Genomic DNA, 55,349 nt, shown 5'->3' with positions numbered 1-55,349 from the left:
CGAGAGCCGTGAGGCCTTTCGCGCGTTTCAGGCTGACCCCGGCCACGCGAGCGCTGCGCGCACGATGGCCGAAATCTCAGACTGGTGGGTCGGCGACTACGAGACGTGAACGCCGAGCAGTTCAATCAGCCGGGCTGACCCCGGCCACATCGGCTCTGGCAGGTGGCCAGGACGAAAGAACCGAAACTCGAGCGCCTCGTTGAGAGGTTCCGGATCCCCCTCAAGCTCTACGAGAAACGAAAGACCGATCGCGTGCTTGCGAGGGTCGATGCCGTGGTCGATGTTGAGGTCTTGGTGCATCGTAGGCGGAAACCACTGATGCACGCGGAGTGGCTGGGGATCGACGCCGATGAGCAGGCTGGTATTCAGAGTCTCGCGCGCGTGGCGCTGGAGCGTGTCATGAATCGTCTCTCCGCGCTGGATGCGCCCGCCCAGGTGACACCAAACCCGCCCGAAGGGCGACTCACGCAAGATCAATCCGACTTCCGGCTCGCCGTCATGCGGGTTTCGCACGGGCACGAAGTCAACGCACACGATGGGCACCGACCGCTCAACTAGTGCGTACTCGTCGTCAGGGAGAAAGCTCACGTCCTCATTCTTGCGCCACGGTCTCCGCTAATCGCGCGCGTCACTGAGCCGGAGGGGGCAGCTCCGTCCGCTTAGAATTGAATCCGGCCTGACCGTTTCGTTCGCTAGGAGATCCATGCGTCTGTCTGTCATCGGTTGTGGATACCTGGGAGCCGTGCATGCGGCGGCGATGGCATCCATTGGCCACGAAGTGGTCGGAATCGACGTTGACGAGCGGAAAATCGCGTCGCTCTCGCGCGGCGAAGCGCCGTTCTTCGAACCCGGGTTGCAAGAGATCCTGTCCGAGGGCATCGCGTCGGGGCGGCTGACTTTCACGACTGACATGGGCGCGGCATCCGGCGCCTCGGTGCACTTCATCGGGGTCGGCACGCCGCAGCAGCAGGGCGGGTACGCGGCCGACCTCACGTATGTGAATGCGGCCGTCGACGCGCTGCTCCCCCACCTATCAGAAGGCGACATCGTCGCCGGCAAGTCGACCGTCCCCGTCGGCACGGCCGCAGGGCTCGCGCCGCGCGTTGAAGCGACGGGCGCGACCCTCGTGTGGAACCCCGAGTTCTTGCGCGAGGGGTGGGCGGTGCAAGACACCATCGACCCCGACCGGTTGGTCGTCGGCGTTCCGGCGGGCGAGCGTGGCGAGCGCGCGGCCGAGATTCTTCGCGAGGTTTACCACCCCGCCGGAGCCAAGGGCACGCCATTCATCGTCACCGACCTCGCGACGGCCGAACTCGTAAAGGTCTCGGCGAACGCATTTCTCGCGACCAAGATCTCGTTCATCAACGCGATGGCCGAGATCGCCGAAGCCACCGGCGCCGACGTCACGCAGCTCGCCGACGCGATCGGGCACGACGCACGCATTGGCCGCCGCTTCTTGGGTGCCGGCATCGGATTCGGGGGCGGATGCTTGCCGAAGGACATTCGCGCGTTCGCAGCTCGCGCTGAGGAACTCGGCCGTGGTGAGTCAGTCGGGTTCTTGCGCGAGGTCGACGCGATCAACCTGCGCCGGCGTGAGCGCGCGGTCGACCTCGTCGTGGATGCACTCGGCGGATCGGCGTACGGCAAGAAGGTCACTGTGCTCGGTGCGGCGTTCAAGCCTCACAGCGACGACATTCGCGACTCCCCCGCGCTCGATGTTGCCGTGCGCCTGCACGGACTCGGCGCTGCGGTGACCGTGACCGACCCGGCCGCGATCGAGAACGCGTCGCGGGTGCACCCTCAGTTGACGTATGTCACGGATCGCGACGAGGCACTGCAGAGCGCCGACGCGGTGATCGTCGTCACCGAGTGGGACGAGTACCGGCGCGAGATGTCGCCCGTCGACGCGGGTTCGCTGGTCGCGGGCAAGATCATCGTCGACGGGCGCAACTGCCTCGATGCGGGCGCGTGGCGCGACGCGGGGTGGGAGTACTACGGAATGGGCCGCCCCTAGGGGGTCGTGATTCCGAGCTTGTCCTCGAGTTCGCGTACGACACGCGTGCACCGCGTCACGTCGCCGCGCGCGCGAATCTCTGCGTTGACGTAGGTGGTGCGAGAGACACTGCCCTCGGGTTCCCGCTCGAGCGCCGCCAGCGCTACTTCATGCGCCGTCGTCGCGCTCTCGAGTCGAGCGCGCGCCTCGGAGAGTTGGTTCTCGAACTCGTGGCGCTGGAACGCGCTCATCGCGTCGCTTGGCACCGCCGCAACCGGCTTGGGTGAGGAGTTGTCCCGGCGTGCGCGCCACAGCACCCACGCTCCGTACGCCACGATCGCCACCCCCGCGAGCATGGCCAGCGAGGTGGGCAGCGCCAAGCCGCTCTTCCATGCCTCGGCAGGAATCATCAGCACGGTCGCGCCGAGCACGGCGACACCAGCGCCCACGCCGATGATGGTCCATCCGAGGCTCTGACGCTGCATGGCGACACTTTAGCGTTGCGCGGAGCGGCCGGGCGCGGCATCCGATCATCGAATCAATTCTTGGTTGCTGTCGCGAAATGCGGGCGTAATGCCGAGTGACGCTCGAGAAACACCGTGGGTGGAGAGTGACGATTACCCACTCAGGACGCGTCGGCGCGCGGGCGCCGTGCGCACCCGTGGGCGGGCGGTCCGTTCTTGCGAAAGGACCCGGCACCCCCATGCCACACTCCACCCTCGCGCTACGAACACGCCGCCTGCGCGGCCGTGCCCTCGCGACGCTCGCCACCCTCGCCGCCCTCGTCGGCGCGTCGACGGCACTCGCCCCCGCGGCACTCGCCGCCCCCGCCGAAGCCGGCAGCATCACCATCTCGGCACCCTCGTCGGTCACCGCCGGCGACACCGTCAGCGTGTCGGTCGACGCATCCGCCGCCGTCGACCTGTTCGCCTGCGACGTCACCGTCACCTACGACCCGGCCCTCCTCGCCTTCGACGACGCCGCGGGGACGTTCCCCGACGGCGGGTTCGACTCGGTGTCAGAAGACACCGGCTCGGCCACCTTCACCAACACGCGCCTGGGCGCCTCGCCCGGCCTCGCCGGCGCGCAGGCCCTCGTGACCTTCACGTTCACTTCGTTGGCTGCGGGATCTGCCGAGATCGCTGTCAGCAGCGTCACGCTCGTGAGCTCGACCTCTGAGAGCACCCCGCTCACCGACGTCGCCACCGCAACCACCGCGGTCGCCGCGGCCCCCGTCGTGACGCCCTCCCCCACGCCGACCGTGACGCCGACCACCTCGCCCACGGCCGAGCCCTCGGCCAGCGCCGACCCGACCGAGACCCCGGCCGCCACCGACGACACCGACCCGCTCGCTGTCACCGGTTCCGATGCCACCGTCTGGTTCGTCCTGGGGGGCATCGCCCTTGTCGGCGTCGCCGCCGGCATCCTTCTCATCGCACGTCGCAAGGCGGTGCAGTCATGAGCATCACGGTTCGTTCCGCGTCAGCATCCACTCACTCCCTCAAGAAAGGCACCGTGAGCACCCCCACTACACGCGCCATCGCCGCCGCGGCGATTCTGGGCACCGTTGCAGCCGGTGCTGTGGCGACACCCGCCGTTGCCGCCCCGGTCGCCGCGCCTGCGTCGGCCTCGTTCCTCGCGCCGTACTACACCGAACTCGACCTCACCGGCGACGACCAGGTCACCGAAGCCGACCTCGCCGTTGCGGCTGACGCGCTCGGCACGGTCGCGGGCGACGCCGACTGGGCCGACGTTTCGGTGATCGACCTCGACGCCGACGAAAAGATCACGGTGAGCGACATCGCCGCCCTCTCGCAGCGCATGATCTACGACGACGGAGCCTTCGAACTCCTCGAAGCCTCGACGCTCGACATGCAGGCCGCCATGAACGCCGGCGTCACGACCTCGGTCGAGATCACGCAGGAATACATCGACCGCATCGCCTACTACGACCGCACCGTCGTCGACCTGGCCGACACCGGTCGCGCGCTCAACTCGATCATCACCGTCAGCGACGTGGCCCTGGCTGCTGCCGCCGACGCAGATGCCGAGCGCGCGGCATCCGGCATGACCTCCATGCTTCTGGGTGTGCCGATCGCGGTGAAAGATAACTACAACACCGTCGACATGGTCACCACCGGTGGGTGCGGATGCTGGAACGACAACCAGACCGCGACCGACGCGTTCATGGTCGAGGGCCTGCGGGATGCCGGTGCCGTGATCCTCGCGAAGGCGTCGCTCGACGAGTTCGCGTACGGCTTCGCGTCGGAGTTCTCGTCGTTCGAAGAACCGGGCTCGACGCTTCTGGTCGCGAGCCCGTACAACACCGCGCGCACCGCGGGTGGCTCGAGTGGTGGCACGGGTGCGGCGATCGCAGCGAACCTGGCTGGAATCGGCTTCGGCACCGACACGGGCGGGTCGATCCGCGTGCCGTCGTCGTACAACCAGCTCGTCGGCATTCGCCCGACGGTGGGCCTCGCCAGCCGCGACGGGATCATCCCGCTCGCCCTGTCGCAAGACACCGGTGGCCCCATGGCTCGTAGCGTCCTCGACGCGGCCGTCGCCCTCGATGCCGTTGTGGGTGTGGATGCCGCAGACGCCGTGACCGCATCGCAGGCGGGTCTCGTGCCCAACTCGTACACGTCGTACCTCGACGCTTCGTCGCTGGACGGCGCGCGCATCGGCTACGTGGCGTCGATGCTCGGGTCGAATGCGACGACGCGTCGCCTGTGGGACGCGTCGGTTGCGGCGATGGAGGCTGCGGGCGCGACCGTGGTCGAGGTGACCGCGCCCTCGGGGTTCAGCGCCGTGCTGGGTGAGGGCAGCGGGTCGACGAACGAGTTCCGTCACGACCTGGCTGAGTATGTTTCTGCGCATTTGTCGCCGGCGGTGGCCGCGCGGACGATTCCCGAGATCATCGAGACCGGTAGCTTCGTGGTGTCGCGCCAGCGCACGTACGAGACGCGCGCCGCCGTGACCGAGGAAACCTACGAGGCATGGGCTGGCCCGACCGGAACCCACACGACGCAGCTCGCCGCCGGCAAGGTGCTCGTGCACGCGATGCTCGACGATCTCGACCTCGACGCGCTCGTCTACCCGAGCTCGAACACGTACGGCACGCAGAGCACCAACCTGCGCCTGAGCCCCAACACGGGGATGCCGGCCGTGAGCGTCCCGATGGGCCAGGCGATCGAGTCCGACGGCACGATCACCGGCGCAAACGTCAACCTCGAGTTCCTCGGGCGCGACTTCAGCGAAGGCACGCTGCTGGGTCTCACGTACGCGTTCGAGCAGGCCGTCGACGCGCGCGTCGCGCCCGGGCTGTACGGGGCTATCGAGTAGCCATTGGTGCGGCCCTTAGTTGGCCGCATTCGTGAGGGGTGGGGGCTCCTGGGCGCTGACGGCGCTTGGGGGTCCCCGCCTCCTTTTGTGTGGCGGTCGGTCAGGCGTGCTTCCAGGCGTTCCACCCGTCGGGAAGCCCGCGGAGGATCGCCTTCGCCTCTTCCACCCGCTCTGCCGGAAGATCCTGAGCACGCGACCTGCCAGAATTCGCACCCTCGGGGTACGTGAGCGAGTAATCGACCCAAGCACGACGACCGCGCTCGATCGCCTCTCGGTAACCGCCATTGACGATCGCGAAGACCTGCTGCTCGAGCTCGTCCGCTTCGCTCTGCCAGGTCGAGTCACACGCGTCGCAACCGCAGACGGGGTAGTGAAAGTCGTGCAACAGTCCGGCGTGCATGTAGACGCCGGGATACGACGTAAACACCAGCGTCACCGTCGCACATGTCGGATCGTTCGGCCGTATGCGGACGGCGCGCAGCACGTCGTGGAAGGCGGGATGCAGGAGGTCGCCCGCCACCTCGACGCCCTCCTCGAGCTCGACGTCATACGTCTCGCCGAGGTGCGTGATAAGCGCGTCAGCGACGACGTGGAGCGGCGCGAACCGCTCCGGATGCGTGTCAACCGAGTACGTGTCCTCCGGCGGCGACCCCGGCCACCGGTTCCCGTAGTCGATCACGTCACCTGCGGCGTCCCGAAACACCTGCGCCTCGATGACCGGGCGGACGTACGCGCTCATCCCGCCACCGCCGTCGGCGACTCTCTCGCGCGTTGCTCACTCCGATGGATGCCAGCCACCCCTCGATGGTGCCAGTAATGGCACCACATGGCCATCCGCGCACGACTTTGCCCTCAAGGGCATCGGCCTCACGTGCTTCGCGCCGACGTTGCTCGCAGTTCTTCGAGCGCGTACACCCAAACCGCCGATAGACATCCAGTCCGCCCAGGCACCAAGGTACGCCTGTACCGGCTAACTCCCCGGCGGCGCCAACTCGATCAGTAGTGTTTCGAGGACGGGGATCAGTTCGGGAACCTGTTCGGTCGCTGCCCGGTACACGATGCGGGGGTTCACGACGAGATAGCCGTGGATCAGGACGTTCCTCATGCCGATGACCTTGTGTACGTTTGGCACACGCTCGGCAATCTCTGGTGCAGCCTGCCTCAGCTTGCCGAGCGCCTCCCCAACCAGCTCGAGCTGACGTTCGGTAGCCCACGCCACGACCCCACCCTCGAGGAAGTCCGCAAGCGTCGCGGTGCCGACTGCGATCTGAGCATTGCGGGCGAATTCGAGCGCGTCCCAGACAAGCCCGGCAAGTTACGCCTCAGGCCGCATAAAGATCCTGCGCGCCCCCGAGGGCGGACTTCTTGAAGAAAGGATTGCGAATCGATCCGGCATCGACCAAGTCGACATCGTGACCCACGATCCGCTCCAACTCGAACTTCAGGTCGAAGTAGTCGTTGAACATGTCCTCCCGCTCGGGAAGGAAGTCGACCAGGAAGTCCACATCGCTCGTTTCAGGATCAAACCGATCAGTGAGCGCCGATCCGAAGATCCGTAACCTCGCGACGCCGCGGCGCTCGCACGCGCGGCGGATCGCCTCGACGTCGAGCAGGGTCGCACTGATCATGGCGCTAGTCTCCCAGATCCCGCCTGAAGTTGGGAGCCCGGGACTGTCTCGTCGCGGCGATGACGGACGACCTGTTCGTCGGTGGCCAGCGCAGACTGATGGTCTTCCGGATGCGCGAGCACGTCGTGCCGGTCAGCCTTCGACGCGACGCACCGAGCTCACGAGTACACCGCCCACCACCAGTGTGGAGAAGACGAAACTCGCGGTGACCCCGAGCATCCACACTCCAGTGAGGCTGCCAATACCGCTGCCCTGAGGAATTTGGAAGCCGAGTACCGATGCTGACGCGACGAGTGCGTCGACGAGACGGTCGATGGGATCAGCCGCCAGGAGTTGTGCATACGTTCCGAAGGCGGCGTCGGCAGCGCACAGCGCGGCCATGCCACAAGGAACATAGATCAGCGCCGCCACTCCAAAGAAGAAGAGGTATTCCCACAGGCGGTGGCCATCGGAGTCCGCGTGCGTGCTCGCTCTGTCGCGTTGGCGGTGCCACACAGCCCACGCGCCCATTGTCAGCGTGGCGAAGCCCGCCTCGGCGATCACAGCGGCGCAGCCAATCAAGAGCAAGCACGCCGTGACCCACAGCGGGAGTGCGAGCTGCATCGGCGCACCGTTGAGCGTCATTGCGATGATCGTCACGGCAACGAGCGGAGGCAAGACGTAGAAGCGCCACAGCACACGGATGAGCCCATACAACCGGGCCCGAAACAGTTGATCTGCGGACTCGGCCCGCCGGACCGCGGCATCCAACTTCGTCGACTTGATGCCGAAGAACAGCCAGGGCAGGGACCACCCCCCGTGACGCCTAAGCACTGTAGCGACGTGGTCAGGATCAGCGCGCTGGGCAGGGGTCAGTGCGCTCATGTCGCGGGCCCACTGCCTGCCACGAACGAGCATCCAGATGTCCGACGCGATGAGGTGCTCGACCCGAACGGCGACGACAGCAACAACGATCCAGGCGAGCACGATATCGACCCCGTTGATCTGTGATGCCACCGCGCCCCCTTCCTACCGCCATCTGCGTCACTGCGCTCTTTCAGGATCATGCTGCGCAGGAGCAGGCTATCGCCAGTCGGTCACGTCGCCCCTCCTCCCCAGCGCGGCTGATTCTTTGTTCTAAGGTCGCGTTGTCCACAGGTAGCGTTTGCCGATTCTAGTGTCCGAGGTTCGTTCTAGTGTGTAGGTATGCAGATCAGCCCCGCCGCTCTCGCCGACGATCCCACGTCCCGCGCGTCGGCGGCGCTCGATCTCGTGGTCGATTCCGCTGACGAAATGTCGCGGCTGGCCGCCCGCCGGGTGCAGCACGTCTACGACATGCACAGGGCCGAATTGGATGCCGCAGCCCAGCACGGCCGCGACCTCACCACCGTGGTCGAGCGCGGCATCCGCCTCGAACTGGCCGCAGCGCTTCGCGTCACCGAACACGTCGCCGGCAACCTGCTCGCGTTCTCCGACGCGATGGTCGAACGCTACCCCGAGGTGCTGTCCTCCCTCTCGCACGCGCGGATGACGGAGAAGCACGCCGAAATCCTCGTTTCAGGATGCGACGAAGTCGAACCCGAACTCCGTGCACCGATCGTCGCCACCGCGATCCACCTCGCCGAAACCGAATCCGTCGGGACGTTCCGCCGGCAACTGCGAACCCTGCTCGACCTCACCCGCTCGGTCACCCTCACCGAACGCCACACGCGTGCGTTGAAAGAGCGCCGCTCATACGTCGAACTCGTCGAAGACGGCATGGCCTGGCTGCACGCGTTCCTGCCCGCCGTCGAAGCCCTCGCGATCGACAACAAGATCACCCGCCGCGCCAAAGCGATCCTCGCCGCCGAACTCGCGGCCATCCAGAAAGACGCCGAAGAGAAGGCCGCCGCACGCGCAGCCGACGCGGAACGCGCCGCGGCCGAGCGTGCCGCGGGTGCAGGCGATGCGGGCGACGGGGATGCCGACACGGGTGATGCCGTCGCGACCGGCGCGAACGCCGACGCCGCCGACGCTCCGCCCGCCGACGACGACAGCGCGAACAATGCCAGCGCGACGGGCGAAGCCACCGGGGCTGGCGCCGCTACGAGCACCGACTCCACCAATGCCACGTCCGACATCGATTCCACGGACGATGTCGCCACCGCCGACGCCTCGAGCACCGAGACCGACGACTCCACTGACACGGTCCTCGGCGACGACGAACCCCGCACACTGCAGCAAGTCCGCACCGACGTGCTCTGCGATCTCCTCCTCGATGGCGAAACCCCCACCGACGACGCCGCACACGGCATCCACGCCATCGTCCACGTCACCGTCCCCGCGCTCACGCTCCTCGCCGACACCGACGAAGAACGACACGCACAAGGCCTCGAACCACCCACCATCGAAGGCGCCGGACCCATCCCCTTAGACCGGGCCAAACAACTCTGCGGCGGCGACGCCGGATGGACCCGCGTCCTCACCCACCCCGAATCCGGAATGGTCCTCTCGGTCGGGCGAGATCAATACCGCCCACCGCCTTCACTGCGAAGGCTCGTTCGCTGGCGCGCCGAACGCTGCATGGCCCCCGGATGCCACATGCCCGCATCCCGCTGTGAAATCGACCACACCCTCGCCTGGGAAGACGGCGGCACCACCGCGCTCGAAAACCTCAACCCCATCTGCAAAGGCCACCACCTCGTCAAACACCACGGCGGATGGACCGTCACCGCACCACCCGGCAGCGGCGGCGCCCTCCACTGGCAATCCCCCACCGGACGCCACTACACCGTCCACCCCGAACGCCGCATCCCGACATTCCGCCCCAGCGACGACGCTCCTGCGACGCAAGCCGCACCGTTCTGAGTCGCGCCGCTCCGAGCGGTCCCGAGCCGCGCAGTCCCGAGCCGCGCAGTCCTGAGTCGCGCGCTGGGTCGCGACGCCGCATCGAGCCGCCGATATGACGTCACGCCCACGATTGCGACGCGCACCGTGTGGACGATTCGAGCTCACGAGGGGCCAGGGCGAGCTTTGACGGCCCGAGTTGACTCCCCTTAGCTTCCGCACGAATCATCCCGAGCACTCGACTTGATCACGACTGCATCACAGTCGTTGACATCTACTGTGTTTTGTATACAGAATACGAGCGAACAAAGCAGTTCTCACTCAGAGAGGTTTCCCATGCGACGCGTGCAGTCAGCATCAAAGTTCGTTCTGATTTCTTCGGCCGTAGCAGCACTCACGGTCACGCTGGGTGCGTGCAGTGGCGGCACCACGGCCAGCCGTGACGAAAACACAGTCGTGTGGTCCACATGGGGCACCGCCGAAGAACTCGAGCGATTCAACGACTTCAATGAGGCATTCATGGAGCGTCACCCCGACATTAAGGTCAAGATGCAGCCGGTGGCCGGCTACGGCGAATACCACCCCAAACTGCTTGCACAACTGGCCAGCAACACCGCCCCCGACGTCTTCTACGTCGGCGACGACAAGATCGGCGAGTTCGTCGACTCGGGTCGACTGATGGGGCTCACCGAACTGATGGAGTCGGCCGACAGCCAGACCAAGCCCGACGACTTCTTCCCCGGCCTGTTCGGCGCCGCTGAGAAGGACGGCGAGATCTACGGCGCACCAAACGATTCAAACCCCGATTTGCTCTGGTACGACCGCTCGACGCTTGAAGCCGCTGGCATCACCGACGACCCTGCCACCCTCGCCGCAAACGGCGAGTGGACCACCGACGTCTTCCTCGAAATGAACGACAAGCTCGCGGAGGCGAACATCGGCGGCACCATGTTCTGGAACTACTGGGCCACGCACTGGAGCTGGCTCGCCTCGCAGGGTGCCGCATCCCCCTATGACGCCTCGGGTGCCTTCGTCGCCAACCAAGACCCCACCTCGGTCGCCCTCACCGAGACGCTCGGTGAGTACTTCCAGGACGGGAAGTTCATCGTCGCCGACACCCTGCCCGACGGAGCCGGGGCCGACAGTCTGTTCGTGACTGGTAAGGCCGGTTTCTACGTGCAGGGTCGGTACACGATCGGGCTCGTGAAGGATGCCGGTACTGCCGACAACGTGGATGTCGTGCGCTGGCCCACCCCGGACGGCGAGGCCGCCCCGACCGGGGTCGCTGTGTCGTACCTCGCGATCAACAAGGACACCGCATCGAGCGACGCGGCCTTCACATTCTGGACCGAATTCCTCAGCGCAGAGGGTCAGATCGCCAGGCTCTCGGGCGACGGCAACGCTGTCCCCTCGATTGCCGGAGCCGACGAGGTCGTGCTCGACGACGGCTACCCCGCGAACGCGCAGTCAATGCTCGAGGCCCGCGACATCGGGTTCGTGGACTACGCCGCCGAATCTGTTATCCCCGGCCTGCCCACCGACATCGCCGACATCTTCCTCAAGCTGTACGAGGGGAAGCAGGATGCACAGACGACACTCGACGAGATCGCGGACGTCGTCGCGGAGAAGTCGGGCCAGTAGGCATGAGCGGCATCGCCGCGGGCGAGCGGGCGCTGCAGGAACTTCCTGCAGCGCCCCCTCCCACCCGCAGAGAATCAGCGTGGCGCCGGCGTGATCGGCGCTGGGGCTACTTGTTTGTCGGCCCGCAGTTGATCGGCATGGGAATCTTTGTCATCCTGCCGTTCACGGCGAGCATGGTGCTCGCCTTCGCGCGCTGGAACGGCCTGAGCGAACTCCAGTGGGTGGGCTTCGAGAACTTCACCGCGCAGTTCCAGGACGAGCTGCTGTGGCGGTCCATCGCCAACACTCTCATCATCGCCCTCGTCACCGTCCCGATCGGGCTCGGACTTGCGGTCATCATCGCCGTCGCGCTCGAGAAGCTGAAGACCCGCACTCTCTACCTGGTCTTGTTCTTCGCCCCTGTCGTTACGAGCACCGTGGCCGTCGCCATGATCTGGCAGCAGATGTTCCGTTCGGACGGCGTGCTGTCGACCACGATCGCCAACGTCTTCGGCATCGACCCGCCGGATTGGCTGGGCGATCCCCGTCTCGCCCTGCTCGCCGTCTGCATCGTCACGATCTGGGCGTCGCTCGGCCTCAACGTCGTGATCTTCCTAGCGGGACTGCAGAACATCTCCCCCGCGGTGATCGAAGCCGCCCGCATCGACGGCGCCGGCGCGGCGCGCATCTTCTGGAGCATCCGACTCCCTCTGCTGTCGCCGATCGTCTTCTTCTCGTCGGTCGTCGCCTTCATCTCTTCCCTGCAGACCTTCGACACGGTGTACGTGCTCGTCTCGAACGCCGGTCCCGACAACGCCACGCGCACGATCGTCTACCACATCTACGATCTCGGCTTCGGGCGCTTCGAGTTCGGGCCGTCGAGCGCAGCATCCGTCATTCTTCTCGTTCTCACGCTGATCATCACAGCCATTCAGTTCGGCGCCCAGAAGAAGTTCGTCCACTACGAAGAGGACGCCGCATGACTCAGCTCACGTCCAGTCTCAACGACGGCACACGCGAGCCCGTCACCGACTCGACAGTCGCCATCACGGCGCCCGGCCATCGTCGCCGCTCGACGCCCGTGCGTGACCGCGCGAAGCGGCGGGTGAACTCGGTATTCCTCCATGTGATCCTGGTCGTCGCCGGCATCGCGATGGTGTTCCCGTTCCTGTGGATGCTGCTCACCTCGTTCAAGACGCTTCCGCAGCTACTGCAGGACCCGCTGAAGTTCCTGCCCGACCCGTGGACGCTCGACAACTACGTCGAAGCGTGGACAGCGGTGCCGTTCGGCCAGGCGTACATCAACAGCATCTACATCGCCGTCCTGGTCGTCATCGGCACGCTCATCACCTCGGCGATGGCCGGGTACGGGTTCGCGCGAATCCCGTTCCGCGGCAGCCGCGTGCTGTTCATCGTGTTCCTGGCGACCCAGATGATCCCAGCACAGGTCACGCTCATCCCGTTCTATCTGCTGATGTCGCAGTTCGGCTGGGTCGACTCGCACCTTGCGCTCATCGTGCCCGGGATGCTGGCCAACCCCTTCGCCGTGTTCCTCATGCGCCAGTTCGTCCTCTCGCTGCCGAAGGAGCTCGAGGAGGCGGCGATCGTGGATGGCGCCGGACGCTGGCGCATCTTCTGGAGTGTGATCCTGCCGAACCTCAAGCCCGGGCTGGCGGCGCTCAGCATCATCGTGTCACTCAGCGTGTGGAACGCATTCCTGTTCCCGCTGGTGCTGCTGAACACGCCCGACCTGTTCACAGTTCCGTTGCTGCTCACCGCGTTCCAGGGGCAGTTCGGCTCGGTCAACTACGGACTGGTCATGGCTGCATCTGCGATCGCGACAGTGCCGATGCTGATCGTGTTCGTCATCGGGCAGCGCCGCATCCTGAACAGCATGGCCGCGTCGGGCCTCGGGGGGCGCTGATGTCTGGCCTCGAATCCGGCGCACTCTCCGCGCTGGCCGGCCGGCACCTCGACCTGGTGCGCGCCCCGTTCACGTTGCCGTCCTCACGACTCATCGTGTTCCGCGAAGGCGACGGCGTGCGCGTCCACACGTCGGAGTACGAGCGCGGTCTCGATGAGTGCCGCGTGCTCGACTCGCTGATGGTGGTGGATGCTGCGAAGCGCCCGGCACCGATCACTGCCGTCCTGCCGGATCGCATCGAGTTCGCCGGCGGCGAGGTTTCCCTCGTGTTCGCGGGGCCTGAGACCCTTTCGCTCGGCGCGGCAACGCCGGGCTGGTCGGCCCGCTGGACGATCACCGACGAGGCCTCCGAGACGGGGCCCATCGACGATGCTCTGCGGTTCGAGGTGGCCACCGACCGAAGCGTGCGGGTTGAGCGATCCCCAACCCACGACATCGATGCCGCGGCTGCACGCCGCCGTTGGCTCGACTGGTTCGAGAAGTGCCCGCGTGTGCGCGACGATCTGCAGGAGATGACGGCGTTCTGCTGGTGGGTCCTCGGCGCGAACATCGTGTCACTCCCCCGCCTGCGAGACCGGCTGGGGGACGTGCGCGCCGTCGTGCCGTCGAAGATCGGCTACGTGGGACTGTGGCAGTGGGATGCGTATTTCATCGCGACAGGGCTACGGCACGGCGACACCGCTCTCGCCCGAGAGCAGCTCGATCTCGCGTTCGGATTCCCCTCGGCGAACGGACAGCTCCCTGACGTCGTCCACGAAGAGGGCGTGCTCGCGACCAGCGACGACCTTCCTGTCGCCGACCGTGACCGTCTGCGACGCGCCGGATCGGCGATCGCCGATCCGCACGCACCCGTTCCGCTCACCAAGCCGCCGCTTGCCGCATGGGCGCTGCGCAAGGTTCTCGACACGCTCCCCCGCTCGTCCGAGTCGGATGCGTGGGCGCAGCGGCACCTCGCAACCATCCGTCGTTCGCAGGACTGGTGGTTCTCCCACTCAGATCTCGACGGCGACGGGATGCCCGAGTACGGGCATCCGTATTCTTCGGGCCTCGACGACAGTCCGATTTTCGATGGCCCCCTGCCGACGACCGCGCCCGATCTGGCCGCATACTTGGTTCTGCAGGACCTCGAACTCGCCCGCTTCGCGGAGGAGTTCGGCGATGCCGATCCGGCGGCGCATCATGCACGAGCCGCGCGCACAATGGCGGGATTGCAGGATCTGTGGGATCCGGCGACGGGTGTGTTCCACGCTCGGGCAGCCGGTGAGCTGGTCGCCTCGGACGCGATCGTCGGCCTGATGCCGCTGCTCACCGGATCGCTGCCCGGCGACGTCGCGCGGGTGCTCGTCGCCGCGCTCGACGAGCCCACGCGCTACGGCACGCCGTGGGGACTCCCGACGGTGGCTGCGGGAGACGACGACTTCTCGCCCGAACGCATGTGGCGCGGCCCGGTGTGGATCAACACGAACGTGCTTGTTGCGGAAGGACTCGAGACCTCGGGCTACCCCGAGCGTGCCCGTGAACTTCGGGAGCGCACTGTCGCACTGGTGATCCACGGCGGCGGTCCGCACGAATACTTCAATCCGTTCACCGGAGAGAAGGCCCGCACCGCGACCACGGCCTTCGGCTGGTCTGCCGCGCTGTTCGTCGACCTTGCCGTGCGGCTCTCGGGGTAACTTACGCTGCTGCCCCGGTCAGGCCACGAAGTACTTACTCGACGCATTGTCGAGGATGCGCCGCATGCCGTGGATCCAGTTGTCGCGGAGCGCCGCCGTCGCACCCGGCACATCGCCATCCGCCAAGCGACGGGCGATCTCGGCATGCTCAGCGGCCACCCGCTCGACCATCGCGTCATCGGGGACGAGCAGGGACTCGTAGCGATGGAACGCCCCGCGGACGCTCTCGATCTGAGCAAGGAGGCGCTCGTTGGTGCACGCCGACAGCATGAGCGCATGCCACTCGTCATCCTTCGAGATCACGAGCTTGTGCTCGACGACCTCCTGATCGAATTCGGCGGCAAGCTGTCCCAGGCGCACCCCGAGCTCGCGGAGTTCGTCGTGGGGACTGAGCTCGAGCGCCAGCCCCTCGAGCGCCGCCATGATCGGCGCGAGATCCTCGAACTCGCGAGCACTGAGCGGTACGAAGCGGAAGCCTTTCCCGTTCTCGCTCTCGATCTGCCCCTCGCTCTCGAGCGCGATGAGAGCCTCGCGCAGCGGTGTGCGACTGACGCCCAGCTCGGCGGCGAGCTGCACCTCGTTGATGCCTTCACCCGGCGACACATCTCCCGATCGCATTCGCGCGAGCAGTTCGTCGCGCACCTGGGAGCGCAGATTCTTGCGTTCAATCGGCATTCGATGTCCTCCGGTGCTTGCGGGAAAGCATAGGGCTTGACCGACGGGAACTTCGGACCTACGCTCTTGTATACAGAATACAGTGCGCAGACCGGATACGCCAAGGGGCCGCACCGGCACACATCTCAGTTCAGAGAGGAACTCGATGACCACCCACCACACACGCCCGCTGCGGTTGGAGTCACTCGCCTTCGGCGGCGACTACAACCCGGATCAGTGGTCCGAGGACGTGTGGGACGAAGACATCCGTCTGATGATCGACGCCGGTGTCAACCTCGTGAGTCTGCCGATCTTCAGCTGGCCGCAGCTCGAGCCCGAGCCCGGGGTCTTCGACTGGGGGTGGCTCGACCGCATCCTGGCGAAGCTCTGGCACGCCGGCATCCGCATTGACCTCGCTACCGCGACAGCCACTCCGCCGTCATGGCTGTTGCGCGCCCACCCCGAAATGCTTCCGATGGATGCCGAGGGCCACCGCCTCGAGTTCGGTTCACGCCAGGCGTATTGCCCCAGCTCACCGGTGTGGCGCGAGAACGTCGCGCGCATGACGCGCGCCATGGCCGAGCGCTACGGCGATCACCCCGGCGTCGTGCTGTGGCACATCTCGAATGAGTACGGCGACCACACCTCGCGGTGCTGGTGCCCCGTGTCGGCACGGCACTTCCGCCGCTGGCTTAAGGACCGCTATGGCGATCTGAATGGTTTGAACGAGGCGTGGGGAGTCAACGTGTGGGGCCAGCGCTACACCTCGTGGGACCACATCGAGACCCCCCGTCGCGCTCCGGGACCCGGCAACCCGACGCAGCTGCTGGACTTCGAACGCTTCTCGTCCGACGCGCTGCTGGAACTCTTCCAGCTCGAGATCGACGTCCTGCGTGAGATCACGCCTGACATCCCCGTCACAACCAACTTCATGAGCATGTTCCGCGATCTGGACTACTGGGACTTCGCTGCCGTCGAAGACATCGTCACCGACGACGCCTACCCCGACCCCGCCGACCCGATCGCGCACGTCGGCGCAGCGCTCAACTACGGACTCATGCGCGCCCTCAAGGGCGGACAGCCGTGGCTGCTGCTCGAGTCTTCAGCCAGCGGAACCAGCTGGCGCGATGTGAATGTGCCGAAGGCGCCGGGTGAGATGCGCGTCGACAGCCTTCAGGCTGTCGCGCACGGATCGGATGCCGTGATGTTCTTCCAGTGGCGTCAGGCCAAGTACGGCCAGGAGAAGTTCCACTCGTCGATGCTCGGGCACCGTGGAGAGCGATCCCGCACCTACCGCGAGACACGCGAACTCGGACGTGAGCTGCAACAGCTCAGAGAGGTTCACGGCACACGTGTGCGCTCGCGCATCGGCCTGGTCGTCGACTGGGACTCATGGTGGGGCTCGACCGCCGCTGAATCCCTCCCCTCGCAACGACTGAACTGGGCACATCAGGCCCGCGCATGGCATCGCGCTATGCATCTGCTCGGACACCCCGTCGATGCAGTGCGAGCGACTGGCCCGTTCGACGAGTATGACGTTGTCCTCGTCCCGAATCTCTACATCGCCGATTCGGCGCAGGCCGCAGCCCTCACCTCGTTCGCTGAACAAGGCGGGCGGGTCGTCGTCGGGCCGTTCTCGGGTGTCGTCGACGCCACAGAGAAGGTGCATGATGGCGGCGCGCCAGGGCCGCTGCGCGATCTGCTGGGAATCGAAGTGGACGAACACTGGCCGCACACCGACGGAGTGACCGAACAGGTGACGTTCGCCGACGCCGCGCACGACAACCCGTTCTGGGGTGAGTGGATCGACGCGACCGACAAGACAGAAGTGCGTGGATGCTACGCCTCGGGCGAGCTCGAGGGTCTGCCCGCCATCACGCGGCGCGCCGCCGGTGACGGCTCGGCATGGTACGTGTCGGCAATCCTCGACGATGCCGGCCTCGTCGCGATTTTCCGCGATGTGCTGGCAGAAGCGGGCCTGCCCGCTCGCGATTCCCTGAATCCGGACTTCGAGTCCCTCACTCGCTCGAGTGCCGACACCGACTACACGTTCGCGCTGAATCACGGGCGAGAGCCCCTGACGATCGATGTTCCCCCGGGCGCGCGAGATCTGATCACCGGCGCGACCACGGGCGCGAGCCTCGAGCTCGGACGGTTCGGTGTCGCGGTACTGGCCACGCCCCGCGCCGATCAGGCTCCATTCCTCACGCTGCGCGTCTGACCGCCGACGCGAGCTCCTCTCGATTTCCCTCTGCCCCGACCAGAAAGCAGGATGACGTGACCGACGCCTTCGTGCATCCCTATATTCCGAACACCGCCCCCGCGACGAAAGCAGAGATGCTCGCGACTGTGGGAGCGGCATCCGTTGATGAGTTCTACGCAGACATTCCCGAGGGCCTCCGCGTTCCCGACCTCATCGATCTGCCCGCCGCGCTGCCAGCCGAGGCAGACCTGGTGCGCCATTTGCGCGGCATCCTGTCGCAGAACCGGCCCACCGATGAGGTGGTGAGCTTCCTCGGCGGCGGCACCTACCAGCACCACGTCCCCGCCGTGGTGGACGAAGTGATCCGCCGCAGCGAGTTCCTCACCGCGTACGCCGGCGAACCATACGAAGACCACGGACGCTTCCAGGCACTGTTCGAGTACCAGTCGCTCATGGCCGAGCTGCTCGCGATGGACGTCGTGAACGTGCCCACGTACGACGGCTTCCAGGCCGCGGCGACGGGGCTTGCGATGGCCGGGCGCCTGACGGGTCGCTCGCGCGTGCTGGTGTGCAGCGACGTCCTGCCTGCCAAGCTGTCGAAAGTCGTCGACTACGTCCGTGCCGACCTCGAGCTGCACCACGTGCCGACCTCCCACGGCATCGCCGATGTCGATGCCGTGAGCGCGGCGCTCGGCGATGACGTCGCGGCGATCTGGATCGAGACACCGAGCGCGACGGGCGCGGTCGAGACCCGCCTGGCGAAGATGGCTGATGCCGCTCACGCCGCCGGCGCCGTGGTGGTCGTCGGCACAGACCCCATCGGCTACGGGGTGCTGACGCCTCCCGCGATGCACGGAGCCGACATCGTCGCCGGCGACATCCAGTCGCTCGGGTTGCACCAGTGGTTCGGCGGTGCTCATGCCGGCTTCATCGCGGTGCACGATGACCCCCGATTCGTGATGGAAATGCCCTCTCGCCTCTTCGGGCTCGAGAGCACCACGGTGCCCGGCGAGTACGGGTTCGGTGATGTGGCGTACGACCGCACGTCCTTCGCACACCGAGAAGAAGGCAAAGAATGGGTCGGCACAGCTTCAGCACTCTGGGGCATCGCCGCGGGCGTGTACCTGGCGCTCATGGGCCCGCAGGGGATGGCCGATCTCGGCGAACTGCTACTGGCCCGCACCCGCTACGCGCAGCAGAAGCTCGCCCAGGTCGCCGGAGTGTCACTCGGTGACGACGCGCTGCACCTGCGCGAGTTCACCGTCGAGTTCGCCGACCTGCGCGCGGAGGACGCAGTGCACGCCCTGCGCCGCGAAGGCATCGAGCCCGGGATCCCCGTAGCTGATCGCACCCTGCTCGTGTGCGTGACCGATGCGACGTCGCAGGCTGACATCGACAGACTCGCCGACGCCCTCGCCCGCCTGACTGCCGCGGCGCCGGTCGCGGCATCCGCCCCCGCATCCCAGGAGCAGAACGCATGAGCCTTCCCATCGCCCCCAAGCCCAGCCCGCGCAGGTTCCATCAGGCCCGCTGGGACGAGCCGATCATCTTCGAGCTGAGCAGCCCCGGCGAGCGCGGGCTGATCGTCCCGCCCGTCGAACCCGGTGTGCGAGACGCCGTTGGCGACGTCATGGCAGACCTGCCCGAAGGCATGCGTCGGCCCTCCCCGCCCGCCTTGCCCGAGATCGGGCAGATGCGCGTGCTCAAGCACTACCTGCGTCTGTCGCAGGAGACCCTCGGCTCCGACCTCAACGTCGACATCGGCCAGGGGACCTGCACTATCAAGTACTCTCCCAAGGTCAACGACCAGCTCATCGAGGTGCCGCAACTGCGCGAACTGCACCCGGCACAGGATCCGGGCGACGTGCAGGGTGCTCTCGAGATCACGTGGCGGCTCGAGCAGATGATCGCAGAGCTCTCGGGAATGGATGCCGTCTCCTTCCAGTCCCCGGGCGGCTCGGCGGGCATCTGGACGAACATCTCGATGATCCGGGCGTACCACGCCTCACGGGGCGAGGCCGAGCAGCGTGACGAGGTGATCACCACGATCTTCAGCCACCCGTCGAACGCCGCTGCGGCCAAGGTCGCGGGCTACAAGGTCGTCACCATCTACCCGGACGCCGACGGCTACCCTGACCTGCACGCACTCAAGGCCGCCCTCTCAGAGCGCACCGCGGCGATCATGGTGACGAACCCCGAGGACACCGGCATCTACAACCCGGCGATCCGGGAATGGGTCGACGCCGCGCACGCCGTCGGCGCGCTCGCCTCGTACGATCAGGCCAACGCCAGCGGCATCCTAGGGATCACCCGCGCCCGCGACGCGGGTTTCGACGTCTGTCAGTTCAACCTGCACAAGACGTTCTCGGCGCCCCACGGCTGCGGCGGCCCGGGCGCGGCCGCCAACGCGGTGAGCGCCGAGATGCGACAGTTCCTCCCGGGGCCGCGCATCGAGAAGGAGGGCGATTCCTTCGTCGTCCGCAAGCCCAGCGAGCTGTCAATCGGCCACGCCGCGCCCGGATTCGGGGTGGTGCTGCACGTCGTTCGCGCGTACGCATGGATCATGGCACTCGGCGCAGAGGGAATCCGCACGGCATCCGAGATCGCCGTACTCAACAACAATTACCTGATGCACCATGTGACTCGCATCCCCGGCGCATCGGCTCCGTATGCCACCGGGCGTCGGCGCATCGAGCAGGTGCGCTACTCCTGGCAGGAGCTGTTCGAAGACACCGGCATCTCGAGCGAGGAGATCGGCATCCGCATGGCGGACTTCGGTTTCCACTACTGGACCAGTCACCACCCGTACGTCGTACCGCAGCCCTTCACGCTCGAACCCACCGAGTGCTACTCGAAGTCCGAGATCGACGAGTACCTCGCCGCGCTCAGCGAGGTCGCGCGGGAAGCGCGGGAGGAGCCCGAAGTGGTGCGCACCGCGCCCCACAATCAAACCGTGCACCACACGCACCACGACGATCTCGACGACCCTGAGCGCTGGGCAGTAACGTGGCGCGCGTATCGCCGCAAGTACTTCGGTGAGATGCGCGCCGACGCCGTGCCCGCGGACGCCGTGCCCGTGAACGCATAATTCGCATGCTCGGCCTCGTCATCAACCCCGTCGCCGGAATCGGTGGGCCCGCCGGGCTCGCCGGTTCCGACGGCGCCGACGTGCAGTCGCTCGCGCGAGAACGTGGCTCGGCAGCGCGTGCTGCGGAGCGCGCCGTCACGGCGCTCGAGATGCTCCCGCGCGGGTCGCGGGTGCTGACGGCCGCCGGATCGATGGGTGCGGACGCCGCCGCGACAGCGGGTGTCGATACTGAGGTCGTCTACGCCCCGGCGCACGGTTCGAGCCTCGGTGAGGCGCAAGCCACTGTGCCGGCAGACACGACAGCGGCCGTGCGCGCGCTGACGGACGCCGGCGCGACGCTCGTGTTGTTCTCAGGGGGCGACGGCACCGCACGCGATGTCGCTGCTGCCCTGCGCGATTCCCCCAGCACTGCGGCGCTCGGCATCCCCGCGGGCGTCAAGATGTACTCCCCCGTATTCGCGGTGAGTCCGCGGGCCGCGGGGGCTCTGGCTGCAGACTGGCTGGAGGGCGCGCTGCCGACTCAGCAGTGCGAGGTGCTCGACGTCGACGAGGCGGCACTGCGGCGTGCGCGAGTCGAACCGCGGCTGTACGGCACCCTACCTGTGCCGTACCGAAGCGGTCGCACGCAGGCACGGAAGGCTGCGTCCCCGGCATCGGAGCATGCCGCAGTCGTCGCCGCCGCTCGTAGCGCGGTCTCGGCGATGCGCCCCGGCGTGCGCTACCTTCTCGGCCCCGGCGGAACGATGGCCGAGGTAGCTCGGGCGCTGGGCGTGGAGAAGACCCCGCTCGGAGTCGACGTCGTGCTCGATGGCGCGCTTGTGCGGCGCGGTGCGTCAGAGCTCGAGCTGCTCGACGAGATCACACACGGGCCGGCGAAGGCCATCGTGTCGATCATCGGCGGTCAAGGCTTCGTGCTCGGCCGCGGCAACCAGCAGCTTTCTGCTCGCGTCATCCGGGCACTCGGCGCAGACCCGCTCGTCGTCGTCGCCCCCGAATCCAAGCTGATCGAACTGCACGGTCGCCCGCTACTGGTCGACACCGGCGACCCAGAATCCGATGCTGCCATCGGCGGTTACGTCCGGGTCATCACCGGGCTGGCGGCATCCAGTTTCTATCCTGTCCACGCACCCGAAATCTCGTCAGAACACACATCAGAAATCACGGAGGAGTCCCATGCGTCTTGAAGGAAAGAAGGCCATCGTCACCGGCGGCGCCGGCGGCATCGGCCGCGCATCATCGCTCGCACTCGCCGCCGAAGGCGCGGCCGTCGCGGTCGTCGACCTGAACGCCGACGCGGCCGAGGCCGTCGCCGCTGAGATCCGCACGGCCGGAGGCTCGGCGTTCGCCGTCGCTGCCGACGTGTCGGCGGAAGCCGACATCGAGCGCGTCGTGGCGACCGCGATGTCGGAGTTCGGCAGCATCGACATCGTGTTCAACAACGCCGGCATTATCCGCCGCACGACGGCTGTCGAGACGACAGTCGAAGAATGGGACCGCGTGTTCGGCGTCAACGTGCGCGCGATCTTCCTGATGTGCAAGCACGTCGTACCTCTCATGGCAGCAGCCGGCGGCGGTTCGATCATCAACACGGGGTCCGGGTGGGGCCTCAAGGGCGGCGGACAGGCGATCTCGTACTGTGCGTCGAAGGGCGCCGTCGTCAATATGACGCGCGCGCTCGCCATCGACCACGGGCCGCAGGGCATCCGGGTGAACACCGTGAACCCGGGAGATGTCGACACCGGCATGCTCCGCGACGAGGCCCGTCAGCTCGGGCAAGCGGAGTCGGGGTTCCTCAGCGAGGCTGCCGACAGGCCGCTACAGCGGATGGGACAGCCCCACGAGATCGCATCGGTGGTCGTGTGGCTCGCAAGCGAAGAGTCGTCGTACATCACGGGCGCCGCGATCGTCGCCGACGGCGGCGGTATCGCCTGAACTACGGAGCTGCCGTCATGGGCCACTTACGCGCGGCAAGGATGGTTCCTGTAGCAGGCACCCTTAGGCGCCGACTACTCGTACACCTCAGGCGGCAGATTCTCCGGCATCCTCGGACTCCCCGGCATCTCCGGCCGAGCGCACGCGGAACCACAGGCTGATCTCCCGCACGGCCCGCATGATGTGCGTCCGCTCGGCGGCCGCCTCAAGGTCTGCGAACGTATCGCGGAAGCCCTCGGGCAACTCTTCGCGAGGCGTGAAGATCGGCTGATACCCCATGCTCCACTCCGCGAACTGACGCTCGTCAATCGGCTCATCCAACAACACCGTCAGATCGGTGTGACGCGCGTCGGCCCTGATCTTCTCCAGGAGCGCGTGCACGCGATCGGCACGTCCCTCGAGAATCTGGACGAACTGGCCGCCCCGGTACAACAACATGCCCGTGATGTCGTCACGGCTGTTGTTCTCGCGGCTGGTGATCAGGATGCCGCGCAGCGCGGCATCCGACATCCGCCCCTCGGTCGCCGTGCTGATGTACACGAGCGAAATCAGGGCATTCTCGTCGTGTGAGGCCGTCATGCTGCGACCCCCGCTGACGGGCCCGGTTGGTGCGTCGTGAGCATGTCCATCGCTTCTCGGCGCCCGGGTGCGCGCCCGACGAGCCGCGATCGGCCGTCGAACACGCGGTAGCTCGCATCGGCCTCACGATCGATGTAGCCCAAGAACACGCCGCCCGCATTTGCGACATGGAAGCCGTCCTCGACGCGGGACCACAGCACCTCCCCCGGCCGAAACGCGGGTGCGGCGAACGGATCTGCAGGGAGAGGGTCAGAGGAGAGGGGGTCTGAGGAGAGGGGGTCTGAGGGCATGCCCCACACGCTACGTCGAACGCCGAGAGCGGTCGAGGCGCTTGTGCGATGCCCGGGGTTCTGTTACCCGTTGTGGAGAGGGATGTATCACAGCCGCCGCGCCCGCACTCTGGGCAAGAGGAAACGATCCGTTCGCCCTCGAGGCGAGCACCCGAACAGGAGAGCCCCATGAGCACGTCTTCGTTTGACCCACGTCGCATCCGCACCGCATCTCGCACGCGAACAGTCTTCGCGTCCGTGGGGCTGGCCGCGGCATCCGCCCTCATCCTCACTGGGTGCACGAACCCCATCGACCAGCTCGTGCAGGGCGGCATCGAAAACACCATCGAGCAGGTCATCGAGGAGAACACGGGCGCCGACGTCGACATCGACACCGGCAGTGGGGCATCGTTGCCCGACGGCTGGCCCGCCGAGATCCCGGTGCCGTCGACCTCGCCCGCGTTCTCGATGGCTGCCGAGGGCGGGTTCCAGGCCACGTTCGAGATTTCGGATGCCGCAGAGGGCGACGCGATCAAGGATCAGCTCCTCGCCGACGGATACGAAATGACCGGCGAGAGCGACATGGGTGTGCTCAAGTCGTACATCCTCACCGGCCCCGAGTGGACGATATCGCTCGCCCTCGTGATCCCCGAGGATGACGAAGCCCCCAGCCTCACGTATCTGGTGGCCCCCGCGACCGAGTAACGGCTGAGACGCAGATCACACGTTTCGCCGGTGTCGCCGACACCTGGCAGTATGGCGAGCATGAATCGCACCGCCAAAGTCACTGTCTGGGCGGCGACGGGCGTCGTGATCCTCGGGCTCCTTGGGCTGACGGCACTCGCGGTTCCGGGGGTGCTGCCCACACCGGCCGGAGTCACGGGCAGCAGCACGTCGCTGCCGATGACGGGCTGACCGACTGACCCACTGCCCCGCCCACACGCGCGGGCCTACCCTGGAGGCATGGGTCGCCTGATCGTCACGGGAGGCGCCGGATTCCTCGGCGCCGGTTTCGTGCACCACGTCATCCGGCACACCGACCACCACGTCACCGTGCTCGACGCCCTCACGTACGCCGGCAACCGCGCATCGCTCGACGGCCTGCCGGCAGATCGCGTCGCGTTCGTTCACGGCGACATCACCGATGCGCCCCTCGTCGACTCGCTCGTCTCGCGCGCCGACGCCGTCGTGCACTACGCCGCCGAGTCGCACAACGACCTCTCGCTCGCCAACCCGCGCCCGTTCGTCGACACCAACGTCACCGGAACCTTCACGCTGCTCGAAGCATCCCGAACCCACGACGTGCGCTTCCATCACGTCTCGACTGACGAAGTGTTCGGAGACCTCGGTGAAGGATCGGATGCCCCCGCGTTTACCGAGGACTCTCCCTACCGGCCCTCCTCGCCATACTCGGCGACGAAGGCGGCGAGCGACATGCTCGTGCGCGCATGGATCCGGTCGTTCGGCCTGCGCGCCACAATCTCGAACTGCACGAACAGCTACGGCCCGTACCAGCACGTCGAGAAGTTCATCCCCCGCCAGATCACACAGGTAGTGCGGGGCGAGCGGCCGAAGCTGTACGGATCGGGCAGCCACGTGCGCGATTGGATCCACGCCGACGACCACTCTGCAGCGGTGCTCGCGATCCTCGAGCGCGGCCGCATCGGCGAGACCTACCTCATCGGCGCCGACTGCGAGCGCACGAACCGCGAGGTCATCGAGCGAATCCTCGCACTGATGGGTCAGCCCAGCGACGCCTACGACCACGTCGCCGATCGTCCGGGCCACGATCATCGCTACGCGATCGACGCGTCGAAACTGCGCGAAGAACTGGGGTGGATGCCGCGCCACAGCGACTTCGACGAGGGCCTTTCCGCCACCATCGACTGGTACCGCACCCACGAGTCGTGGTGGTCGGCCGCGAAGGACAGCGCCGAGAAGTTCTACGCGGCGCGCGAGGGCGCGGGCTTCCCCGCTGACACAATGTAAGCACCATGCGCATTTCTGCCCGAGCCGACTACGCCGTCCGTGCCGCCGTCTTTCTCGCACGCGTCGGTGACGGCGAGCGCGTCGCGGGCGAGAAGATCGCGACCGAGCAGGGCATCCCCGCGACGTTCCTCGAGGGCATCCTCTCGGCGCTGCGCAAGTCGGGCATCGTCGACTCAAAGCGTGGCGCCGGGGGCGGGTACCGCCTGGCATCCGCGGCATCCGACATCTCCGTCGCCGACGTCATCCGCGCTGTCGAAGGACCCCTCGTGTACGTGCGCGATGAGCGCCCGAGCGAGATCGAGTACCCCGAGGCCGACACGCACCTCGTGACACTGTGGGTGGCGCTGCGCGCGAGCGTGCGCCGCGTGCTCGACGACACGAGCCTCGAACAGCTCGCCACCGGCGCCCTCCCCGCTGAGGTGACCGCCCTCGCCGACGACCCCGCGTCGTGGGTCAGCGGGCGCTTCCCGACGATGAACGTGGATCCCGCGGCACCGCCGATCACGACGGCTACCGTGAACCTCAATCGCGACTAACGACACATTCCGACACGATTGTTGCGGCATCCCGGCACTTCTGATTGATTACCTACCAATCCAGTCGGAATTACCGGAAAGAGGTCGCCGTGCAGACTCTCGTCCTCCTCGCCCTCGTGGGCCTCGGCGCGCAGCTCGTCGATGGAGCACTCGGCATGGCCTACGGCGTCACGTCGACGACCCTGCTGCTGGCGATCGGCGCGAACCCTGCGATGGCGAGCGCCTCGGTGCACCTGGCTGAGATCGGCACGACCCTCGCGTCGGGCGTCTCACACTGGAAGTTCGGCAACGTCGACTGGAAGGTCGTCCTGCGCATCGGCGTCCCCGGCGCGATCGGCGCCTTCCTTGGCGCGACGTTCCTGTCGAACCTGTCCACCGACACGGCGAAGCCCATCATGAGCCTCATCCTCCTGGGCCTCGGCATCTACATCCTCGTGCGGTTCACGTTCCGCTCCCTCCCCCGCGTCGACCGCTCGCGCCCGTTGCGGCTGCGCTTCCTTGCCCCGGTGGGGCTGGTCGGAGGGTTCCTGGATGCCACCGGCGGTGGCGGCTGGGGTCCGGTGGGCACCCCGGCACTGCTCGCGAGCGGGCGCATCGAGCCGCGCAAGGTGATCGGCTCGATCGACACCAGCGAGTTCCTGGTGGCGATCGCGGCAAGCGTCGGGTTTCTCCTCGCGCTCGGGAGCGAAGGCTTCGACTGGGCGTGGGTAGCCGCGCTCCTCGTGGGCGGAATCGTCGCCGCCCCGATCGCGGCATGGCTGGTGCGCAAGCTGCCGCCGCGCCTGCTCGGCTCGCTCGTCGGCGGAATCATCGTGTTCACGAACGTGCGCACCCTGCTGATCGCGCTCGAGGCACCCGGCGCCGTCTTCACCTGGACGCTCAGCGCCATCGCGCTGATCTGGGCCGCCGCCGTCGTGATCTCGTGGCGCGCATGGCGCCGCGAAAAGGCACTCGTCGAGCGCGAGTCCGACGCGCTCGAACCCTCGCTAACGTAGGCGCATGGCCGTCTCGACGTCTCCTCAGCGCACGTATCGCTACCTGCGCATCGGGATCGCCGGGACGGTCGTCGTCATCTTCGTCGGTGTGGGTATCGCCACTGCTCAGGTGGGCGTTCTCACCTCGATCAGCGACTACTACTACACTCCGGCGAGGTCGACGTTCGTCGGAGCGCTGGTCGCGGCATCCCTCGCGCTCTTCGCTCTTTCGGGTCGCGGGTCGCAGCGCATCCTGCTCGACGCGGCCGCGCTGTTCGCCCCGCTGATCGCGCTCATCCCGACCACGCTCGCGCCGACCACCGTGCCCGACGTGGTGATCCCGTGCCGATTTCGCTGCTTTCCGCCCGAGTACGAGGCCGAGGCCGCGACCGGGATCATGACCTACCTGCTGGTCGGCGCGATCGCGGTGTTCGTCGTGTTGATCCTCGCGGGCCTGCGGCAGGTGCCGATCGGCGCGGTCGCGATCTCGCTGACGCTGACGGTGGGCGTGCTCGTCACGCTCGGGATCGGGTGGGCGTGGGTGCCCGAGTTCGTGCTCGCGCAGGGGCACTTCATCGCGACGATCGCGTTCTTCGGGCTGTTCGCGCTCGTGGCGATTCGCAACGCGTTCCCGCGGCGCGGAATGAAGCCGCGACCCGTGTATCGCGACATGTATGTGTTGATCGCGGTGCTGCTTGTGCTGACACTGGTCGCCTACGGCGCGATCGAGGGCAGTGGCGTCGCCGAGCGCAGCGACGTGCCGTTCGTGCTGCTTGCCGAGGTCGCCGCGCTGGTGCTGTTCTTCTTGTTCTGGGTCACGCAGTGCGCCGAGCTGTGGAACGAAGAGGACCCGCGCACGCTTATCGCGCGGTGAGTGTGGGCTAGTGCTGACGGGATCGCACCAACCACACGATCGTGATCCCGACGACGGCGCCGAGCGTGTTGGCGAGCACGTCGAATCCACTCGGAGTGCGCTGCGCCAGCAGCAACGCCTGCACCGATTCGATGAGCACCGTGACGGCGAGCGCGACACCGAGCACGAGCAGAGGCCTGCGCGGGAACAGGAACGACCCGAGCGCGCCGAGCGGCACGAACAGCACGATGTTCGCGGTGAACTCGATCACGGGGTAGCTCAACCACGGGATCGCGCGGCTGATCGCACGCAGAAGGCCCGCCGCCTCGCGGTCGACCGGTGTCGGCCAGAAGGCGATCATCGCAAGGGCGACGCCGTACACGATCAGCCAGGTGAGCGGGTTGCGAAACCACGGCACGGGCGACGCCTGCACATCACTCACGAGGCCTCCTTCCGCCCGTCCACCCGGGCGCTGCGACCCTGCCGCGCATGTGGTGCGAGCATACCCCGCTCGTTCACGAGCCCGCTCCCGTTCCCGCACCCGCACTAGGGTGAATGGCGTGACCGAGACCACGCTCCTGCGCATGGATGAGGCGGTCGACCTCGGGCACGCGTGGGTGCAGACGATCGCCGAAGAGCGCGGCATCCGAACCCTCATCATCAAGGGCCCGGCGCTCCATCGCCACGGGCTGCGCAACAAGCGCTACTCGGGAGACATCGACGTGCTCGTCGAGCCGGCGCGGTTCGTGGAGTTCTGCGACGCCATGCGCGCGACCGGATGGCGTGATCGCGACACGATTCTGATCAGCGAGCGCACGACACTGCACTCGAAGAACTTCTTGCGCGACGGGTGGCCGTGCGACCTCGACGTGCACAGCTTCTTTCCCGGGTTCCTCGCCGACCCGACGACGGTCTTCGACGCCCTGTGGGAGCGCCACGTGACGATGCCCTTCGCGCATCGCGACTGCGCCGTGCCCGATCGCGTGTCGGGGGTGTTGATCCTCGCGCTGCACTCGCTGCGCGGGTCGGTGACGCAGGCACGGCACGCAAACGAGCTCGAGCAACTGGTGCACGTGCCCCTGACGGCAGAAGAGAAGTCGGATGCCGCGGCCCTCGCCCTCGCGACCGGCAGCGCCGCGACGCTCGAAACGGTGCTGCCGCGCATGGGCGTCGAGGTGCAGGCGCCTGCCGCTGAGTTGGAGTCGCGGGAGCTGCGAGAGTGGCGTGAGCGCGTGGCATCCGGATCCCACGGCGCGTACTTCTGGTTCGTCGCCTTCCGCCGAGCGTCCTGGCGCGACCGCCCGATGATCGTGTGGCAGGCGTTCTGGCCGTCGCGGCACGACCTGCTCATTGCCCGCCCCGAGACCGTCGACACTCTGCGCGGGCGCACGCGCGCACGCGTCGCGCGCTGGGGGCGCGGCATCCGGTCACTTCCCTCTGCGCTTCGCGCGATCCTCACGCACCTGCGCTGAGCGCATTTCTGCGTTGACCGGGCGAACTCAGCTAATCCTGAGGGATCAGGGAGGCACCTCTGAAGGTTCGTGATTTATCTTGGGAGAACTGCAGTCACCCGTACCCGAATGCGTGTGGCTGATCCGACAGTGAATCTCTGGGGAGAGAACCGTGGCTTCCAGCATGCCCGCGGGTGCGTCCGACCGCGCCCTCGACCGTCGTCAACTGCTCAAGGCAGGCGCGTGGTCCGCGCCCACACTCGCGCTCGCCGTCGCGGTGCCCGCCGCCGGTGCAGCGACGCAGGCGGAGGAGATCCCGGTTCAGCCCAGTACTCCCCACATCGACATTTCGGGACGGAAGCTCACCGTCTCGATTCAGGCATCTTCATCGGAAACGGTGACCGTGATCGCGGAGATGACTGTGACGCCCGACAATTCGGGAAAATGGGACGTTCCCGATAAGGATGCCCAGTCCAAGAGCTCCTACGCCATAACCGAAGTGATTCCTGCGGGCGGAACGGTCACCCTCACGTTCCCGACGTTCACGCGCAAATCGAATGCGAACAACAAGGTGTACTACACGGTGACCTATACCATCAATGGCACCGCCGCACCATCGCTGACGCATACCGCCGAGCTTCGAGCGTCCTAGACGCACCCTGCCGCCGAGCGTCAGAGCTTAGCGTTTGCTCAAGAATGCGTATGAAGCGCGCATTGTTGCATACCCCAGGCGTAGTCTGTAATCATCCAGCGGCGCTTCGGCGCCTTTTTCTTGCCCGCGTGCACGAAACACGCGTCGGCAATCTCGCGTTCCGGGGGGAACATATGACTGACGCGCGCGCGCTCCGCGACGATGAGCCCGGTACCATCGACCGCCGCAAGCTGCTGAAGATCGGCGCCTGGGCCGCCCCCGCCCTGCTCGTGGCGACCGCCGTTCCCGCGGCGAGCGCATCAGACGTGCCCAACGAGCCGAATCCGACCCCCGCTCCGACCGTCGAGTACTCGAAGCCCGTTGCCGACGTCCTGAAAGCGGAGACCTTCGACGCACAAGGCGGCACCGCTCTCGGTCAGTTCAACTACCGCGTGCAGAGCTTCTACAACTACAACGCGTGGGGGCTCCCTGGAGAGCAAAAAGGCAACGGCCCCAGCGCCCTGAGCTTCACCTACACGGTCACTCTCAGCAACGGGCAGCGAACCGTGACACCCGAAGAGAACGTACCCGTCACCGTCCCTGCTTACGGCACCTTCAACCCGAACTGGAAGTACGTGACGGGGCTGGAAGCCGGAGAGTGGGTGGCCACCATCTCGTTTGGTCCTGTCATCCCCGTGCCCGCAGCCGTCGCTGGAAACGCCTTCGAACTCACGGGAAGCATGCCTACCCAAACCGCGAAGGCGATCGTCAAGACGCAGTGGTGACGCCCACCCGCTAGATTCGCAGGGTGACCGACGCCCGTGCCGACGAACCGCGCCCGCTGTGGCGACGGATCACCTCGAGCCTGTGGTTTCAGTTGGTCGCCGCGTTCGTCGTGACCGGCCTCATCCTGTCGTTCGTCGGGAAGCCGTACTGGGTTCCGTCGGGGTCGATGGAAGAGACGTTGCAGCCGGGTGACCGCATCCTGGTCAACCGTCTGGCATATGTGGGCGCGAACCCCGGCGCGGGCGACATCGTCGTGTTCGACGCCGATGACGCGTGGGACACCACGCCTATCCCCGCGACCGACCCGCTACGCGGCGCGCTGCGTTGGATCGGCGAGGTCACGGGGTTCGGACCCTCGGGCGCCCACACCCTGGTCAAGCGCATCATCGGCACCCCCGGCCAGAGCGTCGAGTGCTGCGATGCCGACGGCGCGATCGTCGTCGACGGAGCGCCCCTCGACGAGCCCTACGTATTCAACGACTTCGCGTTCGAACCCGGCAGCCTCGACTGCGACACCACGCCCGCATCGCTGCGCTGCTTCGACGAGGTCATCGTCCCCGAGGGCCGGTACCTGATGCTCGGCGACAATCGTGCGGGGTCATCGGACTCTGCGATCGGATGCCGCGTCCCCGACGCCTCACCGAACTGTTGGCGCTGGGCCTCGGACGGCGCGATCGTCGGCAAAGCAGCCGTGATCCTGTGGCCGATCAGTCGCTGGGGTGGGTTGTAGGGGTCGCGTCACACGCGACAAGATCAGCCTCCTCGAGCGACGAGAGGAACATCCCCACGTCTTCGCGGACGACACTCTCGTCGACGCCAGCGGAGGCGGCCACTCGCTCGCTGATCTGCTCGGCCGTTCCGCCGCCATCGGCGAGCGCCTGCCACACCAGCGCAGCGGACCCCTCGAGCGCGCGAGGAGTGCACGTCTGGTCTGACAGCGCGAGTGCGACGTAGCGATCACCCTCACCCGTCCATGCGACGTCGTCACGGATGCGCCACTGCGCGGCATCCTCGCCCTGAATCATTCGGCACCCCCTTCGACCAGCACGCCCGCCGCGACGAGATCATCGACGGCTGCGCAAACGAGGTCGGTCGCGTCGACGTCCTCCGGCTGGCCGTAGGCGTCTAGCGCGGCCTGCACCAGTCCCTCGAACGGAGTCGCCTCGGCCGCGCGCCACAGCGCCGGGGCGATGCCGCTGAGCACGCGCACGGTTCCGAGTCCCTCGTCGTCGAGGTGGAGGGTGATGAGGCGGTCAGGGTCCTCGAGCGCGAGGACGTCGTGCGCGGGGCCGCGGGAGTACGTGCCCGGCGCGCCGGCGACGGCCGCGGTAGCGTCGATGATCTCCGCCCGCGTCTCGACGACCGGCGCGCGGTACTCCTGCACCAACTCCGGCATGATCGCCAGCAACGTCTGGGCCTCGCTGTACGTCACCCGCAGCACTCCCCCGACCGCTTCCACATGCGCGGCGATGGTCTGCAACGGGGCTGGCATGAGTGAGAGATAGCTCGACTGTTCGACGAGATCGTTGATCGCATCGCCCAGATCGATGCGCTCGGCGACGGGCAGGGCCGCGGCATCCGACTTCTCGGTATCGCTGATGCGATCGAGCACCACAACCGCGGCGAGCTGCAGCGGAACGTCGGCCACTGCGCGCAGGCCGATCGACGACGGGGCACGCTGCACCTTGACCCGCGCGCCCGCTTCGATGATCGACAGCGGCTTGCGGTACGGCCACACGCGACCCGAAGCGTCGATCGCCACCGTCTCGTCGGTGACGTATCCGAATCTCGCACCGAGGGCTCGGGATGCCGTCGTCTTGCCGCGGCCCGATGGCCCGACGAACGCCACTACCTGGCCGTTGTCGAGGGCGAGGCCGGCGGCATGCAGCATCCAGAACTGACCGCGACGCGCGTCGATCGCGGCGAGCGTCACCCGTGTCGACAGGTCGGAGAGCATCACGTCGATCTCGACGCCCTCGCGCGGAGTCACCCACGTCTCGACCTCTGCGTCGGGGTCCGCGAGTGCGTCAGCCCACGCGGCGCGCACGAGTGCGGCATCCGGCTCTGAGAATGTCGACAGATCCACTTCGACGACGACACCGAACGCGGAGACTCGCAGGGGTGACGTCATGCGGGCGATTCTACGGGGCGGCCACACACGTTCCCGCGGTAGCGTGTTCATTACTCATGAGCTGAGGGGAATACGGCATGGAGTTGCGCGACTATCTGCGCATTTTGCGGGCGCACTGGGTCGGCATCGTCCTTCTCACCCTCCTCGGGATCGCCGTGGCATGGGGGTACACCGCGCTGCAGCCTCGCGTCTATACGGCGACGGCCAGCGGGTATGTCGCCGCGACCTCGACCGGCAGCGACAGCGGATCATCGCTCGTCGGTGACCAGCTCGCGCGCAGCAAGGTCACCTCGTACATCGACATCGGCTCGTGGCGCTCGGTCGCCGAGTATGCGATCGCCGATCTTGGGCTCGACACGACTCCTGAGCAACTGGTGACGCAGGTCGACGTCACCAACCCCACAGACACCGTGGTCATCCATGTGTCGGCCTCGGCCGATTCGCCCGAAGCGGCACGCGATCTCGCCGAAGCGTGGATCGAAGGCATGGTCGTCGAGATCGACAACATCGAGGGCGACGGCACCCCCGGTTCAGCGGCGGTCACGCTGATTCCCGGCGACTCGGCTCGTCTTCCTTCCGCACCGTCGTCGCCCAACGTGCGACTGAACCTCGCGCTTGGCGCCCTGGTAGGGCTCGCTCTGGGGATCGGGTACGCGGTCATCCGGCGCGTGCTCGACCGCCGGGTGCGCGATCCGCGTGACATCGAACGCGAGACCGGGATCGCGGTTGTCGGAACTCTGCCGCTCGAGAAGTCGCTCGTCGACTCGCGCCGAGTACTGAGCTTCAGCGGCCGCGATGGTGCGTCACCCATCACCGAGGCCATGCGCGAACTGCGCACCAACCTTCAGTTCATGGACGTCGACGATCCGCCGCGCGTGATTGTCGTCTCGAGCCCCCTGCCGGGCGACGGCAAGTCGACGCTGTCGGCTAACCTCGCGGTCAGCCTGGCCGAGGCGGGCCAGCACGTCATCTTGATCGACGCCGACCTTCGCCGCCCCATGGTGGCCGAGGTGTTCGGGCTCCCCGACGGCGCCGGCGTCACCGATCTGCTGGCCGGGCGGGCCGAGATCGCGGATGTCGCCCACACCGTCGGCGAGTCAGGGAACCTCGCCGTCATCACCGCGGGGCGCATCCCGCCCAACCCGAGCGAGCTGCTGGGGTCGAACCGCATGCGCGACTTGCTGCGTTCGCTGAGTGAGCACGCACTGGTGATCGTGGACTCGCCGCCGCTCGTCCCGGTCACAGATGGCGCCGTCCTCTCGCATCTGGCCGACGGCGCGCTCATCGTCGTCTCAGCGGGCAAGACGACGTTCGACGTGCTCGAGAAGGCCAACCAGAACCTCGAGCGCGCCAACGCCCGCGCCCTGGGCATCGTGATGAACCGCGTCCCGCGTCGCGGCCCGCAGGCCGGCTACTACGGCTACCAGTACAAGGGCGAATACTCAGCGGGGCCCAGCAAGGACGAATAAGGTATCGGGGTGACCGAATCCGCCCTTCCGCCCGCCGCGCGCACCGCGGGGCGCATCTTCGCCTGGGTGCTCGCCGGCATTCTGATCCTCGGCGTCGTGATGACCGCGTGGGTCGGCGTTCGCGGCGTCATGGCCTACGGTCACCTCCGCGACGTGCAGAACGCTGCCGGCGCGGTGAGCGAGAACCTGTCGGACCCGACGGCGGCCGCGGCATCGATCGATTCGATCAGCAGCGACACGTCCGCCGCACGCGCACTCACGAGTGACCCGATTTGGAGCTTCGCCGAAAGGCTCCCGTGGATCGGCCCGCAGCTCGAGGCCGTGTCCACCGTGGCAGCGGCAGCCGACCAGGTCGTCTCGACATCGCTCACCCCGCTCGCCGAAGTCGCCAGCACGTTCTCTCTCGATGGGCTGCGCGCTGACGACGGGCAGATCGACCTCACCTCATTCGAAGAACTGCAGAACCCCGCAACCCTCGGGTCTGCCGGAGTGGCAGCGGCCGCGGCATCCGTCTCGAACATCGACCCCGCCCCGCTGCTCGCGCCCGTTCGCGAAGCCGTCGATCAGGTCGACGACGTGCTCGTGACCGCGGCCGACGCGACCAGTGCCCTGGCCCACGCGACCGTCCTGCTGCCCTCGATGCTGGGCGGCGAAGAGCCGCGCGACTACCTCGTGCTGTTCCAGAACAACGCCGAGTGGCGTTCGCTCGGCGGGATCCCGGGCGCTATGGCGCTGATCCACACCGACGATGGCGCGATGTCGCTCGCCGCGCAGGAATCCTCCAGCGACTACCCGAAGTACGAGAACTCGGTGCTGCCGCTCGGCGACGAGATCACCACGATCTACGGCGAGCGTCCCGGCAAGTGGATTCAGAACGTCACCCAGGTGCCCGACTTCGCCGTGTCTGCCGCTCTCGCGCGCGAAATGTGGGCGCTCGAGCACGACGGTGAACAGGTCGACGGAGTCATCTCGCTCGACCCCGTGGCGCTGTCGTACCTGCTCGAGGCGACCGGCCCCGTCGAGTTGCCGACGGGCGATGTCCTCACGAGCGAGAACGCCGTCGACCTGCTGCTCAACGAGGTGTACGTGCGCTACGAGCGCCCTGCCGACCAGGACGCGTTCTTCGCGGCTGCGGCGGCTGCCGTGTTTGAAAAGCTCTCCAGCGGCACTGACCCGGCGAAGCTGGTCGCTTCGCTCGCGCGCGCGGGCGACGAGGACCGTCTGCTGCTGTGGAGCGCGATCCAATCCGAACAGCAGCTCATCGCCGAGACGACCCTGGCCGGCGGCCTACCGATCACCGACGAGAACGTGTCGACCTTCGGCGCGTACGTCAATGACGGCACCGGTTCGAAGATGGACTACTACCTCGACACCGACGTCGACGCTCAGTGGGATTCGTGCTCCGTGGATGCCTCCGGCACCGCGCAAGGCACGGCCACGCTCACGCTGACCGTTACGAACAGCGCTCCGTCGGACGCGGCTGCGCTGCCGAACTACATCACCGGCGGCGGCAGCTTCGGCGTCGACCCCGGGATCGCCCGCACGATCGGTTACCTCTACCTGCCCGCAGGTTTCGAGTTGATGGATGCCACGATGAGCGACGATTCGGGCTTCGGCGGTGCAATGCACGACGGGCGCCGCGTGCTGTCGTTTGCGTCGGACCTCGCCTCAGGCGAGCAGGTGACAGCGACCGTCACCGCGCGCAGCACGATGCCCACGGGGGCGGAACTGTCGGTGCGTCAGACTCCGACAATTGAAGAACCAGTCGCTGTCAGCGATTTGTGCGGGTAGAGTATTCCCTGATATGACTACTCTCGCGCGCACCCGCCTTGCCCGAGCCGCTGCTGGTGCGGCCCTCGCTGGCGCGTTCACCCTCGCGGGGCCCGCCGTCGCTCAGGCATCGACAATTTACCCGCCTGCGGGCTCGTGCACGGCAACGCCCACCACGACCAGCGCGGGCGGAACGGTGCAGTTCGAGTGCGCCGAAGGCACTTTTTCGGGCGACGAAGAGGTGACCATCACCGTCACCGGTGAGAACGGCGGATCGGCCACCATCGGCATGGTGCGCACCGCCATCTCGACCGTGAGCGACACGGCGCCTTCCGAAGCCGACGGCTCGCTCGCCGCGCTCCCCATCACGTTCCCGACCGACGCGTCAGGCACCTACAACATTGCCGCCGTCTCGCCGACCTCTGCGGGCGGCACCGCGACGGTGACGGTCACCACCGACTCGTCGGGCTTGCCGGTCACCGGTCTCGACAGCGGCACCATGATGGGCCTGTGGATCGGCGGTGGCGCCCTGCTGCTCGCCGGCGGCGCGCTGGCGATCACCGCGGTCGCTCGTCGTCGCGCGCGCGACTGACGCCCGCCGCTCGCGCGCTAGTTGCTCACGGCTGGCTCGGCCGCGGCATCCACCTTCTTCGACGCTGATGCGTCGTGGACGCGTGCCGTCACGAGGATGGGCAGGTGATCGCTCAGTCCTTGCGGCAACGTGCGGACGCGATCGATGTCGAACCCCACCGACGTGGCGAAGTCGTAGTGCCCGCGGAAGAACTTGTACCGCGTGTACGTGCGTGAGTCGCTGAGGTTGAGTTCGTACCCCTGTTCGCGCACCTTCTGCCCGAGGTGCTCCTTGAAGACGGGGTAGTTGTAGTCGCCGACCATGAGGGCGGGAAGACCCTCGCCGAGCATCTGCAGTTCGGTGAGCGCGGTGCTGATCTGATGGCGGCGCAGTGAATTGAGCGCCGTGAGGGGCGCAGCGTGGAACGAGGCGACAATCACTTCGTGCCCGTGGTCGATGTCATACAGCCGCACGCCGAGCAGGCGCTCCTCGGCGGGTTTGAGTACGCGGTCGTGCAACGACTTCTTCAGCGCGAGCGCGCGGACGTCAACCGCACGGAATGTGCTCTCGCGGTAGTAGACGGCAAGCCCGAGGCGGTTGCGCTGGGTCGAATCGGCCAGACGCAGCCCATGGATCTCGTCGGGGATGTCGGTCGTGTCGGCCTCTTGCAGGCACAGCACGTCTGCTTCGTGATGCTCGACGAGCCGGGCGAGTTCGCCCGCGGCCCGATGCTTGCGCAGGTTGTACGAGATGACCTTCATGGTGACCCCACCATACGCCCGCCGCGTGACGAGCGGATGACGTTGCCGCAACCTCTGTGGACACTCAGAGCGAACTAGTCGCGATCGCGGCGCGCCCGAGTCTGTTCGGCCCGCGTCGCGAGCAGGTCGTCGTCGGGGTAGCCCACCTCGGTGAGCATCAGACCGCGCGCGGCAAGGACCTTCACCTCGGGCACGCGCTGCAACGCATCGCGGATCTTCGCCACGTCCGTGACGTCGAGACGCCCCTCCCCCACTGCCGCGCACGCACCGACGAGCGCGCGAACCATCGAGTGACAGAATGCGTCCGCCTTCACGTGTGCGATCAGGATGCCGCGCTCGTCGCGCCGCCAGTCAAAGGCGAGCAACGTGCGGATCGTCGTGGCCGCTTCGCGCGGCTTGCAGTACGCCGCGAAGTCGTGGAGCCCGATGAGGCTCTGGGCTGCGGCATCCATCGCCTTCTCGTCGAGCTCTGCGCGGACGGTCGTCGTGCGTAGCCGCTCGAGGGGGTCATAACCGGTGACGCGATCGGCGATGCGGTACTCGTAGCGGCGCCACACCGCCGAGAAACGCGCGTCGAAGCCCTCGGGGGCGACGATCGTGCGGCGCACCGTGACGTCGGAGTACGCACCCACCGCACCCGACACGCGAAAGGCGAGGGCGTGGATCGCCTGGTCAGGATTTGCGCCGCCCCGCACCGTCAGCGCGCGACGCGTCTGCTCTTCGTCTAGGTCGAGGTGGGCAACCTGACCCGAGGCGTGCACCCCGGCATCCGTCCGCCCTGCGACCACGAGTCGTACCTCGCCACCCAGGATCCGGGCGAGCGCATCTTCGAGCGTGCCCTGCACGGTGCGCAGGCCGGGCTGGCGCGCCCAGCCTCGAAAGTGGGTGCCGTCGTAGGCGATGTCGAGCCGAATGCGCACCAGGCCAGCCTACCGAGCACCTGCTGGTGGCCGCGTGCGCTCAGCGCGTTCAGCCCCGCTCAGAATCGTCGCGTGAAGACCTGCTCGCGCTCGCGTTCGGCGAACCCGAGGCTCGCGTACAGCGTGTTCGCGCCGGTCGGGCTCGCGGTGTCGACGTCGAGTTGCGCCTTCTCGAGCCCCGCGTCGAACATCGAGTGCAGGGTGTGGGTGAGCACGCGCGGAGCCAAGCCTTCGCCGCGGTGATCGCGCACGACTCCGACGTACTCAATGTAGCCGTAGCGTGCGCCGCGGTGCTCCCAGTTCGCTTCGTTCACGCTCACGAGGCAGAAGGCCGCGACGCGTCCGTCTACGTCAGCGACGGTCGATAGGTCGTGGCGGAAGTGGTCTCCACCGGTCAGCTTGCCCCACGTCTCGCGACTGTACGGCACGCTGCCCCAGTGGTCGCGGAAGGCGTCGTTGCGTGCGAGGCGGGCTTCGTCATCGCGTTCGGGGGTGAGCTGCTGCATGCTCACGTGTTCATCGACATCGAGCACCGGGATCGGTTCGCGCAGGTCGCGCTCCATCACCACGAACCAGCGATCGCCCACCATGCCGTGGGCGCCTGCGATCTTCGCCGCCCCCGGGTTGCTCTCGTGCACGTACTGCTCGATGACGCCTTCGACGGCGACGTCGGTCTCGGCGAGCACCTGCAGCGCCCGCGCGTACTGCCAGTCGCCCAGGATCGTCCCGATGCCGCGGCGCCGATATTCGGGCGTGACCGCTCCGCGTAGCGAGACGCGCACCTGCACGGTGACATCCTGCTCGCGCACCACCGCGCCTGCGGCGATGATCTCGCCCTCCGCGTTCTCGGCCACGAGGGCGTCATCCGCGCTCACGTGCGGCATGTCGAACAGGTCGGCGATCGCGCCTTTCGTGGTCACCCACGAAGGATGATCGACGAGATCGGATGCCGCGACGACGGCGTGAATCGCGTCGAGATCGCTCTTCGACGCACGACGCCACACCGCAACGTCAGGATGGTTCGCCGGCGCGATGTCGGCAGGAGCATGGACACGGTCAGGAAGCTGAGGAGCCATTCCTCCAGGCTACGGTGCCCGATCAGAACTCGCGAATAAGCGCCTGCTCGCGCTCGGTGGCGACGAACCCGAGCCGCTCATACAGCGTGTTCGCGCCGGTCGGACTGTCGGTATCGACGTCGAGCACGGCCTTCTCTAGCCCCGCCGCCTTGATGGCCTTCAGCGTCTGGGCGATCACGCGGGGCGCGAGGCCCTTGCCGCGATGATCACGCACGACGCCGATCAGGTCGATGTACGAGTTACTCGCGCCGAGGGTCTCCCAGTCGTCTTCGTTGACCGACGCCAGGCAGAACGCCACGATGCGGCCGTCGTCGGCGAGGGCGAGCGTCGACAGGTCTGGCCGCAGGAACGCACCGCCCACGAACTGCGCCCACCGCTCGGGCTGTGAGGGCAGGCTCCCCCAGTGATCCCGGAAGGCGTCGTTGCGCGCCAGCCGTGCGTCTTCGGCGCGATCCGCGCTGTACTGGACGAAGCGGATGCCGTCGCGAACCTCGAGCTCGGGAATCTCGATGTCCATGTCGCGCACCATGCTCGAAAACCAGCGAGCGGTGCGTAGACCCAGGCCCTCGGCGATCGCGACGTTGCCGAGGTCGTGCTCGGCCGCGTACATGTCGAGTTCACCCGGGAGGGCTGTTTCGGCATCCGCTGTCAGCAGTTCGAGTCCTCGCGCATGCTGCCAGCGCGCAGCGGCCGCGCCGATCCCCCGGCGACGCCATGCCGGATGCACCGCGCCGTTCAGGTACACCTTGACCTTTTCAGAGGTGTCCGGATGCCGCATCGCCGACACCACGACGATCGGAGCACCCTCAGAACTGAACCCGATCAGCGAGTTATGCGCGTGATCGAACTCGGCAAGCTCGAACGTGTCGGCGATGTCTTCGCGCGGCGTCGTCCACGAGGGGTGGTCGACACGGTCTGCCGCCACCTGCACCTCGAGCATCGCGTCGATGTCGGCGGGCGTGGGAGCTCGCCACTGCGCGACATCGGAGTGCTCAGGATGCTGCAGCGGGCGCAGCTCGCCCAGTGCCGCGCGCACGCGCTCGCTCAAGGTCACGCGCTCATTCGAGGGGAGGTTCGTCACAGCCTTCAGCGTAGGGGAACGCAAGAGGCCCGCACACCCCTCTCGGGGTGCACGGGCCTCGGGTGCAAGGTACCGAGTATTACTCGGCCTTCTCCTCTGCAGGAGCCTCAGCAGCCTCTTCGGCTGCGGCCTCGGCGGCTGCGCCTTCCTCCTGCGACTCGGCGCCGGCGTCGGCGGCCTCGTCAGCAGCGGTCTCCTCGACGGGGGCTTCCTCAGCGGGAGCTTCCTCGGCGGCGGGAGCGGCAGCAGCGGCCTTCTTGGCCGACTTCTTCTTCGGGGTCACGGGCTCGAGAACGAGCTCGATGACAGCCATGGGGGCGTTGTCACCCTTGCGGTTGCCGACCTTCGTGATGCGGGTGTAGCCACCCTCACGCTCGGCGACCAGCGGCGCGATCTCGGTGAAGAGCTCGTGCACGACGGTCTTGTCGCCGATGACCGACAGCACGCGACGGCGTGCGTGCAGGTCGCCACGCTTGGCGAACGTGATCAGTCGCTCTGCGAGCGGACGCAGGCGCTTGGCCTTGGTCTCGGTCGTCTTGATCGACTTGTGGGTGAAGAGAGCCGCGGCGAGGTTCGCAAGCAGCAGGCGCTCGTGTGCGGGGCCGCCTCCGAGGCGGGGACCCTTGGTGGGCTTAGGCATTGTCAATTACTCCAGTGTGAAAGTGTGGTGAGGCGCTCAGACGGTCTCGTCGTCGTATCCGCCGTAGAAGTGTGCGCCGTCGAACCCGGGAACCGAGTCCTTCAGCGACAGGCCGAGCGAGATGAGCTTGTCGCGCACCTCGTCCACCGACTTCTGACCGAAGTTGCGGATGTTCATGAGCTGCGTCTCCGACAGGGCGACGAGCTCGGACACCGTGTTGATGCCTTCGCGCTTGAGGCAGTTGTACGAGCGAACCGACAGGTCGAGGTCCTCGATCGGCATCGACAGCTCGTTCGACAGAACGGTCTCAACCGGCGCGGGGCCGATCTCGATACCCTCGGCCTCGACGTTCAGCTCGCGAGCGAGGCCGAACAGCTCGGTCAGCGTACGACCGGCCGAAGCAACAGCGTCGCGCGGGGCGATCGATGCCTTGGTCTCGACGTCGAGGACGAGCTTGTCGAAGTCGGTGCGCTCACCGGCACGCGTCGCCTCGACGCGGTAGGTGACCTTGAGGACGGGCGAGTAGATCGAGTCGATCGGAATCTGACCGGCCTCGGCGTACTCGTTGCGGTTCTGCGTCGCCGACACGTAGCCACGACCGCGCTCGATGGTGAGCTCGAGCTCGAACTTGGCGTTGTCGTTGAGCGTGGCGATGACCAGCTCGGGGTTGTGCACCTCGACACCGGCCGGAGCCGAGATGTCAGCGGCGGTTACTTCGCCGGCACCGGTCTTGCGCAGGTACGCGGTGATGGGCTCATCGCGCTCGCTCGAGACAACGAGCTGCTTGATGTTGAGGATGATCTCGGTGACATCCTCCTTCACACCCGGAATGGTGCTGAACTCGTGAAGGACGCCGTCGATGCGGATCGACGTGACGGCCGCACCGGGGATCGATGACAGGAGGCTGCGACGCAGCGCGTTGCCGATCGTGTAGCCGAAGCCGGGCTCCAGCGGCTCGATGACGAAGCGGCTGCGGAACTCCCCGATCTTCTCCTCGGTAAGAGTGGGACGCTGTGCAATGAGCACTATGTGTTCCTTTCGATCACGTGCCCGCTATATGACACGTGCGGTGGGTGAGGTGTTGAGTTTTTTTCGAGGGATGCCACGATGTGGCATCCGTAAACCTGCTGTAGCCGGACCCGTGCCCCGAGATGATCGGGGCGCGGGTCCGGCTTCAGGAAATCAGACGCGGCGACGCTTCGGGGGACGGCAGCCGTTGTGAGCCTGGGGCGTAACGTCGCTGATCGAGCCGACCTCGAGGCCTGCGGCCTGAAGCGAGCGGATCGCGGTCTCGCGGCCCGAGCCGGGTCCCTTGACGAAGACGTCGACCTTCTTCACACCGTGCTCCTGCGCCTGGCGGGCAGCCGACTCGGCGGCCATACCAGCGGCGTACGGGGTCGACTTGCGCGAACCCTTGAAGCCCACACCACCGGACGATGCCCAGCTGATGACGGCGCCCGAGGGGTCGGTGATCGAAACGATCGTGTTGTTGAACGTCGACTTGATGTGGGCCTGGCCCAGCGCGATGTTCTTCTTTTCCTTGCGACGCGGCTTGCGCGCAGCGGTCTTGGCCTGTGCCATGTTCGTAGTCTCCTAAATCCGTAGCGCGGGCGAAGGCCTAGCGCGCCTTCTTCTTGCCGGCGACGGTGCGCTTCGGACCCTTGCGGGTACGCGCGTTCGTCTTGGTGCGCTGACCGCGCACGGGGAGGCCGCGACGGTGGCGGAGGCCCTCGTACGAGCCGATCTCGACCTTGCGGCGGATGTCTGCGGCAACCTCGCGGCGCAGGTCACCCTCCACCTTGTACGTGCCTTCGATGTGGTCACGGAGAGCAACGAGCTGGTCGTCGCTGAGGTCCTTGACGCGGATGTTCTCGTCGATTCCGGTCGCCGCGAGGATTTCGTTCGAGCGGGTGCGACCGACACCGTAGATGTAGGTAAGGGCGATCACCACGCGCTTGTCGCGCGGGATGTCAACGCCGGCAAGACGTGCCATGCGAGTCTCCTAGGAGTTGGTGGAGGTGTGGAGCAGAATCGGTGCCCGGGCCTCCGACCCGAGGTGTCCCCCGCGAACGGGTTCTGATCCTGCCAGTGTGATGTTGAGTTGTGAAGCCTGTGTGAGTCTCAGCCCTGGCGCTGCTTGTGGCGCGGGTTCGACTTGCAGATGACCATCACGCGGCCGTGGCGGCGGATGACCTTGCAGTGGTCACAGATGGGCTTGACCGAGGGGTTGACCTTCATGGATCTTCCTTTTCGCTGTCTTCGTACTGCGCGCTGAATCCCTTCGGCGCGCAGCCGTTACTTCTCGACCGGTCTAGCGGTAGCGGTAGACGATGCGCCCACGAGTGAGGTCGTAGGGGCTGAGCTCTACGACCACGCGGTCTTCGGGGATGATGCGGATGTAGTTCTGCCGCATCTTGCCGGAGATCGTCGCGAGGACCTTGTGTCCGTTGCTGAGCTCAACGCGGAACATCGCGTTGGGCAGAGCTTCAGAGATCACGCCTTCGATTTCGATGACGCCGTCTTTCTTCGCCATATACTCGCTATCGCTTCAGCAGACCGGTCGGTCTGCGGTTGAGTGGGGTTTCGGTGCCTCGACACGCCAATGAAGGCGCAACGCACCAAAGATCAAGCATAGGTGATATGTACGCACTCGGCAACTTGCCGTTGCCGTGAGAATGCCCACTATGCGCGGCGACGCACTCCGGCGAAGGTGAGCGCACCGATGCCGGCAACGACCAGCGCGCCGCCGATCCCCACTCCCCACCACGACACGTCCGCACCGGTGACGGGGAGAACGGGCAGGTAGGTGTTGGTGACGACCACTTCGATCGGTGCCTGAGCGGATGCCGCGGTGATCGTCACGGGCGACCCGGCGATCTCGGGAGTGCCCCAGCTGCCGGCGTCCGTCGCTTCGACGTCATCCTCGGCGACCGTGCACACGGCATCCACGGGAGCGATGAACGGACCGGCCGTCTCGCCGTCCGCCGCACGCCACGTGCCCTGGGCGACTGTGGTGTCGTCGACTGCGCAGTCCCACGTTCCGGTGAAGGTCACATCCGGGGCGCCGGCACCCTGCACGACCTTCGTGATCTCGAACGATCCGAAGACATCGACGGTGCTGGGCACCCACGTGTTGGTAACGGTGACCGTGAGCGGCTCGAGCGTCGAGCCCTCAGTGATGACAACGGGCGAGCCGTCGATGACGGGCTGCTCCCAGTAGCCGTCCGGTGCCGCAGCGGGCGTCGCTTCTTCGACCGAGCACGTTGATCCCACGGGCGCGCTGAACGGGCCGGCGGTCTGACCCGCGGAGGCAGTCCAAGTGCCTTCGACCACGGTCTCGCTGTCGAGCGTGCACGACCAGTCACCGCTGAAGGTGGCATCCGGAGCACCTTCGCCCTCAACGACCTTGACGATCTCGAACGCGCCCACGAGGTCATTCGGACCGGGCGTCCACGTGTTCGTCACGGTCACCTCGACGGGCGACTGCGCCGAATCGGCCGTGATCGTCACGGGCGAACCCGAAACGACCGGGACATCCCAGAAACCGTCCTGCGTGTTTTCGGGGGTGTCTTCGGTGACGGAGCACACGGCGTCGACCGGCGCGACGAACGGGCCATCGGTTTCGCCCGCCGCTGCCGCCCACGTGCCGTCGGCGACGACGTCGCCATCAAGCGTGCACGACCAGTCACCGGTGAACGTCACATCCGGCGCGCCCTCACCCTCGACGACCTTCGTCACGACGAAGGCGCCCTCGGTGGCGTCGGGCGTCCATGTGTTCGTGACAGTGACCACGATCGGCTCGTGGTCCGAGCCAGCGGTGATGGTGACGGGATTCGGCGAGATGACAGGGTCTTCCCACGTGCCGCCCGGGCTGTCGTCGGGAGTGTCCTCGGTGATCGTGCACACCGAGTCAAGAGGGGCAACGAGCGCTCCGCTGCTCTCACCTGCCGAGGCCTGCCACAGGCCCTCTGCGACGACCGTCTCGCCCGAGACGCACTGCCAGGTGCCGGTGAACGCCACATCGGGCGCGCCCTCACCCTCGACCTGCTTGACGATCTCGAACGCACCGGGAACGGGCACGCACTGGAAGGGCCCGTAGTTCCACGGATAGTTGTGCATCTCGTTGCCGGACCCGTTCATGAGAATGGTGCCGTTGGTATAGATGCGACCGTTCGTGCTCGCTGTGATCGTGAGCGTGGGTTCTTCCACCGATGCGGGAACCATGATCGATCCCAGGACCTGCGACGAACCCGCGACCTGCACGGATGTGGCATCCACGAAGTTCCACATCGTCCGGCCCGCGACCACGCCGAAACGGTCCGTCCCTGGCGCGTCGGCGCGCACGCCGTCATCTTCGAAATAGTTGGGAGCCCAGACGACACCGTCCGCTCCGCCGTCGCCAAGAATGTTGATGATCACGGGGGTGTCATCCGCAATCCCGGTGAAACTGATCGCGGGATTGGCTTCGAGCGCGGCCGCGTCAACCGTGAAGACCTGTGGGTCGCTGCCGTCGCCGGCGAAGATGAGGGTGCCCGGTGTCACGACGGCGGGCGTGGCATCCATCCCCGCGAACAGAGCCGACTGTTGCGTGATCGTGTCACCCCACGACGCCCACTCGGCGGTCGCGTCGGCGCCCATGCTCTCGGTCAGCGTGCCGCCGAACAGGTCGTAGGTCCCGGGGTTCGTGGCGTACGGCGGGTCGGTGAGGTCGCCCACCTGCACGTCGCCACCGGTGTTCCCGGCGCCGTCGTCTGCGTTGGCTCCGACATGGAGGGTGGTCGCACTGCCGACGCTCAACGAACCACCGACGGCGAACATCACCTCGCCGGGGGTCGGTGCCACACCAGAGCCGACACCAACCCAGCCGACATTGAATACGCCGCCGGGCGACTTGTCGATATCAGCATCACCCTCTACGACCAGCACTCCCTCGACCTCGGCTGCACCACCAATGGCCTCGAAGTCGCCGCCGGCGTACACCGCGACGTTGTCGTCGCTGAAGATCTCGTTGCCGTTGTCGGGGAACGGCAGGTACCCGGGAGGGCACTCCCCCGCGTCCGCCGTTGCGGGAGCCGTGGTCGTCGTTGCCTGAATGACAACGGCACCGGATGCCACGAGCGTGCCGGCCGCGACGAGCGCCAGCCCACGCTGCCAGCGGCTTCGCGAAGGAGAGAAAGAATGCACGATCGGCCTTCCGTGTTTTCGGCGCGGCCGTGCCGCGTACCCCAGGTGGATTTCGGGTAATCCGCAGACGATTCTACGCGAACGAGCGCGTGACCGGGCGCGGCCTACTCGAAGAGCGTGCCGAGGTCCGCGGGGTCGGGCAGTTCGGAGTTCGCAATCGCCTCGCCGTTGATCGCGATGGTGGGCGTGCCGATGCCCTGCGAACCGGGCTGGACTGGGGTCTGCTCGGTCATGGCCGTCACGTACGACGAGTACGTACCGTCCGTGACACACGCATCGATCCCCGTCACGCCGACGCCTGAGGCAACCTCGAGGATCTGCTCGTCAGTGAGCCCTGACGAGTTCTCTGCCGGCTGGTTGTCGAACATGGCCTGCATGAAGGGCACCGTCGCCTCGGCATCCTCGACGGCCACGCAATACATGGCGTTCGCCGCGCGGGTCGAGTACTCGGTGCCCTGCGAATAGCGGTCGAGGATCGAAATGGGGTGGATGCCGAGCGTCGCGGTTCCGTCATCGACCAGACCCTGAATGGACTCGCCGTAGACCTGCTCGAACTGGTTGCAGATCGGGCACATGAAGTCGATGTACGTGTCGAGGCGGTCATCCGCGTCACCGACGAGGATCGCGCCGGTGGAAACCTCGATGTTGGCAGCCTCGGGCTCGGTGTCGATCACCGGCTGGTTCGCCGCGTTCATGGCCACCACGAGCCATGCGAGCAATCCGAGAGCGACGACGATGCCGACGCTGACCCAGATCGCGAACCAGTTGACTTTCCGTGGCTGAGCCATGCTCTTGCTCCTTGACGAATCTGCTGTGTGTGCCGTGCGTGTGGGCCCGATCGACCCGGCGGACGGATGCTACGCGATCGGTGTCGGTGTGATGCCGAACGGTGCGAGCCCCGCGGCTCCGCCATCGGGTGCCGTCAGCACCCAGATACCGTCATCATGTAGCGCGACGCTATGTTCCCAGTGTGAACCGGCTGTGCCATCGATCGTGGTCACGGTCCAGTCGTCGTCCTCGATGAAGGTCGCCTGGTCGCCGATCACGACCATGGGCTCGATCGCGAGCACAAGACCGGGGCGCACCTCGGGCCCCGGGTCGCTCGTGCGGTAGTTGAACACCGACGGTGACTCGTGCATCTTGCGACCGATGCCGTGCCCCACGTAATCCCGCAGGATCCCGTAGCCCGGCTCGTGCGCGTTCGCCTCGATGTACTCCTCGATCGCCGCGCCGATCTGGCCGATGTGCGACGCCGCAGCCATCGCCGCGATCCCCGCCCACAGCGAGCCCTGGGTGACGTCAGACAAGCGCTGACGTTCTGCGACCAGCTCGGGGCGCGCAGCATCCGGAATCACAACTGTGAACGCCGAGTCGCCGTTCCAGCCCTTGTACTCCGCCCCCGCGTCGATCGAGACGATGTCGCCAGCGGCGAGCACGCGATCGCCCGGGATGCCGTGAACGACCTGCTCGTTGACCGACGCGCACACGGTGTGCCGGTAGCCGCGCACCATCTGGAAGTTCGACTTCGCTCCGCGTGAGGTGATGACTCCGGATGCCGCGGCATCCAATTCACCCGTGGTGACGCCCGGCGCAATCAGCGCACGTGCCGCGTCCAGCGCGGCCGCGGTGATGAGCCCGGGTTCGATCATCGCCCGCATCTGCGCGGGAGTCTTGTAGATGGAGCGACGGAAAGCCACGAAACCTCAGACGTCAGCCGTGCGAACGAGACCGCGCGCCTCGAGGGCGGCGATGATGCGCTGTTCGATCTCGTCGAGCGTGCCGACCCCGTCGATCGCGTCGACGATGCCGCGCTCGCGGTACACGTCGAGGATCGGAGCGGTCTCGCGCTCGTAGATGCCGAGGCGGTTCGCGATGACCTCTTCGGTGTCGTCCGTGCGACCCTGCTCCTGCGCGCGCAGCGACAGGCGCGAGATCGACTCGTCACGCGGAACGCTGAGTTCGATCACAGCATCCAGCTGCTCATCGCGACCCTGCAGGAACGCGTCCAGGTCGCCGACCTGACCGAGGTTGCGCGGGTAACCGTCGAGGAGGAAGCCCTCTGCGGCGTCATCCTGAGCGAGACGGTCGCGCACGACCGCGCTGGTGAGCGAGTCGGGAACGAGGTCACCGGCCTCGATGATGGCCTTGACCTGGTTGCCGAGGTCAGATCCACCCGACACTGCGGCACGGAACATGTCGCCGGTCGAGATGGCCGGAATGCCGAAGGCTTCGGCCACGCGCACGCCCTGCGTGCCCTTGCCAGAGCCCTGGGGGCCCACGATCAGAAGACGGGTCATCGGAGGAGCCCTTCGTAGTGACGCTGCTGGAGCTGAGCGTCGATCTGCTTCACGGTCTCGAGACCCACACCGACGATGATGAGGATCGACGCACCGCCGAACGGGAAGTTCTGGTTGGCCTGCACCGTCACGAGCGCAATCAGCGGCAACAGCGCGATCAGACCGAGGTAGATCGAGCCGGGCAGCGTGATGCGGGTCAGGACGTAGTCGAGGTACTCGGCCGTGGGGCGACCGGCACGGATACCGGGGATGAACCCGCCGTACTTCTTCATGTTGTCGGCGACCTCGACGGGGTTGAAGGTGATCGCGACATAGAAGTACGTGAAGCCCACGATGAGGAAGAAGTACAGCGCCATGTACAGCGGGTGGTCACCGCGCACGAGGTACAGCTGGATCCAGCTGACCCATGCGGGAACCTCTTCGCCCGCCTGCGGCTGGTTGAACTGCGCGATGAGCGCGGGGATGTACAGCAGCGACGATGCGAAGATGACGGGCACAACACCGGCCATGTTCACCTTGATCGGGATGTACGTGTTGGTGCCGCCGTAGGTACGGCGCCCCACCATGCGCTTGGCGTACTGCACCGGGATGCGACGCTGCGACTGCTCGACGAACACCACGAGAGCGACGACGAGAACGCCGACGGCGAGAACGAGCAGGAAGACCTCGAAGCCCTTCGACTGCCAGATGGCCCACATGGATGCCGGGAATGCCGCCGCGATGGAGGTGAAGATCAACAGCGACATGCCGTTGCCGATACCGCGCTCGGTGACGAGCTCGGCGAACCACATGATGAGGCCGGTACCGGCAGTCATCGTGATGATCATGAGGAGCTGAGCCCACCACACGTCGTTGGTGAGGAGCTGCTCGCACTCGGGAACACCGGTGATGCCGAAGAGCTGGCCACTGCGGGCCACCGTCACGAGCGTTGTCGACTGCAGCAGTGCGAGCGCGATCGTCAGGTAACGGGTGTACTGGGTGAGCTTCGCCTGGCCCGCCTGGCCCTCCTTGTAGAGGGTTTCGAAGTGCGGGATGACCACGCGCAACAGCTGCGTGATAATCGTCGCCGTGATGTACGGCATGACGCCCAGCGCGAAGATCGACAGCTGCAACAGTGCGCCGCCGGAGAAGAGGTTGACCAGCGACAGCAGGCCCTCAGTGCCGGCGGACTGGTCGAGACATGACTGGACGTTCGGGAAGTCCACGAACGGTGCCGGCACGTGAGCGCCAAGGCGGTACAGGGCGATGATCGCCAACGTGAATGCGATCTTCCGACGCAGATCAGGGGTGCGGAAGACCCGCGCAATGGCGCTGAACAAGAGGTTGCCTCCAGGAGGGGATGCCGGCCGCGCGAACGACGGCCAGCATTCAGGGTAACCCAATGGGGGCCGGAGCATGCTCCGACCCCCATTGTGAGTACTACTTGACGGTGCCGCCGGCGGCGACGATCTTCTGCTCAGCGGAGCCCGAGACCTTGTCGACCGACACGTCGAGCTTCACCGAGATGTCGCCGGTGCCGAGCACCTTGACCTTCTCGTTCTTGCGAACCGCGCCCTTGGCGACGAGGTCGCTGACCGTGACCTCGCCACCGGCGGGGTACAGCTCAGCGAGCTTGTCCAGGTTCACGACCTGGTACTCGACGCGGAACGGGTTCTTGAAGCCGCGAAGCTTCGGGGTGCGCATGTGCAGCGGCATCTGGCCACCCTCGAAGCCAGCCTTGACCTGGTAGCGAGCCTTCTGACCCTTGGTACCACGGCCAGCCGTCTTACCCTTCGAGCCCTCACCGCGGCCGACACGGGTCTTCGCCGTGTTGGCACCCGGGACGGGACGCAGGTGGTGAACCTTCAGCACGCCGGGGCGTGATGCCGGAGCATCGGCCTTCTTGGGCGCAGCCTTCTTCGCGGGAGCCTTCTTGGCGGCAGCAGCGGGAGCTGCGTCAGCCTTGTCAGCCTTGGGTGCTGCCTTCTTGGCAGGAGCCTTCTTGGCGGGGGCCTTGGCGGCCTCTGCCTCGACGGCGTCGTTCTTCTCGGCCTTGTCAGCCATTAGTCGATCTCCTCAACCTTCACGAGGTGCGCGACGGTCTTGACGTACCCGCGAGTCTGCGAGTCGTCGGGACGGACGACCGAGTCGCCGATCCGCTTGAGACCGAGCGAGCGCAGCGTGTCACGCTGGTTCTGCTTCTCGCTCACCTTGGACTTGATCTGCGTGACCTTCAGACGCGCAGCCATCAGGCACCTACCTTCGCAGCGGCCGTGGCCTCAGCCTCGGCGCGGACGAGACGGGCGGGGGCGACCTGGTCGAACTCGAGACCACGACGCGCGGCAACCGCACGGGGCTCTTCGAGCTGCTTCAGGGCCTCCACCGTCGCGTGGACGATGTTGATCGTGTTCGACGAACCGAGCGACTTCGACAGCACGTCGTGGATACCGGCGCACTCGAGCACGGCACGCACCGGACCACCGGCGATAACACCGGTACCGGCAGCGGCCGGGCGCAGGAGCACCACACCAGCAGCGGCCTCACCCTGCACCGGGTGCGGGATGGTCGAGCCCGTACGGGGGACGCGGAAGAAGTTGCGCTTGGCTTCCTCGACACCCTTCGAGATCGCGAGCGGAACCTCACGCGCCTTGCCGTAGCCGACACCCACGACACCGTTGCCATCGCCCACGACGACGAGCGCCGTGAAGCTGAAGCGACGGCCGCCCTTGACGACCTTCGACACGCGGTTGATGGTGACGACGCGCTCCAGGAACTGGCTCTTGTCGTCACGCGAGTTGTTGCGGTCGCGGTTGTTGTCGCGACGCTCGCGACCTCCACGACGCGGCTCGCGCTCGCGCTCTGCCGGCGCCTCAGCGGCAGCAGCAGTTGCCTGCTCGGTCACTTCGGTCACCTCGTTGTTGTTGTTGGTTGCATCGCTCACAGGTTCAGACCTCCCTCGCGAGCGCCGTCGGCAATTGCCGCGACACGGCCCGCGTAGCGGTTGCCACCGCGGTCGAAAACGGCGTCGGAGACACCGGCGGCCTTCGCACGCTCGGCGACGAGCTCGCCGACCTTGCGGGCCTTAGCGGTCTTGTCACCCTCGAATCCACGCAGGTCGGCTTCGAGCGTCGACGCCGAGGCCACGGTGTGGCCCTTGCTGTCGTCGACGAGCTGCACGAACACGTGACGGGACGAACGGTTGACGACCAGGCGGGGACGCTCGGACGTGCCGACGACCTTCTTGCGAAGGCGGGCGTGACGACGCGAACGTGCGTCGGACTTCGACTTCACAGCCATGATTACTTACCAGCCTTTCCGGCCTTGCGCCGCACAACTTCGCCGGCGTAGCGCACACCCTTGCCCTTGTAGGGCTCGGGCTTGCGGATCTTGCGGATGTTCGCAGCCGCCTCGCCGACGGCCTGCTTGTCGATGCCGCTCACGGTGAGCTTGTTGTTGCCCTCGACCGTGAAGGTGATCCCGGCGGGCGGGTCGATCAGCACGGGGTGCGAGAAGCCAAGGGCGAACTCGACCGAGCTGCCCTTCTGCGCCACGCGGTAACCCGTACCCACAACCTCGAGGCCCTTGGTGTAGCCCTGGGTGACACCGATGATGTTGTTGTTGATGAGCGTGCGGGTCAGGCCGTGGAGCGAACGCGACTCGCGCTCGTCATCCGGACGGGACACAACGACCTGTCCTTCTTCAACCTTGACCTCGATCGGGTTCGAAACAGAGAGCGTGAGCTCGCCCTTCGGGCCCTTCACGGCGACGTCCTGGCCGGAGACCTCAACGGTCACGCCGGCGGGAATGTCAATGGGGAGACGTCCAATACGCGACATGTCAGATCACCACACGTAGGCGAGGACTTCCCCACCCACGCCCTTCTGCTCGGCCTGACGGTCAGTGAGAAGACCGGAGGAGGTGGACAGGATCGCCACACCGAGGCCACCGAGGACGGTGGGGATCTCGGTCGACTTCGCGTACACGCGAAGACCGGGCTTCGACACGCGCTTGATGCCGGCGATCGACCGCTCGCGGTTCGGGCCGTACTTCAGCGTGAGGGTCAGGGTCTGGCCGACGCGGGCGTCGCTGACTTCCCAACCCGAGATGTAACCCTCCTGCTGGAGGATCTCTGCGATGTGAGTCTTGAGCTTCGAGCTCGGCAGCGACACGGAGTCGTGGTGTGCCGAGTTCGCATTGCGCAGACGGGTCAGCATGTCTGCGACCGGGTCTGTCATTGTCATTTCGGTGTTTCCTTTGTTCACCAGGTTTCGCCGACCGTTACACGGACGTCGACCTGTGGTGGGGTGGTTCCCCGCCCCCCCGCCGGCGGGGGGGCCGGGCGAGGGGGGGGGGGGGGGGGGGGGGGGGCCCCCCCGCGGGGGGGGGGGGCGGGGAACCGGGGTATGTGGACTACGCCTGGGCGTCCTCGGTACGGAACGGGAAGCCGAGGTGACGCAGAAGCGCACGGCCTTCGGCATCCGTCTTCGCCGACGTCACGATCGTGATGTCGAACCCGCGGACACGGTCGATCTTGTCCTGGTCGATCTCGTGGAACACGGACTGCTCCTGGAGACCGAAGGTGTAGTTGCCGTTGCCGTCGAACTGCTTGCCCGACAGACCGCGGAAGTCGCGGATGCGGGGCAGGGCGAGGTTGACGAGGCGGTCGACGAACTCCCACGCACGGTCACCACGGAGGGTGACGTGGGCGCCGATGGCCTGACCCTCGCGCAGCTTGAACTGAGCGATGGACTTGCGGGCCTTCGTAACAACCGGCTTCTGTCCGGTGATCTTGGTGAGGTCGTCGACCGCACCATCGATCACCTTCGAGTCACGAGCTGCCTCGCCGACACCGGTGTTCACGACAACCTTGACCAGACCGGGGATCTGCATGACGTTGGCGTAGCCGAACTCGTCCTGCAGAGCCTTCTTGATCTCACCCTGGTACTTCTGCTTCAGGCGGGGCTGGATCTTGCCAGTCTCCGCAGCAGTTGCGTTAGTCATTTCAGAGGTCCTTGCCTGACTTCTTCGCGTAGCGCACGCGGACGGTGCGCTTCACGCCGTCCTTCGTCTGCTCCTCGACGCGGTGACCGACACGGGTCGGCTTCTTGGTCGAGGGGTCGACGACAGCGACGTTGGAAATGTGGATCGGGGCTTCCATCGTTTCGATGCCACCCGTCTTGGTGCCGCGCTGGGACTGACCCACGCGGTTGTGCTTCGTGACGTAGTTGACACCTTCGACGATCACGCGGTTCTGCTCGGTGAGGACCTCGAGGACCTTACCCTGCTTGCCGCGGTCGCCGCCCTTGTCCTGCTTACGACCGGTGATGACCTCAACGAGGTCGCCCTTTTTGATGTTCGCCATGATCAAATGACCTCCGGGGCGAGCGAGACGATCTTCATGAACTTCTTGTCACGAAGCTCACGACCGACCGGTCCGAAGATGCGGGTGCCGCGGGGCTCCCCGTCGCCCTTCAGGATGACGGCGGCGTTCTCGTCGAACTTGATGTACGAACCGTCGGGACGACGGGTCTGCTTCACGGTGCGGACGACGACCGCCTTGACGACGTCACCCTTCTTCACGTTGCCGCCGGGGATTGCGTCCTTCACCGTCGCGACGATGATGTCGCCCACGCCGGCGTACCGACGCTGCGAACCACCAAGCACACGGATCGTGAGCAGCTCCTTGGCGCCGGTGTTGTCGGCGACCTTGAGGCGGGATTCCTGCTGAATCACTTGTTACTCCTTGGGTTCCAAGTAAGCCGAGGGCCTACTTGGCCTTCTCGAGGATCTCGACCAGACGCCAGCGCTTGGTGGCGCTGAGCGGACGGGTCTCGTTGATGAGGACGAGGTCGCCGATGCCGGCGGTGTTTGCCTCGTCGTGCGCCTTGACCTTGGAGGTGCGGCGGATGACCTTGCCGTAGAGGGGGTGCTTAACGCGGTCCTCGACCTCGACGACGATCGTCTTGTCCATCTTGTCACTCACGACGTAGCCGCGGCGAGCCTTGCGGTAACCACGGGCGTCGGCGTCGCGCACGTCGTGCTCGGCGTGCTCGACTTCAGCGGCCTTCTTCTTGGTCTCAGCCATCACTCGGCCTCTTCCTTCACGGCTTCGTCAGCGGCATCCGCCTTCTTAGCCTTCGTCTTCTTCGCCTTCGTCGCGGTCTCGACGGGCGCGGGCGTGGCACGAATGCCCAGCTCGCGCTCGCGGATCACGGTGTAGAGCCGCGCGATGTCGCGCTTGACCGCACGGATGCGGCCGTGGCTCTCGAGCTGGCCGGTGGCCGACTGGAAGCGCAGGTTGAACAGCTCTTCCTTGGCCTTGCGCAGCTCCTCGACGAGGCGCTGGTCTTCGAACGTGTCGAGCTCGCTCGGAGCGAGCGTCTTGGTGCCGATCGCCATTACGCGTCGCCTCCCTCGCGCTTGATGATGCGTGCCTTGAGCGGCAGCTTGTGGATGGCACGGGTCAGTGCTTCGCGGGCGAGGGTCTCATCGACACCTGCGACCTCGAACAGCACGCGACCCGGCTTGACGTTTGCGACC

General features: G+C 66.6%; 66 protein-coding genes (2 of these 66 cut by a window edge). 27 read left to right on the top strand and 39 right to left on the bottom strand.

Features of this window, described 5'->3' with window-relative positions; translation table 11 throughout:
- Positions 1-109: the final stretch of a Dabb family protein gene (locus tag ON062_RS01760; protein ID WP_274645404.1), read on the top strand. Its footprint begins 173 nt before the window's first position; the window shows 109 of its 282 coding nt (coding positions 174-282); its start codon lies beyond the left edge, outside the window; its stop codon occupies positions 107-109.
- On the opposite strand, the gene ON062_RS01755 is transcribed toward ON062_RS01760, so the two are convergent.
- Positions 97-588, bottom strand: a complete 492-nt coding sequence (locus tag ON062_RS01755; RefSeq protein WP_274645403.1) for a DUF4916 domain-containing protein — start codon at positions 586-588, stop codon at positions 97-99. The genes ON062_RS01760 and ON062_RS01755 overlap by 13 nt on opposite strands.
- A gap of 115 nt (positions 589-703) precedes the next feature.
- Here ON062_RS01755 and ON062_RS01750 point away from each other — a divergent pair, with 115 nt between their 5' ends.
- Complete coding sequence (locus tag ON062_RS01750) at positions 704-2,014, top strand: UDP-glucose/GDP-mannose dehydrogenase family protein (protein ID WP_274645402.1); 1,311 nt, start codon at positions 704-706, stop codon at positions 2,012-2,014.
- Here the strand turns inward: ON062_RS01750 and ON062_RS01745 are convergent.
- Positions 2,011-2,478, bottom strand: a complete 468-nt coding sequence (locus ON062_RS01745; RefSeq protein ID WP_274645401.1) for a hypothetical protein — start codon at positions 2,476-2,478, stop codon at positions 2,011-2,013. The genes ON062_RS01750 and ON062_RS01745 overlap by 4 nt on opposite strands.
- A 218-nt stretch (positions 2,479-2,696) precedes the next feature.
- Here ON062_RS01745 and ON062_RS01740 point away from each other — a divergent pair, with 218 nt between their 5' ends.
- A complete protein-coding gene (locus ON062_RS01740; RefSeq protein WP_274645400.1) occupies positions 2,697-3,455 on the top strand; it encodes a cohesin domain-containing protein in 759 nt (252 codons plus the stop codon).
- Between the two features lie 53 nt (positions 3,456-3,508).
- A complete protein-coding gene (locus ON062_RS01735; RefSeq protein ID WP_274645399.1) occupies positions 3,509-5,335 on the top strand; it encodes an amidase family protein in 1,827 nt (608 codons plus the stop codon).
- A gap of 100 nt (positions 5,336-5,435) precedes the next feature.
- On the opposite strand, the gene ON062_RS01730 is transcribed toward ON062_RS01735, so the two are convergent.
- The 4 genes from ON062_RS01730 to ON062_RS01715 all read right to left on the bottom strand — a co-directional run bounded on the left by ON062_RS01730 (position 5,436) and on the right by ON062_RS01715 (position 7,959).
- Positions 5,436-6,074, bottom strand: coding sequence for a DUF6226 family protein (locus ON062_RS01730; protein ID WP_274645398.1), 639 nt, complete (start codon positions 6,072-6,074; stop codon positions 5,436-5,438).
- 231 nt (positions 6,075-6,305) lie between these two features.
- Positions 6,306-6,602, bottom strand: coding sequence for a DUF86 domain-containing protein (locus ON062_RS01725; RefSeq protein WP_368859973.1), 297 nt, complete (start codon positions 6,600-6,602; stop codon positions 6,306-6,308).
- Between the two features lie 55 nt (positions 6,603-6,657).
- Positions 6,658-6,963 carry a nucleotidyltransferase family protein gene (locus ON062_RS01720; RefSeq protein ID WP_274645397.1) on the bottom strand — a complete coding sequence of 102 codons (306 nt, stop codon included), beginning with the start codon at positions 6,961-6,963 and terminating at the stop codon, positions 6,658-6,660.
- A 132-nt stretch (positions 6,964-7,095) separates the two neighbouring features.
- Positions 7,096-7,959 (bottom strand): hypothetical protein, encoded by an 864-nt coding sequence (locus ON062_RS01715; protein ID WP_274645396.1) that lies wholly within the window; start codon positions 7,957-7,959, stop codon positions 7,096-7,098.
- A gap of 189 nt (positions 7,960-8,148) precedes the next feature.
- Here ON062_RS01715 and ON062_RS01710 point away from each other — a divergent pair, with 189 nt between their 5' ends.
- The 5 genes from ON062_RS01710 (at position 8,149) to ON062_RS01690 (ending at position 14,985) form a co-directional block, all read left to right on the top strand.
- Positions 8,149-9,789 (top strand): HNH endonuclease signature motif containing protein, encoded by a 1,641-nt coding sequence (locus ON062_RS01710; RefSeq protein ID WP_274645395.1) that lies wholly within the window; start codon positions 8,149-8,151, stop codon positions 9,787-9,789.
- A gap of 315 nt (positions 9,790-10,104) precedes the next feature.
- Positions 10,105-11,409 (top strand): sugar ABC transporter substrate-binding protein, encoded by a 1,305-nt coding sequence (locus ON062_RS01705; RefSeq protein ID WP_274645394.1) that lies wholly within the window; start codon positions 10,105-10,107, stop codon positions 11,407-11,409.
- Positions 11,410-11,411: 2 nt separating this feature from the next.
- Complete coding sequence (locus ON062_RS01700) at positions 11,412-12,371, top strand: carbohydrate ABC transporter permease (protein ID WP_274645393.1); 960 nt, start codon at positions 11,412-11,414, stop codon at positions 12,369-12,371.
- Entirely contained in the window at positions 12,368-13,312 is a 945-nt protein-coding gene (locus ON062_RS01695; protein ID WP_274645392.1) for a carbohydrate ABC transporter permease, read from the top strand. The genes ON062_RS01700 and ON062_RS01695 overlap by 4 nt, the downstream gene beginning before the upstream one ends.
- Positions 13,312-14,985 (top strand): amylo-alpha-1,6-glucosidase, encoded by a 1,674-nt coding sequence (locus ON062_RS01690; RefSeq protein WP_274645391.1) that lies wholly within the window; start codon positions 13,312-13,314, stop codon positions 14,983-14,985. Before ON062_RS01695 ends, ON062_RS01690 begins: the two co-directional genes overlap by 1 nt.
- Positions 14,986-15,003: 18 nt before the next feature.
- Here the strand turns inward: ON062_RS01690 and ON062_RS01685 are convergent, their stop codons facing one another.
- Positions 15,004-15,660 (bottom strand): GntR family transcriptional regulator, encoded by a 657-nt coding sequence (locus tag ON062_RS01685; RefSeq protein ID WP_274645390.1) that lies wholly within the window; start codon positions 15,658-15,660, stop codon positions 15,004-15,006.
- 145 nt (positions 15,661-15,805) lie between these two features.
- On the opposite strand from ON062_RS01685, the gene ON062_RS01680 reads away from it, so the two are divergent.
- The 5 genes from ON062_RS01680 to ON062_RS01660 are packed head-to-tail and all read left to right on the top strand — an operon-like array spanning position 15,806 to position 22,862.
- Positions 15,806-17,860 (top strand): beta-galactosidase, encoded by a 2,055-nt coding sequence (locus tag ON062_RS01680; RefSeq protein WP_274645389.1) that lies wholly within the window; start codon positions 15,806-15,808, stop codon positions 17,858-17,860.
- Between the two features lie 56 nt (positions 17,861-17,916).
- A complete protein-coding gene (gene gcvPA, locus ON062_RS01675) occupies positions 17,917-19,323 on the top strand; it encodes an aminomethyl-transferring glycine dehydrogenase subunit GcvPA (protein WP_274645388.1) in 1,407 nt (468 codons plus the stop codon).
- Complete coding sequence (gene gcvPB / locus ON062_RS01670; protein ID WP_274645387.1) at positions 19,320-20,930, top strand: aminomethyl-transferring glycine dehydrogenase subunit GcvPB; 1,611 nt, start codon at positions 19,320-19,322, stop codon at positions 20,928-20,930. The genes gcvPA and gcvPB overlap by 4 nt, the downstream gene beginning before the upstream one ends.
- 5 nt (positions 20,931-20,935) lie before the next feature.
- Complete coding sequence (locus ON062_RS01665; protein ID WP_274645386.1) at positions 20,936-22,114, top strand: ATP-NAD kinase family protein; 1,179 nt, start codon at positions 20,936-20,938, stop codon at positions 22,112-22,114.
- Positions 22,104-22,862 carry an SDR family NAD(P)-dependent oxidoreductase gene (locus tag ON062_RS01660; protein WP_274645385.1) on the top strand — a complete coding sequence of 253 codons (759 nt, stop codon included), beginning with the start codon at positions 22,104-22,106 and terminating at the stop codon, positions 22,860-22,862. The genes ON062_RS01665 and ON062_RS01660 overlap by 11 nt, the downstream gene beginning before the upstream one ends.
- Positions 22,863-22,949: 87 nt before the next feature.
- Here ON062_RS01660 and ON062_RS01655 read toward each other — a convergent pair whose 3' ends face one another.
- Positions 22,950-23,441 (bottom strand): BLUF domain-containing protein, encoded by a 492-nt coding sequence (locus ON062_RS01655; protein WP_274645384.1) that lies wholly within the window; start codon positions 23,439-23,441, stop codon positions 22,950-22,952.
- The gene (locus ON062_RS01650; protein ID WP_274645383.1) at positions 23,438-23,731 is read right to left on the bottom strand and encodes a hypothetical protein; all 294 of its coding nucleotides are present in this window, start codon (positions 23,729-23,731) and stop codon (positions 23,438-23,440) included. The genes ON062_RS01655 and ON062_RS01650 overlap by 4 nt, the downstream gene beginning before the upstream one ends.
- A 168-nt stretch (positions 23,732-23,899) precedes the next feature.
- On the opposite strand from ON062_RS01650, the gene ON062_RS01645 reads away from it, so the two are divergent.
- The 6 genes from ON062_RS01645 (at position 23,900) to ON062_RS01620 (ending at position 28,083) form a co-directional block, all read left to right on the top strand.
- Positions 23,900-24,415 (top strand): hypothetical protein, encoded by a 516-nt coding sequence (locus ON062_RS01645; RefSeq protein ID WP_274645382.1) that lies wholly within the window; start codon positions 23,900-23,902, stop codon positions 24,413-24,415.
- 60 nt (positions 24,416-24,475) lie between these two features.
- Complete coding sequence (locus ON062_RS01640; RefSeq protein ID WP_274645381.1) at positions 24,476-24,625, top strand: hypothetical protein; 150 nt, start codon at positions 24,476-24,478, stop codon at positions 24,623-24,625.
- A 48-nt stretch (positions 24,626-24,673) separates the two neighbouring features.
- The gene (gene rfbB / locus ON062_RS01635) at positions 24,674-25,699 is read left to right on the top strand and encodes a dTDP-glucose 4,6-dehydratase (RefSeq protein ID WP_274645380.1); all 1,026 of its coding nucleotides are present in this window, start codon (positions 24,674-24,676) and stop codon (positions 25,697-25,699) included.
- Positions 25,700-25,704: 5 nt separating this feature from the next.
- Positions 25,705-26,235, top strand: a complete 531-nt coding sequence (locus ON062_RS01630) for an Rrf2 family transcriptional regulator (RefSeq protein WP_274645379.1) — start codon at positions 25,705-25,707, stop codon at positions 26,233-26,235.
- 89 nt (positions 26,236-26,324) lie between these two features.
- Complete coding sequence (locus ON062_RS01625) at positions 26,325-27,230, top strand: sulfite exporter TauE/SafE family protein (protein ID WP_274645378.1); 906 nt, start codon at positions 26,325-26,327, stop codon at positions 27,228-27,230.
- A 4-nt stretch (positions 27,231-27,234) separates the two neighbouring features.
- Positions 27,235-28,083 carry a hypothetical protein gene (locus ON062_RS01620; RefSeq protein ID WP_274645377.1) on the top strand — a complete coding sequence of 283 codons (849 nt, stop codon included), beginning with the start codon at positions 27,235-27,237 and terminating at the stop codon, positions 28,081-28,083.
- 7 nt (positions 28,084-28,090) lie between these two features.
- Here ON062_RS01620 and ON062_RS01615 read toward each other — a convergent pair whose 3' ends face one another.
- Positions 28,091-28,504 carry a VanZ family protein gene (locus ON062_RS01615; RefSeq protein ID WP_274645376.1) on the bottom strand — a complete coding sequence of 138 codons (414 nt, stop codon included), beginning with the start codon at positions 28,502-28,504 and terminating at the stop codon, positions 28,091-28,093.
- Between the two features lie 118 nt (positions 28,505-28,622).
- Between ON062_RS01615 and ON062_RS01610 the strand changes: the two genes are divergently transcribed.
- The 4 genes from ON062_RS01610 (at position 28,623) to lepB (ending at position 31,660) form a co-directional block, all read left to right on the top strand.
- The gene (locus ON062_RS01610; RefSeq protein ID WP_274645375.1) at positions 28,623-29,534 is read left to right on the top strand and encodes a nucleotidyltransferase family protein; all 912 of its coding nucleotides are present in this window, start codon (positions 28,623-28,625) and stop codon (positions 29,532-29,534) included.
- A 151-nt stretch (positions 29,535-29,685) separates the two neighbouring features.
- Positions 29,686-30,165 carry a hypothetical protein gene (locus ON062_RS01605; RefSeq protein ID WP_274645374.1) on the top strand — a complete coding sequence of 160 codons (480 nt, stop codon included), beginning with the start codon at positions 29,686-29,688 and terminating at the stop codon, positions 30,163-30,165.
- A 173-nt stretch (positions 30,166-30,338) separates the two neighbouring features.
- Entirely contained in the window at positions 30,339-30,929 is a 591-nt protein-coding gene (locus ON062_RS01600) for a hypothetical protein (RefSeq protein ID WP_274645373.1), read from the top strand.
- A 23-nt stretch (positions 30,930-30,952) separates the two neighbouring features.
- Positions 30,953-31,660, top strand: coding sequence for a signal peptidase I (gene lepB, locus ON062_RS01595; protein ID WP_274645372.1), 708 nt, complete (start codon positions 30,953-30,955; stop codon positions 31,658-31,660).
- Here the strand turns inward: lepB and ON062_RS01590 are convergent.
- Complete coding sequence (locus ON062_RS01590) at positions 31,638-31,955, bottom strand: PqqD family protein (protein ID WP_274645371.1); 318 nt, start codon at positions 31,953-31,955, stop codon at positions 31,638-31,640. The genes lepB and ON062_RS01590 overlap by 23 nt on opposite strands.
- On the bottom strand, positions 31,952-33,061 hold the full coding sequence (locus tag ON062_RS01585; RefSeq protein ID WP_274645370.1) for a hypothetical protein: 1,110 nt from the start codon (positions 33,059-33,061) through the stop codon (positions 31,952-31,954). The genes ON062_RS01590 and ON062_RS01585 overlap by 4 nt, the downstream gene beginning before the upstream one ends.
- Positions 33,062-33,138: 77 nt before the next feature.
- Between ON062_RS01585 and ON062_RS01580 the strand changes: the two genes are divergently transcribed.
- The 3 genes from ON062_RS01580 to ON062_RS01570 are packed head-to-tail and all read left to right on the top strand — an operon-like array spanning position 33,139 to position 36,892.
- Positions 33,139-34,530 (top strand): polysaccharide biosynthesis tyrosine autokinase, encoded by a 1,392-nt coding sequence (locus tag ON062_RS01580; RefSeq protein ID WP_274645369.1) that lies wholly within the window; start codon positions 33,139-33,141, stop codon positions 34,528-34,530.
- Positions 34,531-34,539: 9 nt separating this feature from the next.
- Positions 34,540-36,321 carry a DUF4012 domain-containing protein gene (locus ON062_RS01575; RefSeq protein WP_274645368.1) on the top strand — a complete coding sequence of 594 codons (1,782 nt, stop codon included), beginning with the start codon at positions 34,540-34,542 and terminating at the stop codon, positions 36,319-36,321.
- Between the two features lie 13 nt (positions 36,322-36,334).
- The gene (locus ON062_RS01570; RefSeq protein ID WP_274645367.1) at positions 36,335-36,892 is read left to right on the top strand and encodes a cell wall protein; all 558 of its coding nucleotides are present in this window, start codon (positions 36,335-36,337) and stop codon (positions 36,890-36,892) included.
- 17 nt (positions 36,893-36,909) lie between these two features.
- On the opposite strand, the gene ON062_RS01565 is transcribed toward ON062_RS01570, so the two are convergent.
- The 27 genes from ON062_RS01565 to rplP form a co-directional block, all read right to left on the bottom strand.
- Entirely contained in the window at positions 36,910-37,632 is a 723-nt protein-coding gene (locus ON062_RS01565) for an endonuclease/exonuclease/phosphatase family protein (protein ID WP_274645366.1), read from the bottom strand.
- A gap of 74 nt (positions 37,633-37,706) precedes the next feature.
- A complete protein-coding gene (gene truA, locus ON062_RS01560; protein ID WP_274645365.1) occupies positions 37,707-38,552 on the bottom strand; it encodes a tRNA pseudouridine(38-40) synthase TruA in 846 nt (281 codons plus the stop codon).
- A gap of 59 nt (positions 38,553-38,611) precedes the next feature.
- Entirely contained in the window at positions 38,612-39,628 is a 1,017-nt protein-coding gene (locus tag ON062_RS01555; protein WP_274645364.1) for a GNAT family N-acetyltransferase, read from the bottom strand.
- A 22-nt stretch (positions 39,629-39,650) separates the two neighbouring features.
- Positions 39,651-40,709: a GNAT family N-acetyltransferase gene (locus ON062_RS01550; RefSeq protein WP_274645363.1), complete on the bottom strand. Its 1,059-nt coding sequence runs from the start codon at positions 40,707-40,709 to the stop codon at positions 39,651-39,653.
- 79 nt (positions 40,710-40,788) lie between these two features.
- Positions 40,789-41,349: a 50S ribosomal protein L17 gene (rplQ, locus tag ON062_RS01545; RefSeq protein WP_274645362.1), complete on the bottom strand. Its 561-nt coding sequence runs from the start codon at positions 41,347-41,349 to the stop codon at positions 40,789-40,791.
- Positions 41,350-41,385: 36 nt separating this feature from the next.
- Positions 41,386-42,375, bottom strand: coding sequence for a DNA-directed RNA polymerase subunit alpha (locus ON062_RS01540; protein WP_274645361.1), 990 nt, complete (start codon positions 42,373-42,375; stop codon positions 41,386-41,388).
- A gap of 156 nt (positions 42,376-42,531) precedes the next feature.
- Complete coding sequence (gene rpsK / locus ON062_RS01535; RefSeq protein WP_274645360.1) at positions 42,532-42,930, bottom strand: 30S ribosomal protein S11; 399 nt, start codon at positions 42,928-42,930, stop codon at positions 42,532-42,534.
- A gap of 37 nt (positions 42,931-42,967) precedes the next feature.
- On the bottom strand, positions 42,968-43,342 hold the full coding sequence (gene rpsM, locus ON062_RS01530) for a 30S ribosomal protein S13 (protein ID WP_274645359.1): 375 nt from the start codon (positions 43,340-43,342) through the stop codon (positions 42,968-42,970).
- Positions 43,343-43,470: 128 nt separating this feature from the next.
- Positions 43,471-43,587, bottom strand: coding sequence for a 50S ribosomal protein L36 (gene rpmJ / locus ON062_RS01525; RefSeq protein ID WP_005050492.1), 117 nt, complete (start codon positions 43,585-43,587; stop codon positions 43,471-43,473).
- Positions 43,588-43,660: 73 nt separating this feature from the next.
- A complete protein-coding gene (infA, locus tag ON062_RS01520; protein WP_017201569.1) occupies positions 43,661-43,882 on the bottom strand; it encodes a translation initiation factor IF-1 in 222 nt (73 codons plus the stop codon).
- Between the two features lie 149 nt (positions 43,883-44,031).
- Positions 44,032-46,533 carry a DUF5979 domain-containing protein gene (locus tag ON062_RS01515; RefSeq protein ID WP_274645358.1) on the bottom strand — a complete coding sequence of 834 codons (2,502 nt, stop codon included), beginning with the start codon at positions 46,531-46,533 and terminating at the stop codon, positions 44,032-44,034.
- 104 nt (positions 46,534-46,637) lie between these two features.
- Positions 46,638-47,321 carry a thioredoxin domain-containing protein gene (locus tag ON062_RS01510; RefSeq protein ID WP_274645357.1) on the bottom strand — a complete coding sequence of 228 codons (684 nt, stop codon included), beginning with the start codon at positions 47,319-47,321 and terminating at the stop codon, positions 46,638-46,640.
- Between the two features lie 69 nt (positions 47,322-47,390).
- Positions 47,391-48,230: a type I methionyl aminopeptidase gene (gene map / locus ON062_RS01505; protein WP_274645356.1), complete on the bottom strand. Its 840-nt coding sequence runs from the start codon at positions 48,228-48,230 to the stop codon at positions 47,391-47,393.
- A gap of 6 nt (positions 48,231-48,236) precedes the next feature.
- Positions 48,237-48,830, bottom strand: coding sequence for an adenylate kinase (locus ON062_RS01500; protein WP_274645355.1), 594 nt, complete (start codon positions 48,828-48,830; stop codon positions 48,237-48,239).
- Positions 48,827-50,149 (bottom strand): preprotein translocase subunit SecY, encoded by a 1,323-nt coding sequence (gene secY / locus ON062_RS01495; RefSeq protein ID WP_274645465.1) that lies wholly within the window; start codon positions 50,147-50,149, stop codon positions 48,827-48,829. The genes ON062_RS01500 and secY overlap by 4 nt, the downstream gene beginning before the upstream one ends.
- Positions 50,150-50,249: 100 nt before the next feature.
- Complete coding sequence (rplO, locus tag ON062_RS01490) at positions 50,250-50,873, bottom strand: 50S ribosomal protein L15 (RefSeq protein WP_274645354.1); 624 nt, start codon at positions 50,871-50,873, stop codon at positions 50,250-50,252.
- Positions 50,873-51,058: a 50S ribosomal protein L30 gene (gene rpmD, locus ON062_RS01485; RefSeq protein ID WP_223170718.1), complete on the bottom strand. Its 186-nt coding sequence runs from the start codon at positions 51,056-51,058 to the stop codon at positions 50,873-50,875. The genes rplO and rpmD overlap by 1 nt, the downstream gene beginning before the upstream one ends.
- Complete coding sequence (gene rpsE, locus ON062_RS01480; protein WP_274645464.1) at positions 51,058-51,720, bottom strand: 30S ribosomal protein S5; 663 nt, start codon at positions 51,718-51,720, stop codon at positions 51,058-51,060. Before rpsE ends, rpmD begins: the two co-directional genes overlap by 1 nt.
- 26 nt (positions 51,721-51,746) lie before the next feature.
- A complete protein-coding gene (gene rplR, locus ON062_RS01475; protein ID WP_274645353.1) occupies positions 51,747-52,106 on the bottom strand; it encodes a 50S ribosomal protein L18 in 360 nt (119 codons plus the stop codon).
- A gap of 2 nt (positions 52,107-52,108) precedes the next feature.
- Entirely contained in the window at positions 52,109-52,645 is a 537-nt protein-coding gene (rplF, locus tag ON062_RS01470) for a 50S ribosomal protein L6 (protein WP_274645352.1), read from the bottom strand.
- Between the two features lie 6 nt (positions 52,646-52,651).
- Positions 52,652-53,050 carry a 30S ribosomal protein S8 gene (gene rpsH / locus ON062_RS01465; protein ID WP_274645351.1) on the bottom strand — a complete coding sequence of 133 codons (399 nt, stop codon included), beginning with the start codon at positions 53,048-53,050 and terminating at the stop codon, positions 52,652-52,654.
- 169 nt (positions 53,051-53,219) lie between these two features.
- Positions 53,220-53,810 (bottom strand): 50S ribosomal protein L5, encoded by a 591-nt coding sequence (gene rplE / locus ON062_RS01460; RefSeq protein WP_274645350.1) that lies wholly within the window; start codon positions 53,808-53,810, stop codon positions 53,220-53,222.
- A 1-nt stretch (position 53,811) separates the two neighbouring features.
- Complete coding sequence (gene rplX, locus ON062_RS01455; protein WP_274645349.1) at positions 53,812-54,171, bottom strand: 50S ribosomal protein L24; 360 nt, start codon at positions 54,169-54,171, stop codon at positions 53,812-53,814.
- Positions 54,172-54,173: 2 nt separating this feature from the next.
- Entirely contained in the window at positions 54,174-54,542 is a 369-nt protein-coding gene (gene rplN / locus ON062_RS01450; RefSeq protein ID WP_274645348.1) for a 50S ribosomal protein L14, read from the bottom strand.
- Between the two features lie 34 nt (positions 54,543-54,576).
- The gene (gene rpsQ, locus ON062_RS01445) at positions 54,577-54,894 is read right to left on the bottom strand and encodes a 30S ribosomal protein S17 (protein WP_274645347.1); all 318 of its coding nucleotides are present in this window, start codon (positions 54,892-54,894) and stop codon (positions 54,577-54,579) included.
- On the bottom strand, positions 54,894-55,208 hold the full coding sequence (gene rpmC / locus ON062_RS01440) for a 50S ribosomal protein L29 (protein WP_274645346.1): 315 nt from the start codon (positions 55,206-55,208) through the stop codon (positions 54,894-54,896). Before rpmC ends, rpsQ begins: the two co-directional genes overlap by 1 nt.
- Positions 55,208-55,349: the end of a 50S ribosomal protein L16 gene (rplP, locus tag ON062_RS01435; RefSeq protein WP_274645345.1), read on the bottom strand. 278 nt of this gene lie beyond the right edge of the window; 142 of the gene's 420 nt are visible here — the last part of the coding sequence; its start codon lies beyond the right edge, outside the window; its stop codon occupies positions 55,208-55,210. Before rplP ends, rpmC begins: the two co-directional genes overlap by 1 nt.

This window comes from Microbacterium sp. C7(2022), assembly GCF_028823665.1.
Classification (GTDB): domain Bacteria; phylum Actinomycetota; class Actinomycetes; order Actinomycetales; family Microbacteriaceae; genus Microbacterium.
The sequence above is the reverse complement of the archived record's forward strand: the minus strand, read 5'-3'. Positions and strand labels throughout refer to the sequence as shown.

Excerpts from the sequence above, each read along its gene's own strand:
- ON062_RS01750 (WP_274645402.1), top strand. The coding sequence starts at position 704 with ATGCGTCTGTCTGTCATCGGTTGTGGATACCTGGGAGCCGTGCATGCG.
- ON062_RS01745 (WP_274645401.1), bottom strand. The coding sequence starts at position 2,478 with ATGCAGCGTCAGAGCCTCGGATGGACCATCATCGGCGTGGGCGCTGGT.
- ON062_RS01740 (WP_274645400.1), top strand. The coding sequence starts at position 2,697 with ATGCCACACTCCACCCTCGCGCTACGAACACGCCGCCTGCGCGGCCGT.
- ON062_RS01730 (WP_274645398.1), bottom strand. The coding sequence starts at position 6,074 with ATGAGCGCGTACGTCCGCCCGGTCATCGAGGCGCAGGTGTTTCGGGAC.
- ON062_RS01720 (WP_274645397.1), bottom strand. The coding sequence starts at position 6,963 with ATGATCAGTGCGACCCTGCTCGACGTCGAGGCGATCCGCCGCGCGTGC.
- ON062_RS01710 (WP_274645395.1), top strand. The coding sequence starts at position 8,149 with ATGCAGATCAGCCCCGCCGCTCTCGCCGACGATCCCACGTCCCGCGCG.
- ON062_RS01705 (WP_274645394.1), top strand. The coding sequence starts at position 10,105 with ATGCGACGCGTGCAGTCAGCATCAAAGTTCGTTCTGATTTCTTCGGCC.
- ON062_RS01700 (WP_274645393.1), top strand. The coding sequence starts at position 11,412 with ATGAGCGGCATCGCCGCGGGCGAGCGGGCGCTGCAGGAACTTCCTGCA.
- ON062_RS01695 (WP_274645392.1), top strand. The coding sequence starts at position 12,368 with ATGACTCAGCTCACGTCCAGTCTCAACGACGGCACACGCGAGCCCGTC.
- ON062_RS01690 (WP_274645391.1), top strand. The coding sequence starts at position 13,312 with ATGTCTGGCCTCGAATCCGGCGCACTCTCCGCGCTGGCCGGCCGGCAC.
- ON062_RS01685 (WP_274645390.1), bottom strand. The coding sequence starts at position 15,660 with ATGCCGATTGAACGCAAGAATCTGCGCTCCCAGGTGCGCGACGAACTG.
- ON062_RS01680 (WP_274645389.1), top strand. The coding sequence starts at position 15,806 with ATGACCACCCACCACACACGCCCGCTGCGGTTGGAGTCACTCGCCTTC.
- gcvPB (WP_274645387.1), top strand. The coding sequence starts at position 19,320 with ATGAGCCTTCCCATCGCCCCCAAGCCCAGCCCGCGCAGGTTCCATCAG.
- ON062_RS01665 (WP_274645386.1), top strand. The coding sequence starts at position 20,936 with ATGCTCGGCCTCGTCATCAACCCCGTCGCCGGAATCGGTGGGCCCGCC.
- ON062_RS01660 (WP_274645385.1), top strand. The coding sequence starts at position 22,104 with ATGCGTCTTGAAGGAAAGAAGGCCATCGTCACCGGCGGCGCCGGCGGC.
- ON062_RS01655 (WP_274645384.1), bottom strand. The coding sequence starts at position 23,441 with ATGACGGCCTCACACGACGAGAATGCCCTGATTTCGCTCGTGTACATC.
- ON062_RS01650 (WP_274645383.1), bottom strand. The coding sequence starts at position 23,731 with ATGCCCTCAGACCCCCTCTCCTCAGACCCCCTCTCCTCTGACCCTCTC.
- ON062_RS01645 (WP_274645382.1), top strand. The coding sequence starts at position 23,900 with ATGAGCACGTCTTCGTTTGACCCACGTCGCATCCGCACCGCATCTCGC.
- ON062_RS01640 (WP_274645381.1), top strand. The coding sequence starts at position 24,476 with ATGAATCGCACCGCCAAAGTCACTGTCTGGGCGGCGACGGGCGTCGTG.
- rfbB (WP_274645380.1), top strand. The coding sequence starts at position 24,674 with ATGGGTCGCCTGATCGTCACGGGAGGCGCCGGATTCCTCGGCGCCGGT.
- ON062_RS01630 (WP_274645379.1), top strand. The coding sequence starts at position 25,705 with ATGCGCATTTCTGCCCGAGCCGACTACGCCGTCCGTGCCGCCGTCTTT.
- ON062_RS01620 (WP_274645377.1), top strand. The coding sequence starts at position 27,235 with ATGGCCGTCTCGACGTCTCCTCAGCGCACGTATCGCTACCTGCGCATC.
- ON062_RS01600 (WP_274645373.1), top strand. The coding sequence starts at position 30,339 with ATGACTGACGCGCGCGCGCTCCGCGACGATGAGCCCGGTACCATCGAC.
- ON062_RS01590 (WP_274645371.1), bottom strand. The coding sequence starts at position 31,955 with ATGATTCAGGGCGAGGATGCCGCGCAGTGGCGCATCCGTGACGACGTC.
- ON062_RS01585 (WP_274645370.1), bottom strand. The coding sequence starts at position 33,061 with ATGACGTCACCCCTGCGAGTCTCCGCGTTCGGTGTCGTCGTCGAAGTG.
- ON062_RS01580 (WP_274645369.1), top strand. The coding sequence starts at position 33,139 with ATGGAGTTGCGCGACTATCTGCGCATTTTGCGGGCGCACTGGGTCGGC.
- ON062_RS01570 (WP_274645367.1), top strand. The coding sequence starts at position 36,335 with ATGACTACTCTCGCGCGCACCCGCCTTGCCCGAGCCGCTGCTGGTGCG.
- ON062_RS01565 (WP_274645366.1), bottom strand. The coding sequence starts at position 37,632 with ATGAAGGTCATCTCGTACAACCTGCGCAAGCATCGGGCCGCGGGCGAA.
- ON062_RS01555 (WP_274645364.1), bottom strand. The coding sequence starts at position 39,628 with ATGGCTCCTCAGCTTCCTGACCGTGTCCATGCTCCTGCCGACATCGCG.
- rplQ (WP_274645362.1), bottom strand. The coding sequence starts at position 41,349 with ATGCCTAAGCCCACCAAGGGTCCCCGCCTCGGAGGCGGCCCCGCACAC.
- rpsK (WP_274645360.1), bottom strand. The coding sequence starts at position 42,930 with ATGGCACAGGCCAAGACCGCTGCGCGCAAGCCGCGTCGCAAGGAAAAG.
- rpsM (WP_274645359.1), bottom strand. The coding sequence starts at position 43,342 with ATGGCACGTCTTGCCGGCGTTGACATCCCGCGCGACAAGCGCGTGGTG.
- rpmJ (WP_005050492.1), bottom strand. The coding sequence starts at position 43,587 with ATGAAGGTCAACCCCTCGGTCAAGCCCATCTGTGACCACTGCAAGGTC.
- infA (WP_017201569.1), bottom strand. The coding sequence starts at position 43,882 with ATGGCGAAGAAAGACGGCGTCATCGAAATCGAAGGCGTGATCTCTGAA.
- ON062_RS01510 (WP_274645357.1), bottom strand. The coding sequence starts at position 47,321 with ATGGCTCAGCCACGGAAAGTCAACTGGTTCGCGATCTGGGTCAGCGTC.
- ON062_RS01500 (WP_274645355.1), bottom strand. The coding sequence starts at position 48,830 with ATGACCCGTCTTCTGATCGTGGGCCCCCAGGGCTCTGGCAAGGGCACG.
- rplO (WP_274645354.1), bottom strand. The coding sequence starts at position 50,873 with ATGGCTGACAAGGCCGAGAAGAACGACGCCGTCGAGGCAGAGGCCGCC.
- rpmD (WP_223170718.1), bottom strand. The coding sequence starts at position 51,058 with ATGGCTGCGCGTCTGAAGGTCACGCAGATCAAGTCCAAGGTGAGCGAG.
- rplR (WP_274645353.1), bottom strand. The coding sequence starts at position 52,106 with ATGGCTGTGAAGTCGAAGTCCGACGCACGTTCGCGTCGTCACGCCCGC.
- rplF (WP_274645352.1), bottom strand. The coding sequence starts at position 52,645 with ATGTCGCGTATTGGACGTCTCCCCATTGACATTCCCGCCGGCGTGACC.
- rpsH (WP_274645351.1), bottom strand. The coding sequence starts at position 53,050 with ATGACAATGACAGACCCGGTCGCAGACATGCTGACCCGTCTGCGCAAT.
- rplE (WP_274645350.1), bottom strand. The coding sequence starts at position 53,810 with ATGACTAACGCAACTGCTGCGGAGACTGGCAAGATCCAGCCCCGCCTG.
- rplX (WP_274645349.1), bottom strand. The coding sequence starts at position 54,171 with ATGGCGAACATCAAAAAGGGCGACCTCGTTGAGGTCATCACCGGTCGT.
- rpsQ (WP_274645347.1), bottom strand. The coding sequence starts at position 54,894 with ATGGCTGAGACCAAGAAGAAGGCCGCTGAAGTCGAGCACGCCGAGCAC.
- rpmC (WP_274645346.1), bottom strand. The coding sequence starts at position 55,208 with ATGGCGATCGGCACCAAGACGCTCGCTCCGAGCGAGCTCGACACGTTC.